Origin of the sequence: Geobacillus lituanicus (genome assembly GCF_050994965.1) — a bacterium.
Lineage (GTDB): Bacteria > Bacillota > Bacilli > Bacillales > Anoxybacillaceae > Geobacillus > Geobacillus stearothermophilus.
Window position 1 is genome coordinate 2833218 of the sequence record NZ_CP194773.1, and the last position, 56783, is coordinate 2890000.

General features: G+C 55.4%; 54 protein-coding genes, 2 pseudogenes, 1 riboswitch and 3 other annotated features (2 of these 60 cut by a window edge). Of the genes and pseudogenes, 10 read left to right on the top strand and 46 right to left on the bottom strand.

The genetic code is table 11. The features are described 5' to 3' along the window. A protein-coding gene (gene tnpC / locus ACR1UW_RS14515; RefSeq protein WP_498933870.1) for an IS66 family transposase crosses the window boundary here: on the top strand, nt 1–1166 show its 3' portion. Its footprint begins 283 nt before the window's first position; the window shows 1166 of its 1449 coding nt (coding positions 284–1449); its start codon lies beyond the left edge, outside the window; it ends in the stop codon at nt 1164–1166. 72 nt (nt 1167–1238) lie between these two features. Here tnpC and ACR1UW_RS14520 read toward each other — a convergent pair. Continuing rightward, a pseudogene (locus tag ACR1UW_RS14520) lies at nt 1239–1613 on the bottom strand (transposase family protein); the annotation flags it as partial. A gap of 146 nt (nt 1614–1759) precedes the next feature. Between ACR1UW_RS14520 and ACR1UW_RS14525 the strand changes: the two are divergent. Continuing rightward, nucleotides 1760–2308, top strand: a complete 549-nt coding sequence (locus ACR1UW_RS14525) for a TetR/AcrR family transcriptional regulator (RefSeq protein WP_434408807.1) — start codon at nt 1760–1762, stop codon at nt 2306–2308. A 108-nt stretch (nt 2309–2416) separates the two neighbouring features. Here ACR1UW_RS14525 and ACR1UW_RS14530 read toward each other — a convergent pair whose 3' ends face one another. The 5 genes from ACR1UW_RS14530 to ACR1UW_RS14550 form a co-directional block, all read right to left on the bottom strand. Beyond that, complete coding sequence (locus ACR1UW_RS14530) at nt 2417–2788, bottom strand: DUF2255 family protein (RefSeq protein WP_434408809.1); 372 nt, start codon at nt 2786–2788, stop codon at nt 2417–2419. Nucleotides 2789–2981: 193 nt separating this feature from the next. Then, the gene (locus ACR1UW_RS14535) at nt 2982–3212 is read right to left on the bottom strand and encodes a cupin domain-containing protein (RefSeq protein ID WP_498933873.1); all 231 of its coding nucleotides are present in this window, start codon (nt 3210–3212) and stop codon (nt 2982–2984) included. 370 nt (nt 3213–3582) lie between these two features. Continuing rightward, the gene (locus ACR1UW_RS14540) at nt 3583–4248 is read right to left on the bottom strand and encodes a type 1 glutamine amidotransferase domain-containing protein (protein ID WP_033010793.1); all 666 of its coding nucleotides are present in this window, start codon (nt 4246–4248) and stop codon (nt 3583–3585) included. A 228-nt stretch (nt 4249–4476) separates the two neighbouring features. Then, nucleotides 4477–7641 (bottom strand): MMPL family transporter, encoded by a 3165-nt coding sequence (locus ACR1UW_RS14545; RefSeq protein WP_498933875.1) that lies wholly within the window; start codon nt 7639–7641, stop codon nt 4477–4479. Continuing rightward, a complete protein-coding gene (locus tag ACR1UW_RS14550) occupies nt 7638–8090 on the bottom strand; it encodes a MarR family winged helix-turn-helix transcriptional regulator (RefSeq protein WP_094239069.1) in 453 nt (150 codons plus the stop codon). Before ACR1UW_RS14550 ends, ACR1UW_RS14545 begins: the two co-directional genes overlap by 4 nt. 318 nt (nt 8091–8408) lie before the next feature. Here ACR1UW_RS14550 and ACR1UW_RS14555 point away from each other — a divergent pair. Beyond that, nucleotides 8409–8630, top strand: a pseudogene (locus tag ACR1UW_RS14555) (alkaline phosphatase); the annotation flags it as partial. Nucleotides 8631–9076: 446 nt separating this feature from the next. Here ACR1UW_RS14555 and crcB read toward each other — a convergent pair. The 3 genes from crcB to modA all read right to left on the bottom strand — a co-directional run bounded on the left by crcB (nt 9077) and on the right by modA (nt 10867). After that, on the bottom strand, nt 9077–9427 hold the full coding sequence (gene crcB / locus ACR1UW_RS14560; RefSeq protein WP_498933878.1) for a fluoride efflux transporter CrcB: 351 nt from the start codon (nt 9425–9427) through the stop codon (nt 9077–9079). After that, nucleotides 9427–9816, bottom strand: a complete 390-nt coding sequence (locus ACR1UW_RS14565) for a fluoride efflux transporter FluC (RefSeq protein WP_237420679.1) — start codon at nt 9814–9816, stop codon at nt 9427–9429. The genes crcB and ACR1UW_RS14565 overlap by 1 nt, the downstream gene beginning before the upstream one ends. A 46-nt stretch (nt 9817–9862) precedes the next feature. Further along, nucleotides 9863–9925: riboswitch (Fluoride riboswitch) on the bottom strand. A 150-nt stretch (nt 9926–10075) separates the two neighbouring features. Next, nucleotides 10076–10867: a molybdate ABC transporter substrate-binding protein gene (modA, locus tag ACR1UW_RS14570; protein ID WP_237420680.1), complete on the bottom strand. Its 792-nt coding sequence runs from the start codon at nt 10865–10867 to the stop codon at nt 10076–10078. A gap of 124 nt (nt 10868–10991) precedes the next feature. Here modA and ACR1UW_RS14575 point away from each other — a divergent pair, with 124 nt between their 5' ends. Next, the gene (locus tag ACR1UW_RS14575) at nt 10992–11915 is read left to right on the top strand and encodes a substrate-binding domain-containing protein (RefSeq protein WP_498935324.1); all 924 of its coding nucleotides are present in this window, start codon (nt 10992–10994) and stop codon (nt 11913–11915) included. A gap of 111 nt (nt 11916–12026) precedes the next feature. On the opposite strand, the gene pheT is transcribed toward ACR1UW_RS14575, so the two are convergent. From pheT to msrA, 4 genes are all read right to left on the bottom strand, one after another. Then, complete coding sequence (pheT, locus tag ACR1UW_RS14580; RefSeq protein ID WP_429882598.1) at nt 12027–14441, bottom strand: phenylalanine--tRNA ligase subunit beta; 2415 nt, start codon at nt 14439–14441, stop codon at nt 12027–12029. A gap of 21 nt (nt 14442–14462) precedes the next feature. Beyond that, on the bottom strand, nt 14463–15497 hold the full coding sequence (gene pheS / locus ACR1UW_RS14585) for a phenylalanine--tRNA ligase subunit alpha (protein ID WP_015375576.1): 1035 nt from the start codon (nt 15495–15497) through the stop codon (nt 14463–14465). A gap of 41 nt (nt 15498–15538) precedes the next feature. Continuing rightward, nucleotides 15539–15774, bottom strand: a binding site (T-box leader). A gap of 86 nt (nt 15775–15860) precedes the next feature. After that, the gene (locus tag ACR1UW_RS14590; protein ID WP_033010801.1) at nt 15861–16613 is read right to left on the bottom strand and encodes a TrmH family RNA methyltransferase; all 753 of its coding nucleotides are present in this window, start codon (nt 16611–16613) and stop codon (nt 15861–15863) included. Further along, nucleotides 16610–17134, bottom strand: coding sequence for a peptide-methionine (S)-S-oxide reductase MsrA (msrA, locus tag ACR1UW_RS14595; RefSeq protein WP_013144533.1), 525 nt, complete (start codon nt 17132–17134; stop codon nt 16610–16612). The genes ACR1UW_RS14590 and msrA overlap by 4 nt, the downstream gene beginning before the upstream one ends. A 269-nt stretch (nt 17135–17403) precedes the next feature. Between msrA and sspI the strand changes: the two genes are divergently transcribed. Next, the gene (gene sspI, locus ACR1UW_RS14600) at nt 17404–17613 is read left to right on the top strand and encodes a small acid-soluble spore protein SspI (protein WP_015375579.1); all 210 of its coding nucleotides are present in this window, start codon (nt 17404–17406) and stop codon (nt 17611–17613) included. Between the two features lie 28 nt (nt 17614–17641). Here sspI and ACR1UW_RS14605 read toward each other — a convergent pair whose 3' ends face one another. The 24 genes from ACR1UW_RS14605 to ACR1UW_RS14720 all read right to left on the bottom strand — a co-directional run bounded on the left by ACR1UW_RS14605 (nt 17642) and on the right by ACR1UW_RS14720 (nt 41522). Next, nucleotides 17642–18730: a M42 family metallopeptidase gene (locus ACR1UW_RS14605; RefSeq protein ID WP_498933882.1), complete on the bottom strand. Its 1089-nt coding sequence runs from the start codon at nt 18728–18730 to the stop codon at nt 17642–17644. A gap of 92 nt (nt 18731–18822) precedes the next feature. Next, nucleotides 18823–19308, bottom strand: a complete 486-nt coding sequence (locus ACR1UW_RS14610) for a dUTP diphosphatase (protein WP_033010803.1) — start codon at nt 19306–19308, stop codon at nt 18823–18825. Nucleotides 19309–19323: 15 nt separating this feature from the next. Continuing rightward, nucleotides 19324–19575, bottom strand: coding sequence for a DUF1294 domain-containing protein (locus tag ACR1UW_RS14615; protein WP_033010804.1), 252 nt, complete (start codon nt 19573–19575; stop codon nt 19324–19326). 108 nt (nt 19576–19683) lie between these two features. Continuing rightward, nucleotides 19684–20043, bottom strand: coding sequence for a 50S ribosomal protein L20 (rplT, locus tag ACR1UW_RS14620; RefSeq protein WP_011887944.1), 360 nt, complete (start codon nt 20041–20043; stop codon nt 19684–19686). Between the two features lie 25 nt (nt 20044–20068). Beyond that, nucleotides 20069–20269 carry a 50S ribosomal protein L35 gene (rpmI, locus tag ACR1UW_RS14625; RefSeq protein ID WP_025949458.1) on the bottom strand — a complete coding sequence of 67 codons (201 nt, stop codon included), beginning with the start codon at nt 20267–20269 and terminating at the stop codon, nt 20069–20071. 13 nt (nt 20270–20282) lie between these two features. Further along, nucleotides 20283–20861, bottom strand: a complete 579-nt coding sequence (infC, locus tag ACR1UW_RS14630) for a translation initiation factor IF-3 (RefSeq protein ID WP_080729625.1) — start codon at nt 20859–20861, stop codon at nt 20283–20285. Continuing rightward, nucleotides 20857–20988: a sequence feature (ribosomal protein L20 leader region), on the bottom strand. Its footprint overlaps the gene before it by 5 nt. 214 nt (nt 20989–21202) lie before the next feature. Beyond that, complete coding sequence (gene thrS, locus ACR1UW_RS14635; RefSeq protein WP_033010805.1) at nt 21203–23146, bottom strand: threonine--tRNA ligase; 1944 nt, start codon at nt 23144–23146, stop codon at nt 21203–21205. A 49-nt stretch (nt 23147–23195) separates the two neighbouring features. Beyond that, nucleotides 23196–23421, bottom strand: a binding site (T-box leader). 46 nt (nt 23422–23467) lie between these two features. Further along, nucleotides 23468–24343: a putative sporulation protein YtxC gene (ytxC, locus tag ACR1UW_RS14640; RefSeq protein ID WP_100659257.1), complete on the bottom strand. Its 876-nt coding sequence runs from the start codon at nt 24341–24343 to the stop codon at nt 23468–23470. A 286-nt stretch (nt 24344–24629) separates the two neighbouring features. Continuing rightward, a complete protein-coding gene (gene dnaI / locus ACR1UW_RS14645) occupies nt 24630–25562 on the bottom strand; it encodes a primosomal protein DnaI (protein ID WP_033010808.1) in 933 nt (310 codons plus the stop codon). A gap of 11 nt (nt 25563–25573) precedes the next feature. Then, nucleotides 25574–26965 carry a replication initiation and membrane attachment family protein gene (locus ACR1UW_RS14650; protein WP_044743547.1) on the bottom strand — a complete coding sequence of 464 codons (1392 nt, stop codon included), beginning with the start codon at nt 26963–26965 and terminating at the stop codon, nt 25574–25576. 105 nt (nt 26966–27070) lie between these two features. Continuing rightward, on the bottom strand, nt 27071–27532 hold the full coding sequence (nrdR, locus tag ACR1UW_RS14655; protein ID WP_033008531.1) for a transcriptional regulator NrdR: 462 nt from the start codon (nt 27530–27532) through the stop codon (nt 27071–27073). A 67-nt stretch (nt 27533–27599) separates the two neighbouring features. Further along, entirely contained in the window at nt 27600–27998 is a 399-nt protein-coding gene (locus ACR1UW_RS14660) for a hypothetical protein (RefSeq protein WP_033008532.1), read from the bottom strand. Between the two features lie 126 nt (nt 27999–28124). Further along, complete coding sequence (gene speD, locus ACR1UW_RS14665) at nt 28125–28499, bottom strand: adenosylmethionine decarboxylase (protein ID WP_033008533.1); 375 nt, start codon at nt 28497–28499, stop codon at nt 28125–28127. Nucleotides 28500–28799: 300 nt separating this feature from the next. Next, nucleotides 28800–29828 (bottom strand): glyceraldehyde-3-phosphate dehydrogenase, encoded by a 1029-nt coding sequence (locus ACR1UW_RS14670; RefSeq protein ID WP_033008535.1) that lies wholly within the window; start codon nt 29826–29828, stop codon nt 28800–28802. A gap of 116 nt (nt 29829–29944) precedes the next feature. After that, complete coding sequence (gene coaE, locus ACR1UW_RS14675; RefSeq protein ID WP_033008536.1) at nt 29945–30550, bottom strand: dephospho-CoA kinase; 606 nt, start codon at nt 30548–30550, stop codon at nt 29945–29947. 28 nt (nt 30551–30578) lie between these two features. Beyond that, complete coding sequence (mutM, locus tag ACR1UW_RS14680) at nt 30579–31403, bottom strand: Fpg/Nei family DNA glycosylase (protein WP_498662291.1); 825 nt, start codon at nt 31401–31403, stop codon at nt 30579–30581. A 97-nt stretch (nt 31404–31500) separates the two neighbouring features. Further along, complete coding sequence (gene polA, locus ACR1UW_RS14685) at nt 31501–34137, bottom strand: DNA polymerase I (RefSeq protein WP_050367662.1); 2637 nt, start codon at nt 34135–34137, stop codon at nt 31501–31503. A gap of 63 nt (nt 34138–34200) precedes the next feature. Continuing rightward, complete coding sequence (gene pnpS / locus ACR1UW_RS14690; protein ID WP_498933888.1) at nt 34201–35952, bottom strand: two-component system histidine kinase PnpS; 1752 nt, start codon at nt 35950–35952, stop codon at nt 34201–34203. Further along, complete coding sequence (locus ACR1UW_RS14695; protein WP_050367664.1) at nt 35945–36652, bottom strand: response regulator transcription factor; 708 nt, start codon at nt 36650–36652, stop codon at nt 35945–35947. The genes pnpS and ACR1UW_RS14695 overlap by 8 nt, the downstream gene beginning before the upstream one ends. Before the next feature lie 168 nt (nt 36653–36820). Continuing rightward, entirely contained in the window at nt 36821–37288 is a 468-nt protein-coding gene (locus ACR1UW_RS14700; protein ID WP_237420690.1) for a MaoC family dehydratase, read from the bottom strand. Nucleotides 37289–37369: 81 nt separating this feature from the next. Continuing rightward, the gene (mdh, locus tag ACR1UW_RS14705) at nt 37370–38308 is read right to left on the bottom strand and encodes a malate dehydrogenase (protein ID WP_033008547.1); all 939 of its coding nucleotides are present in this window, start codon (nt 38306–38308) and stop codon (nt 37370–37372) included. 24 nt (nt 38309–38332) lie between these two features. Then, nucleotides 38333–39604, bottom strand: coding sequence for an NADP-dependent isocitrate dehydrogenase (gene icd / locus ACR1UW_RS14710; RefSeq protein ID WP_049624514.1), 1272 nt, complete (start codon nt 39602–39604; stop codon nt 38333–38335). Between the two features lie 73 nt (nt 39605–39677). Continuing rightward, nucleotides 39678–40796 (bottom strand): citrate synthase, encoded by a 1119-nt coding sequence (gene citZ / locus ACR1UW_RS14715; protein WP_047818860.1) that lies wholly within the window; start codon nt 40794–40796, stop codon nt 39678–39680. A 270-nt stretch (nt 40797–41066) separates the two neighbouring features. Beyond that, on the bottom strand, nt 41067–41522 hold the full coding sequence (locus ACR1UW_RS14720; RefSeq protein WP_237420691.1) for a DUF441 domain-containing protein: 456 nt from the start codon (nt 41520–41522) through the stop codon (nt 41067–41069). 93 nt (nt 41523–41615) lie between these two features. Between ACR1UW_RS14720 and ytvI the strand changes: the two genes are divergently transcribed. Continuing rightward, entirely contained in the window at nt 41616–42734 is a 1119-nt protein-coding gene (gene ytvI, locus ACR1UW_RS14725; protein ID WP_237420692.1) for a sporulation integral membrane protein YtvI, read from the top strand. A 43-nt stretch (nt 42735–42777) separates the two neighbouring features. Here ytvI and pyk read toward each other — a convergent pair whose 3' ends face one another. From pyk to dnaE, 6 genes are all read right to left on the bottom strand, one after another. Further along, nucleotides 42778–44541 (bottom strand): pyruvate kinase, encoded by a 1764-nt coding sequence (gene pyk / locus ACR1UW_RS14730; RefSeq protein ID WP_033008553.1) that lies wholly within the window; start codon nt 44539–44541, stop codon nt 42778–42780. A gap of 27 nt (nt 44542–44568) precedes the next feature. Continuing rightward, complete coding sequence (gene pfkA, locus ACR1UW_RS14735; RefSeq protein ID WP_033014452.1) at nt 44569–45528, bottom strand: 6-phosphofructokinase; 960 nt, start codon at nt 45526–45528, stop codon at nt 44569–44571. Nucleotides 45529–45715: 187 nt separating this feature from the next. Next, a complete protein-coding gene (accA, locus tag ACR1UW_RS14740; RefSeq protein ID WP_047818862.1) occupies nt 45716–46693 on the bottom strand; it encodes an acetyl-CoA carboxylase carboxyl transferase subunit alpha in 978 nt (325 codons plus the stop codon). Then, a complete protein-coding gene (gene accD / locus ACR1UW_RS14745; protein WP_498933894.1) occupies nt 46678–47550 on the bottom strand; it encodes an acetyl-CoA carboxylase carboxyltransferase subunit beta in 873 nt (290 codons plus the stop codon). The genes accA and accD overlap by 16 nt, the downstream gene beginning before the upstream one ends. Before the next feature lie 75 nt (nt 47551–47625). Next, nucleotides 47626–48228, bottom strand: coding sequence for a FadR/GntR family transcriptional regulator (locus ACR1UW_RS14750; RefSeq protein ID WP_047818863.1), 603 nt, complete (start codon nt 48226–48228; stop codon nt 47626–47628). Between the two features lie 149 nt (nt 48229–48377). After that, nucleotides 48378–51656, bottom strand: coding sequence for a DNA polymerase III subunit alpha (dnaE, locus tag ACR1UW_RS14755; RefSeq protein WP_237420694.1), 3279 nt, complete (start codon nt 51654–51656; stop codon nt 48378–48380). A gap of 112 nt (nt 51657–51768) precedes the next feature. Between dnaE and ytrH the strand changes: the two genes are divergently transcribed. Together ytrH and ytrI are read left to right on the top strand one after the other, a co-directional pair. Further along, on the top strand, nt 51769–52110 hold the full coding sequence (gene ytrH / locus ACR1UW_RS14760; RefSeq protein ID WP_033008565.1) for a sporulation membrane protein YtrH: 342 nt from the start codon (nt 51769–51771) through the stop codon (nt 52108–52110). Further along, the gene (gene ytrI, locus ACR1UW_RS14765; protein WP_498933897.1) at nt 52107–52610 is read left to right on the top strand and encodes a sporulation membrane protein YtrI; all 504 of its coding nucleotides are present in this window, start codon (nt 52107–52109) and stop codon (nt 52608–52610) included. Before ytrH ends, ytrI begins: the two co-directional genes overlap by 4 nt. A gap of 131 nt (nt 52611–52741) precedes the next feature. Here the strand turns inward: ytrI and ACR1UW_RS14770 are convergent, their stop codons facing one another. Next, a complete protein-coding gene (locus ACR1UW_RS14770) occupies nt 52742–53689 on the bottom strand; it encodes a DHH family phosphoesterase (protein ID WP_033008569.1) in 948 nt (315 codons plus the stop codon). A gap of 100 nt (nt 53690–53789) precedes the next feature. On the opposite strand from ACR1UW_RS14770, the gene ACR1UW_RS14775 reads away from it, so the two are divergent. Continuing rightward, nucleotides 53790–54098: a YtpI family protein gene (locus ACR1UW_RS14775; RefSeq protein ID WP_033014458.1), complete on the top strand. Its 309-nt coding sequence runs from the start codon at nt 53790–53792 to the stop codon at nt 54096–54098. Nucleotides 54099–54169: 71 nt separating this feature from the next. Here ACR1UW_RS14775 and ACR1UW_RS14780 read toward each other — a convergent pair whose 3' ends face one another. Both ACR1UW_RS14780 and ACR1UW_RS14785 read right to left on the bottom strand, forming a co-directional pair. After that, entirely contained in the window at nt 54170–55477 is a 1308-nt protein-coding gene (locus ACR1UW_RS14780; RefSeq protein ID WP_094239081.1) for a CBS domain-containing protein, read from the bottom strand. A gap of 115 nt (nt 55478–55592) precedes the next feature. Beyond that, nucleotides 55593–56273, bottom strand: coding sequence for a metal-dependent hydrolase (locus ACR1UW_RS14785; RefSeq protein ID WP_015375596.1), 681 nt, complete (start codon nt 56271–56273; stop codon nt 55593–55595). A 138-nt stretch (nt 56274–56411) separates the two neighbouring features. Here ACR1UW_RS14785 and ACR1UW_RS14790 point away from each other — a divergent pair, with 138 nt between their 5' ends. Then, nucleotides 56412–56783, top strand: the 5' portion of a protein-coding gene (locus ACR1UW_RS14790) for a M24 family metallopeptidase (protein WP_094239082.1). It continues 723 nt past the right edge of the window; the window shows 372 of its 1095 coding nt (coding positions 1–372); the start codon lies at nt 56412–56414; its stop codon lies off the right edge, out of view.

The following is a 56783-nucleotide window of genomic DNA, read 5'->3' on the forward strand; positions in this document are numbered from 1 at the left end:
GACATCAAGGAACGACGCTCCGTCAAGTAGAACATCCACATCATCGTGTCGTCCACCGTGTGCATACGTGTCAAGGATGTGGAGCTTCTTTGCGTGACGTCAAACCGTTCAAAGTCGATATCCGTCAAGTGTTTGATGTCCCTCGTGTGGCGATCGAGGTGACACAACATGAACGTGAAGTGAAATCGTGTCCACATTGTCGATGCGTGCAACAAGCCGAATTCCCATCCCATGTCACGAATCATGTGCAATACGGTCCACGGCTCACGGCGCTCGTTGTTTATTTACATCATATCCAATTGATCCCGTACAAGCGTTTAAGTGATACAATCGAAGCGTTATATCAACACTCGATTAGTACAGGAACCCTTGCCAATATGGTGAAACGAGGACGCGAAGCGCTGGAATCAAATATGGACATCATCGAAGACGCCTTACTTGAATCCAACATCCTGCATGTCGATGAAACGAGTTTGCGCATCAATGGGAAACTCGCATGGGTGCATGTCGCGTGTACATCGAGATATACATACTTGGCTCCTCACGCTTCTCGTGGAAAAAAAGCGACCGATGATATCGGGATTCTTCCCCGATATGAAGGGACGATGATGCATGATGCGTTCGGTACGTATCCGAAATACACACATGCCACCCATGCCCTTTGTCATGCCCACCATTTGCGTGAGTTAAAAGGATTCATCGAACAGGGGCATACGTGGGCGATGCGCATGACCACGTTTCTGTTAGCCGCCAAGCAAGCCGTCGAAGCCCATCACGGTGCACTTTCCGAAGAAGAAGCGAGACGGTGGGAACGAGTGTATGATCGTATCCTAGAAAGAGCACAACACCGATTAGAAACGATGACGCCTCTTCCGAAAAAAGCACTCGCTTTTGTTCGACGCCTTCAAAAACGAAAGGAAGAAGCGCTGCGTTTCTTACGTGAAGTACATGTTCCCTTTGATAACAACCAAGCCGAACGCGATCTTCGCATGGTCAAAGTCAAAGAGAACATTTCGGGTACGTTTCGCGAAGAAACATTCGCGCAGTCGTTTTGCATCGCAAGAAGCATCGTTTCCACACTGACGAAACACGAAAAAAACGTGTGGGATTCGTTATGTCTTCTGTTGACGGGTGACACGCTTGATCGCGTTCTTTCTACCACTTAGGGCATTTTCTATTACGGGGATGCCCTATTTGTGTTGCGCTTCTTTACATACTACTATCGGAGTGAATAGTTACGTTGTATATGGAATACGGTGCTTTCGGCTAACCTCTTGAATGGTGGAGCCTTCGCAAAGTTCATACAAGTACTCACAAAATCGATTGGTGTAGTGTTGATTGGGTGGAATCGATTCCAAAGAGGCGGAAAACACTTGGGAACAATTCCAGCACCGATAGCGCTTTACCTTTACGAACAAGTACACCGGTTGATGGAAAATCGCCAAATCCCGTACTTTTCTTGTCCGTTTGTCGTGGACAGAGGAAGTGGCAAATCCACAATGAGGGCAACGTTCCTGTGTCTCTGTTTTCTCTACATGAATCGCATAACCATAGGAAAGAAGTTCTTGTTTAATCACTTTAAATTCTGGCAATCCTAGTGATATAGAAAGCACTTACGAGACCTCCTTAATGTTTATTTCACCGCTAACATTATGGCCAGGATCTCGTTAGTGCTTTCTCTTTTTTGTCACTAAATCACAAAATTTGGTGATGAACCATAATTTACCCAAAGAATAGACCTTGAAGGGGAGAGTTCACCATGACGAAAATCGACCGGCGCATTGTGAAAAGCCAAGAAGCGATCAAAAAAGCGGTCGTCGAGCTGATGGCGGAAAAACCGTTTGACGACATCACGATTCAAGAAATCGCCGACCGGGCGAATGTGAACCGGGGAACGATTTATCTTCACTACACGGATAAATACGATTTATTGGACAAGCTGATTGAAGAACATATGGACAACTTGCGGCAGCTGTGCCGCGAGGCGGCTGACTTGACGTTTGAGGAAGGAAACTACATTTGGTACGAATATTTTGAGCGCCATCAGTTGTTTTTTTCGACGATGCTGTCCAGCAAAGGGGCGCCGTTTTTCCGCAATCGGTTTTTGCGGCTGGTGATCGAGGAATTCAAGCCGGATGTCGACACGTCAAGCGGAAAAAACAAAGGGCTGAATGAGGACGTCGTCTTGCAATTTTTCGCCTCCGCCGTCGTCGGGATTGTCGAATGGTGGTTCAAGCAAGACAGGCCGCTGCCGGCGCGCGTCATCGCGGAGCAGACGGGGCGCTTGCTGGACCGCAATTTTGATTAAAGATCATGCGGCCTGGCATCCGCTGTTTTACGCAAGACCAAAACCGCCACCGACGCCGGGCTGCAAGCTGGCAATCGGTGACGGTTTTCAGCTGAAAACGACTATTTCTTACTGAGGAATGATTTTCACCGTCGCCGCACGGGCGCGGGGGTTGATCATCGAAGACAAATACGGGCTTCCTTTGTACTTTTCCCGGTAGGCGTCATCGATCGAATCGTTGATCGGCCCGTCGACCGGTTCGAACGCAACTTCCTTCGTCATGCCGGCTGCCGTGATCCGCCCCGCTCTCTGTTTGACGGCCGCCTGATACCAGCTCGATCGTTGTCCGTTGTAGGCGCGCACATAAAGGGAATCCCCAACGACCACCGACCAAATCCACGTCAGCGTTCCATACGTTTTGCCGTCTTCGCGGAACGGCGAAATGTGCAAATCATCCGTTTCCGCGATTCGACGCAGCTCTTCGCTTGACCATCCAGCCATTGTGTTCCTCCTATTCATCCCGGCGATACTGTTCATCACTCACTTTTTCCAGCCATTCGACCGCTTTGCCGTTCGCGACTCCTGTTAAAGCGATATGAGTCATCGCTGTCGTCGGCGTCGCGCCGTGCCAATGTTTGACGCCCGGCGGGAACCAAACGACGTCCCCGGCCCGAATTTCCCGAATCGGGCCGCCTCATTCCTGCACCCACCCAACGCCATATGTCACGATCAGCCTTTGCCCAACCGGATGGGTGTGCCATGCCGTGCGCGCCCCCGGTTCAAACGTAACGTACGCCGCCGAGTACGGGGCGAATTCGTTTTCTTGGAAGAGTGAATCAACGCGGACGCTTCCGGTGAAATACGCGTCCTGCCCTTTCGCCGACGGCTGGGCGCCGTTGCGGACGATTTCGATTGTTTCTCCCATTTGCGTGTTCTCCTTTCCATAGCTAATCCGGGCCCCAAGGCAGAGATGGCCTCTCCGCCTTCATATTGATGCCCGCCAGTCCATATGTTCAACATTTGTCTATTATGATATCAAAGCTTCGTTTCTCTTCAATAGCTAAATCAACGCAATTTGTTGAATAATCAACAACCAATGTCCATCTGATCATCGAGAACCGCCTTGCCCATCTCCTCCGCATTCTGGACGTGCAAAAAAAAACAAGAGGCTGTCCCAAAAAAATTGCCTCTCTTTAAGAGAGAGATACAATATGTGTGTCCCTGCATCTCGTCATGAAGAAAGGGTGCCCCGTTCTCTTGGGACACCCCTTTGCCGCACATTCAGCCTTTATCGCTCACGCCTGCTCTTCCAGCGCGGCGACGACTTTTTCCGCCGTGCTTCGGCTTGATTGCGGATTTTGCCCGGTGATCAAGTTACCGTCGCGCACCGAGAAATCGGTCCATTTCTCGCCGTGGACGAAATTTGCACCGCGCAGGCGCAGCGTCGACTCGAGCAAAAACGGCATATGCACATCAAGCCCGACTTCACGCTCTTCTTCATCCGTAAATGACGTGACCGTTTTTCCTTTCACAATCGGCGTGCCGTCTTTGTATGTGGCGTTCACCAGCCCTGACGGACCGTGGCAGACAGCGGCGATGATGCGCCCGTCTTCGGCAAACTGCTGCAAGACGTATTGCAGCGTTTCATTGTCGGGAAAATCGAACATCGTCCCGTGTCCACCGGGAAGGAAAATGGCGTCAAACCCGTGTGCATCGTCCTTGCTTAAACGTGTTGTGTTCTTCAGCACTGCTTCCGCCTCCGCCCAAGACGGGTCTTTTTCATTGATGCTGCGCGGGTCAAGCGGCACCTCGCCGCCTTGAATGCTCGCCACTTTCACGTCATACCCTTTTTCTTTAAATACCAAATACGGTACGGCAAACTCCTCAAGCCAAAGCCCGGTTTTATGGTCGTCGGTGATCGTCGTATGGTTCGTCACCACCATGAGCACTCGTTTCGTCATGCGGCAGCCCTCCTTTAGGTTTTGGAATGTTCTCTACTACTCATCATACTTTATGTTGGGCAAAAGAGGAAAAAATATGCTTTGTGAAATGGAAAAGGAATGAATCGCTGGCGGACGATCAAGCAACGAGCACCTATATTTCGTTGATGAGGAGAGGCGGCATCGTGCCAGCTCTCCTGAAAAAGAACGCCGCCCCCAGCATGCGGGGAGCGGCGTTGGCTCGCCATCTTAACTGATTTTTTGTTGTTCCAGTCCGTCCGCTTCACTCACCGGCTGCCGGAACGGCCACCAGTTCGCGCGACCGAACGTGCGGACCATGACCGGCACGAAGAGCGGCAGGACGACGAGGGCGTAAAGGAGAAGCCCCGTCAGCACAATTGTCGCGATTTGCAAGAGCGACAAGACGCCGGACGGATACATCGCGGCGAACGTTCCGCCTAAAATGACGGCGGCGGAGATAATGACCGTCCCCATATGGCCCATCGCCGACAGCATCGCTTCCTTCACCGGCCGGCCGCGGTATTCGTTGAACCGATCCATGAGGAAGATGCTGTAGTCGATGCCAAGCGCCAACAGCAACACAAAGGCGAAGAACGACACCGCCCAGTTCAAGCCGGCATAGCCGAGGCCGTTGACGAAAATGAGTTCGGTGACGGCCATCGATGTGTAATACGTCAGGACGAGCGACAAGATCAAATAGAGCGGCATGATCAGCGAACGGAGCAGCACCGTCAACACGATGGCAATGCCAATGAGCATAAGCACCGCGGTATGCCGATAGTCGGCGTTCGACATCGCCTGCAAATCGGCGTACGTGCTGGTGACGCCGCCGACAGCGATCGTCGCGTCTTCCCACTTCGTTCCTTTCACTGCCCGTTCGGCCGCGGCGCGAATGTCATCGATGCGGCCGAGCGCCGATGTTGAATACGGATTTTCTTTTAAAATGACATCGAACGTCACGATGCGGCGGTCTTTCGACATATACGCGTCTTTCGCCTGCGCAAAGTCTTTGCTTTCGCGCGCCTCTTTCGGCATGTGCCAGCCAGCCATGTCTTTCTCCGGCGCCGATGACAAATCGGCTAAATACGTTTCCGCCGTTCCGAGGCCGTTCGCCACTTTTTGAAGGCCGGACGCGCTTTGGTCCAAGCCGTTTACAAGCTGGTCGAGCTGGCCGCCAAGGGCGGAGAAATGCTCAAGCAATTGGCGCTGGCCGCCGTTCACTTGCTCAAGCCCTCGGGAGAATTGCGGCAATTGGTCGACCGCCTGTTTCTGGCCGTCGGCCGCTTTCGTCAACCCGGCTTCGAGCTCCGAAAGCCCGGCGATGATCCGGTCCAAGCCGCCGTTGACCGCCGCTTGGCCAGCCGCGAGTTGGGCGAACGAGTCGTTCGCTTTCGCCAAGCCGGCGCGCGCCTGCTCAAGCGCCCCGTTCAACTGTACGAGGCCGTCCGCCATTTCGTTCGTCTTTTCGGACAAGGCGGCGACCGTCATTTTCGCTTGTTGGTATTGTCCATCTTGACGGAGTTCCGGATGCGACTGTTCGACTTGCCCGAGCATCGTCTGCACGGCGGCAAGCTGAGCGGCGACAGCTTTTAATCCCGCTTCGATTTGCCGGTACTGGCCGCTTAGCGCCGACAGTCCTTGTTCCGCCTGCTTGTAGCCGTCAAGCAGCTGCGTGGCGCCTTCCTGCAGCTTTTTCGCATTGTCGCGAAGCGTCACTAAGCCGTTTTTCAGCTCACCGGCGCCCATTGCTCCCCGGCGCACCCCTTGTTCAATTTGACTGAGACCGGTTTGCAGCTGGCGCAGGCCGTCTTCAAGCCGCTCCGTTCCGGAGACGAGCTGGCCGATGCCGGATGACGCCTGCTTCAGCTGCGGAGCGGAAGCGGAGAGCTGATCGCTTGCCGTTTCAAGCCCAGCACCGATTTTTTCGATGCCGTCTTTGCCGGCGCCGAGGCCGTCTTTGAGCTGTTTCGCTTGTTCGGTGACATACAGCTCCTGAATCGGCTCTCCGGTCGGACGCGTCGCCGAGCGGACGCTTGCCACGCCATCAACTTTTTCGATCTCTCGGCTCATTTTCTCTATCAACGCCAGCCCTTCTTCCGAATCAAGCGGCTCTTTGCTTTTTACCACCACCTGCGTCGGCATGGCATCTCCCGGATTGAAATGATCGGCGATGATGCGAAATGCTTTGACCGAACGGTAATGATCGCCAATCTCTTCCATGGAGTCAAACGACAGCTTGCCGTCGTACGTCGCGAGCACCGGCACCGTCACAATCCCAACAATCGCCAGCGCCAGAAGCGGACGGGCGAAGGCAAAGCGACCGGCGGCGAGCCAAAGCCGGCTTTGCCCGTGCTCAAGCTTCCCGCGCACCGGCCAAAACAGCTTCTCGCCAAGCACGGCCATGAAAAACGGCACGAGCGTCACGAGCGCCAAAAGCAGCACCGCTACCCCAACGGCGACGGCCGCCGCCGATTGGTACAGCTTAAACGTCGACAAACCGATCGCCGCAAAGCCGATCATGACGGCAATGCCGCTTGCCGCCACCGTTTTCCCAGCCGTCCGGTACGTGGCGACGATCGCTTCCACCCGATCGCCGCGTTTCGCCAGTTCTTCTTTAAACCGGCTCAGCAACAAAATGCAATAGTCGGTCCCAATGCCAAACAACACCGCGACTAAAAACGTTTGCGTGAACGTCGACAGCGGGAAATTCACTTTATCTACTAAAAACGCAACGACCGACTGCGAGACGACATACGTCGCCCCGACCACAAGCAGCGGAATGAGCGGCGCCACCGGCGAACGGAACACGGCGAGCAAGACGATTAAAATAAAAACGACGGTGATCCCTTCCGTTTTTTTCACGCCTGCCTGTGAGCTTGCCACCACATCTTCATCGATCATCCAGCCGCCGGTGAAATAATGCTCGACTTTGACGCCACTGACGGCTTTATATAAAGCATCCGTCAGCTGTTTCGCCGTCCGTCCGGCCGGGTCGATGGCGATGGAAATGAGCATCGTCGTCCCGTCTTTGGAGATGAGTTCTTTTTCGAGCTTCGGGTTGGCAAACGGCGAGACGATGTTCGTGACATGAAGCTCCTCTTTTTTCTTTTCGAGCGCGTTTACCGCCCGTTCAATCTCTTTTTTGTCATCCGCCGTCAACCCGCCTTTTTGGTAAAAGACAAGCACCGCGGAGCGTTCGTTTTGTTTGTTTTCCTGGCTGTTCGCCTCTTTGATCAGCTTGGCCGCCAACGACGACGAGTAGCCGTCCGGCACGCTCAACTGCCCTTTCTCGCGGACAAGCTCGCCCATGTTCGGCGCCGTCGCCATGAGCACGGCCGCCATGGCGATCCATGCCGCAAGTACGAGCCATTTTCCTTTGATGATCGCTTTCATGTCGCCTCTTCCACCTCCTGCAGCACGCGGGCCAGCCGCTCATACGTGCGGATGAACGCTTCAATTTCTTCTTCCGGAAAGCGGGCGATTACTTCTTCGACGAGCCGATAGACGCTCCGGTCCATCTCCTTCACCCATGCTTCCCCGTGCTCTGTCAGCGATAAGACGATGACGCGCCGGTCGTTCTCGTCACGGTCGCGGCGCAGCCAGCCTTTGTCGAAAAGGCGGTTCGTCATCGCCGTCACCGCGCTTTTGTTCACCCCGAACATCGCCGCGAGCTCCGTTGACGTGCACGTCCCCCGCCGGCGGATGTAGCGAAGCAAATAATATTGGTCATGCGTCATCTCTTCGCAAAGGCTGTCTTTGACAAGCGCCGCGCCGCGTTTCATCACGAGAAACGACACGGACAAATAGCGGTCGATCCATTCGTCGATGTTTCGTTCTGGCATTGATTCACCTCCGATGGTTCAATCATTGAACAATCAACCAGATTCAACAGTAGATGGAGAGCTGTCATCCGTTTTGTTCAACTGTTGAACTATTAGTAACGATACCAAGGAAAAAAGAGAAAGTCAACAAGGAATGTTGCCAAAGGAGAAACCATTCTATCGTCCAATTTGAATAGAGAGGAAATTTTTTCAAAGCCATTACATTGCATTCACGAACGCTTAACATTTGGCTTGTACGATAAAAAATGGCCAAATCATCTGAAAAGGGAGAGGAGAACGATGTTCCGATCGAAACGACGGGCGGCGCCGATGAGTCGGGAGACGGGAGACGGCAAGACGATTTCCGGCGAAGACGGCCCGTTTGCCATCGCTGGTTCTTCGCAAACGTTCGCCCTCGACTGGACGACAACGGGCCACACCGCCGCCGATGTGCCGCTGACCGCCATGGGCCCGGGGGCGGAGCGGTTCACCGGCGTGTACGAGAATACACGCATTCATGATATTCTTGAAGAATTATTGTTTGGAAAAAGCAAAAGATAACGCCATCCGTGCTTCGGTCGTTGTCCTTCATCGATCTCCGATTCCCCGCGAACGAATCGTTTGCGGGGAAGATTTTTCTATCCATTCATCCATACTGATTGCCTAGAAGGCCGGTGAAAAACGGCTGCCACGAGCAAATCAGCGGCATTTCACCAAAAAAAGAAGGCTGATTTCGCAAGGCTTCTCTAATTGAGAAAAAGATGGAATAGCGGTATTTTGTACTAAATCACCGGCCCTCTAGAAGGGCGGTGAAAAAACAATCATTCCTGCAAATCGGTCATTTTTGATCAAAGAGAAAAACAGATTTTACAAGGCTTATCAAATTGAAAAACACTGTTGTTGATTCACATTTTTCATTCAATCACCAGCCCTCTAAAAGCAAGCCAAGAACGTTCTTTTTCACAATCAACTAATTAAGAAACAATGCTTGTTTTTTGGCGCTGCGGTCACCGCCCCACGTGATAGCCAAGCCACGCGAGCCACACGCCACACAAATACGTAGCCGCCAAATAAACGACCACCTTCGCCCATTGGCGTTGCTGCATCATTTGCACGCTTTCCCATTTCAACGTCGAAAACGTCGTGAACGCGCCCATGAAGCCGGTGCCGACAAGCAGCTTCGTCGCATCGGCGGCGCCGCTTCCGGCGAGCCAGCCGAGCAAAAAGGACCCAAGCAAGTTGACAATGAGCGTCCCTATGGGAAAACGCCGCGAACGCCGAGCCGCCCAGCGGCTGACGAGATAGCGGGCCATGGCGCCGAAAAAACCGCCGATCGCCACAAACAGCGGTGCGTACATTATCCAATCCCTTCCTTCCGTTCCGGTTGAGCGGCGGCATATCCAGCCCATGAGGCGAGCAACCCGCCAAACAGGCTGGCGGCGATATACACGGCCGCCATGCCAAAGCGCCCTTGTTCCATCCATTCCACACATTCGACGCTGAGCGTCGAAAACGTCGTATACGAGCCGATGAACCCGGTCGTCGCCGCTGTTTTCAACCACGGCGGCCAAGACGGGCGGCGGGTGAACACCACCGTAAGCCAGCTGAGCAAAAACGAGCCGGTCCAGTTCACCAAAAGCGTTCCGAGCGGAACCCCTCCCAACCAGGCAGCGGGCACGACAAGACCAACGACATAGCGGACAAGCGCGCCGATCATGCCGGCTGCGCCGACGGCGAGATAGACCAATAACCATCCCTCCTTCGTAAAATAAACAGACTCCTGCCGCTTTTCATTTGCAGCAGGAGTCATCAGCCGGAAGCCGGCGGTTATGGCGAACTCCATCGCCTATAACGTTTTCTTGTTTGTTATTTTACCATATGTCCCCTTCCCATGTGAAGGACAGCAAACAGGCGGCATTTTGCCAAAAAAGAAGGCTGATTGTGCTAGGCTTCTCTAGTTGAGAAAAGACAGGATTCAGCGGTATTTTTACTCGCCCACCAGTCTTCTAGCGGGCGCGGCGAAATCCGTGCTCTTCGAACATTTGCAGCGCTGAACCGCTTGTCAAATACGAGTAAAACTGTTGCGCCTCCTTGAGATGTTTGCTCGTCTTGACGACACCAAGCGGATAGACGATCGGGTCGTGCATGCCGCTTGGCACGGCAGCGACGATATTGACGTTCTCCGAGGCGAGCGCGTCCGTCCGGTACACAAATCCGGCGTCGACGTTGCCGGTTTCCACATACGTCAACACTTGGCGAACGTCTTTCGCGTACACGAGCTTCGGTGCCACCTTCTCCCACAGCCCCGCCTTCTCCAACGTTTGTTTCGCGTACATGCCGGCCGGCACCGATTCGGGGATGCCGATGGCGATCCGTTTGGCGCGGATGATGTCATCGAGCGACTGAACCGCTCCTTCCCCTTGTTTTGGCGCAATGAGGACGAGTTCGTTCGCCAGCACTGTTTTTTCGTGTTTGGAATCGATCAACCCTTCTGCTTTCAATTTTTCAAACGGCTCAGCGGCCGCCGAAAAGAAAAGATCGACCGGCGCCCCTTCGGAAATTTGCTTTTGCAACGCGCCCGACGCACCGAAATTGTATTGGATGCGGATGTTCGGATGCTTTCGTTCAAACGCCGTTTTCGCTTCTTCCAGCGCTTCTTGCAGACTAGCGGCGGCGGAGACGGTGAGCTCCACTTTATCCGCCGGTTTCATTTGCCCCTTCCCCTCTTTTGAGCCGCTGTCGCAGCCATACAAGCCGAACAGCAAGAGCAATGCGGCAAGCCATGCGATTTTTCGCATCTGTCTCCCCCTTATCTTTTTATATGTAATGATATCTAATTATAAATAATAATAAGTAGTTAGGAAAGAAAAATTTTTCCCCATGCGTTCTTTGCGCTACAATGAAAGAAAGGAGGATGGCATGATGACGGAGCCGCAGTCATACACGATTGAAGAAATCGCTTCCTTATTAAAAGTGTCCAAACTAACGGTGTACGATTTAGTGAAAAAAGGGAAGCTGCCCGCCTTTCGCGTCGGGCGGCAAATGCGGATTACCGCGGATGATCTTCGCCGGTACATCGACGGGCAAAAAGGGGAGACAAGCCCCGTTTCTTCCACCGTTTCACGGCCGGTCGAAGCCGCCGTTCGCCCCATCATCATCAGCGGCCAAGATGCGGCGCTCGATTTGCTTGGCGTCCATCTGGAAAAAAACGGCCCTTATCAATCGCTCCGCACCTACACGAGCAGCCTCAATGGGCTGATCGCCCTGTATAAAGGGCAATGCGACATCGTCAGCGTGCATTTGTTTGACGGGCAGACAGGCGAGTACAACCGTCCGTATGTGGAAAAGCTGTTGACAGGCCATGCGTACATCATGGTGAACGTCATGCGCCGGCCGATTGGATTTTATGTGTCAAAGGGCAATCCTCGCAGCATTCAAACGTGGCGCGACTTAGGAAGGAGCGACGTCGTGATCGTCAATCGGGAGAAAGGGGCCGGGGCGCGCGTCCTGTTAGATGAACAGCTGCGCCTGCATGGATTGTCGCCGTCCGCCATTCGCGGCTATGAACGCGAGGAAACAAGCCATTTGAGCGTCGCCTCCGCGGTGGCGTCAGGTCTCGCCGATGTCGGCATCGGCACGGAAAAGGTGGCGCGAATGGCCGGCGTCGAGTTCATTCCGCTAATGAACGAACAGTATGATGTCGTCATGCTGCGGACGCCGGAGAATGAATCGCTCATCGCTTCCGTGCTCGACGTGCTCCGCTCCGATTCGTTCCGCGCCGAACTCGAAGCGCTCGGCGGGTACGATGTGTCGCAAACCGGGCGCATTATAGCTGAACGCGGCTGACAGGGCATCCACCTTTGTTAGCATCCTTCGTTTTCTGAATCTGTTTGAAAACGAGCTCTCATCAAAAAAAGCTGTTCCAAAAGCCCATCGCTTTCGGAACAGCTTTTCGTTTTACCCGCGCAACACGGCGCCAAATTGCTGCTCGACCGCCGCCAATACCCGCTCATAGACGGCCGTGACTTCTTCATCCGTGAGCGTCCGCTCCGGATCATAGAAGCGGAGCGAGAAGGCGAGCGATTTTTTCCCGGCCGGCAGGCGCTCGCCTTGGTAGACGTCAAAGAGGGAGACGTCTTTGACGAGCGGTTTCCCGGCTTCGGCGATCGCCTGCTTCAAGGCGCCGGCTTCGACCATTTCGTCAACGACCAAGGCGATGTCGCGCACGACCGACGGGAAGCGCGGAATCGGCTCGTAGCGGATCGCTTCGCTTTCGGCGTTCAACAGATCGGTCAAGGCGAGCTCGAACACGTACGTTTCTTTTAAATCGTACTCTTTTTGCACGGCCGGATGGAGCTGGCCGACAAAGCCGATCACCTTGCCGTCAAGCGCAATCTCCGCCGTCCGTCCCGGATGCAAATCGGCGCGCTTGGCCGGCTTGTACTCGATGCGGGCGGCGAGTCCAAACAAGTCGAACAAGCCGTCCAAAATGCCTTTGGCAACGTAAAAATCAACGGCCTTTTTCTCTCCTTGCCATAAATGGGCGTGCCATAAGCCGGTGAGAACGCCGGCGAGGCGCTCTTTTTCCGCTGGTTGGACGCCTTCTCCTTTGGACAAGTAGACAGAGCCGATTTCGTACAAGGCGACGTTCTCGACTTGGCGGGCGCGGTTGTAGCTCGCCGCTTCAAGCAGATGCGGAATTAAGCTTTGCCGCAAAACGCTCCGCTCTTCGCTCATCGGCAGCGCCAAGCGGACCAATTCGGCCGTCTCAAGCGCAAAGCGCGCCGCTTTGTCCGGGCTCGTGAGCGAATACGTGATGGCTTGGAACAAGCCCGCCCCTTCCAAATAGCGGCGGACGCGGCGGCGCTTCGCCTGATGCGGCGTGAGTCCGCCCGGCTTCGCCTCCGCCACCGGCAGCGTCGCCGGCAGACGGTCGTAGCCATACAAGCGCGCCACTTCCTCGATGATGTCTTCTTCAATCGCAATGTCGCGCCGACGCGACGGGACATCGATCGTAAACGTTCCGTTGTCTTCTGTGAACGGAAATTGCAAATTCGAAAGAATCACGGCCACTTCCTCTTTCGACATCGCCGTGCCGAGGACACCGTTGATGCGTTCGAGCGTGACCGTCACCGCCACCGGCTCCTCACGCCACACGCTCGCTTCCACGACGCCGCCGACGACCTCGCCGCCGGCGTATTCGGCCATCAGGGCGGCGGCGCGCTCGAGTGCTTCTTTCGTCCGCGCCGGATCGATGCCTTTTTCAAACCGAGTGCTCGCTTCGCTGCGCAGCCCGTGGTCTTTTACCGCCTGGCGGATGACCGGGCTTGTAAAGTACGCCGCTTCAATAAACACGGTTTTCGTGTCATCGCGCACTTCCGAATTCGCCCCGCCCATCACCCCGGCTAAGGCGACCGGCTCGCGGCCGTTCGTGATGACAAGGTGGTCTTCGGTCAGCTTCCGTTCGACATCATCGAGCGTGACAATCGTTTCGGCTGCCTTTGCGCGGCGGACGACAATTTCCTGCGAACCGAGGCGGTCGTAGTCAAACGCATGAAGCGGTTGGCCATACTCAAGCAAAATGTAGTTCGTAATGTCGACGACGTTGTTGTGCGGGCGAATGCCGGCTGCCATCAAGCGCGCTTGCATCCAAAGCGGCGACGGGCCGATCCGGACGTTTTTCACGATCCGCCCGGCGTACAGCGGGTTGTCTTCCGGCGCCTCGACGCGGACGGAAATGTAGTCGTGAACGTTTTCGTTCGTTTCTTTGACCGCCGCTTTCGGCAGCTTTACTTCACGTCCGAGAATGGCCGCGACTTCATAGGCGACGCCGATCATGCTTAAACAGTCGGCGCGATTGGGCGTCAAAGACAGTTCGAGCACTTCATCGTGCAAGCCGAGCCATTCCAGTGCATCGGCGCCGACCGGCGCATCGCTCGGAAAGACGAAAATGCCGTCTGCATACTCTTTCGGCACGACTTTCGTTTCGACGCCGAGCTCTTGGAGCGAACAAATCATTCCGTTCGATTCTTCCCCGCGCAGCTTCGCCCGTTTGATTTTGAAATTGCCCGGCAGCACCGCCCCGACTTTGGCGACGGCGACCTTTTGCCCTTTGGCGACGTTCGGGGCGCCGCAAATGATTTGCACCGGCTCGCCTTCGCCAAGGTCAACGAGGCACTTCCGCAGTTTATCCGCATTCGGGTGCGGCTCGCACTCGAGCACATGGCCGATGACGACGCCGTTCATCCCGCGGTCGAGCGCCTCAACCCGCTCGACTTCAATGCCGCTTTTCGTGATGCGATCAGCGAGTTCCGCGGCGGTGACCCCCGTCAAATCGACGTACTCGCTCAGCCAACGGTAAGACACGAGCATGGAAAACCCCTCCTTTTTCTGTTACACACGCAAAAATTGCCGCAAGAAACGTAGATCGTTTTGATAGAAATGACGGATGTCGTCAATGCCGTACTTCAGCATCGCGATCCGCTCCGGCCCCATGCCGAACGCAAAGCCGGTGTACGTTTTCGAATCAAAGCCGGCCATCTCAAGCACGTTCGGATGCACCATGCCGGCTCCTAAAATTTCGATCCAGCCGGTGCCTTTGCAGACGCCGCAGCCCCGCCCTTCGCATCGGAAGCAGGACACATCGACTTCGACCGACGGCTCGGTGAACGGGAAAAAGCTCGGCCGGAAGCGGATGTCGCGCCCTTCCCCGAACAGCTTGCGGGCAAATTCGCGCAGCGTCCCTTTCAAATCGCTCATCCGGATGTTCCGGTCCACAACCAATCCTTCAATTTGCGTAAACTGGTGCGAATGCGTCGCATCGTCCGTATCGCGGCGGTACACTTTGCCCGGACAAATGATTTTCACCGGGCCGCGCCCGCGGTGTTTTTCCATCGTCCGCGCCTGCATCGGCGATGTGTGGGTGCGAAGCAAAATCTCCTCCGTGATGTAAAACGAATCTTGCATATCGCGGGCCGGGTGGCCTTTTGGCAAATTGAGCGCCTCAAAGTTGTAATAGTCGGTCTCGACTTCCGGCCCTTCGGCGACCGTATAGCCCATGCCGATAAACAAATCTTCAATTTCTTCAATGACGCGTGTCAGCGGATGGGGATTGCCAAGACTCACAGGTCGTCCCGGCAGCGTCACATCGATCGCTTCGGCGGCCAGCTTCCGCTCGACTTCCTCCTGTTCCAGTTTCGCTTGTTTCGCCTCGAGCGCCTGCTGAATCGCCGCTCTCACTTCATTGGCCAGCGCGCCGAGTTTCGGGCGCTCTTCCGGCGGCAATGCCCCCATGCCGCGCAGCACTTCGGTGATCGGCCCTTTTTTGCCCAAGTAAGCGACGCGCACGTCATTCAGTGCTTTGACGTCTTTCGCCTCATCGATTCGGCGAAGCGCTTCTTGCTTCAGCTCGTACAGCCGTTCTTTCACTTGAGTCCCTCCTCTATCCAAAATAAAAAACCCGCCCCCCGGTAAGGGACGAGTTGTTGCTCGCGGTACCACCCTTGTTAACAGCACAAATGTGCTGTTCGCTTCATTGCGATAACGGCCGAAAGCCGGAACACCTTTACATCCCCTTTTGGGATGGTCCCGGTGCCAACTCGGGAGGTGAACTTCACTTGCGTCGGCCATAAAAACGCTCCCAGTCTCCGGCGTTTTCTCCCTGGATGGCGAGCAGCAAGCTACTTTTCTCCGTCATCGTTGTTGTCCGTATGGAAAATGTCGCTATTTATTATACGCAAAGAAAACGGCAAAGGCAAGGTCAGGCCGAAATTTCTTTGCGCAGCTCATCGTTTACCGCACCGCCTGCAAGGAATAAAGCAAAATTCCGGCCGCGACGGCGACATTCAGCGACTCGGCTTGGCCGTAAATCGGGATGTAGATGGTTTCCGTCGTCATCTCGAGCCATTCGCGCCGGACGCCGCTTCCTTCATTGCCGACGAGCAAGGCGAAGGAAGACGAAGGCGGAACGGTGCGGTAATCAACGGCATTCTCCAAGGCCGTTCCGTACACCGGAATGCCCTGCTCCTTGAAACGCGCGATCCATTGCGCCAAATCGCCTTTGACAACCGGAAGATGAAACAGCGACCCTTGCGTCGCCCGCACGACTTTCGGATTGTACACATCGGCGCACCCTTCGCCAAGGATGACAGCATCGATCCCGGCGGCATCGGCGGTGCGAATCATCGTCCCGAGATTGCCCGGGTCTTGCACGGCGTCAATGAGCAAGGCGGTCTTCACGCCTTCAAGCTCGGCCGGCAGCTGTCGGCACACCGCGGCGATGCCTTGCGGCGTCTCCGTGCTGCTGATCGCCTTCATCACCGCTTCGGTCACGATCACAACCGGGACGCTGACGTCCCAGCCGGGCGGGATGGCTGTCCGCTCGTCCACCATCAGCTCAACAAGCGGCGCTCGGCTTTTTACAGCCTCTTCGACAAGATGAAACCCTTCAAGCAAAAACAATCCGGTCTCATCGCGCCCTTTTTTGGTCAGCAGCTTTTTCCATTGTTTGACGCGCGCATTTTTCGGCGATTCGATCCGCTTCACCGTTTCGTCCCCCAATGTTTGGCGATAAACTCGTCGCGCCCGGACGCGGCGCGGTCTTGCTTGTAATGCTCCGGATTTTTCTTATGGTAGTTTTGATGATACTCTTCCGCCGGGTAAAACGTCGTCGCCGGCAAAATTTTCGTTACAATCGGCTTCGAGAAGCGTCCGCTTTCCTCGAGCGCCCGCTTTGACTGCTCGGCGAGCTGGCGCTGTTTTTCGTTATGGTAAAAAATCGCCGTCCGGTATTGCGGCCCGCGGTCGTGAAACTGGCCGCCGTCATCGGTCGGGTCGATTTGACACCAATACAGCTCCAACAGCCGCTCATACGGAAAGACGTCCGGGTCAAACGTGATTTGCACCGCTTCGTAATGGCCGGTCGTGCCGGTTTTCACTTGCTCGTATGTTGGGTTTTCGACATGCCCGCCCGTATAGCCGGAGACGATGCCGTAAATGCCGTCAAGCTCCTCAAACGGCGTCACCATGCACCAAAAGCAGCCGCCGGCGAATGTCGCTTTTTCCATTGTGTCGTCACCTCATTCGTCAAGTTTCTTCATTTGATTATAACAAAATGTGTGCCGTTGTCATCTTTCACGACCAAAGCCAAGTTCCTTCACAAAGCCAGGCTCGTTCCGTTCCGCACGCCGGCCGCTCATGTCACTGAGTCAAGCTGTCGTTTCATTTCGGTCTAGTTTTTCCTCTATTATACCATATACGAGAGCCGCTCCATGTATAAATCCGCCGCCATTGGCAAACGATAACGGTGTACAATACGGCCAATGAGGTGAGACAAATGGATTTGAACTTGCGGAAAGCCATTATGCACAACGTCGCCAACAACTCGAAAGAACAGCTCGAGAATACAATCGAGGACGCGATCCAGCGTGGCGAGGAAAAATATTTGCCCGGCCTCGGCGTCCTCTTTGAAGCCATTTGGACGCACGCCAATGAACAGCAAAAAGACATGATGCTCACCACGCTCGAGCAGGCGGTTAAACAATGACGAACACCGGCCGAATCGGCCGGTGTTTTTATTCGTCAAACGTCAGTTGTTTCACTTTGTCGGCTTCAAGCCGTTTGATTACTTCGACAAGCAGCTTGACCGTGTTTTCATAATCGTCGCGATGCAAAATGGCGGCGTGCGAGTGGATGTAGCGCGTCGGAATGGCGATCGTGAGCGACGGAACGCCGATACCGGTTAAGTGAATTGCTCCCGCATCCGTACCGCCGCCCGGCATGGCATCAAAATGGTACGGAATGTTCATCTCTTCCGCCACTTCGATGACGAATTCGCGCAAGCCGCGGTGCGACACCATCGTCGCGTCGTACAGGACGATGTGCGGGCCGGCGCCGAGTTTGCCCATCGCTTCTTTTTCCGACACGCCCGGTGTATCGCCGGCAATGCCGACATCAACAGCAAACGCGATATCCGGCTGAATGAACTGGGCCGCTGTGCGCGCACCGCGCAAGCCGACTTCCTCTTGCACCGTGCCGACGCCGTATACGGTGTTCGGGTGGTCGACGCCTTTTAACTGCTTGAGCACATCGATGGCGACCGCACAGCCGATCCGGTTGTCCCATGCTTTCGCGAGCAGCATTTTTTCATTGTTCAATACCGTAAATTCAAAATACGGCACGATCATATCGCCCGGGCGGACGCCCCACTCCATCGCTTCCTCGCGGCTTGTCGCGCCGATGTCGATGAACATGTCTTTGATGTCGACCGGTTTTTTGCGCGCCTCCGGCGGCAAAATGTGCGGCGGCTTTGAGCCGATGACGCCGGTGATGTCGCCTTTTTTCGTCACGATCGTCACGCGCTGGGCGAGCATTACTTGGCTCCACCATCCGCCAAGCGTTTGGAAGCGGATGAATCCTTTGTCGTCGATTTGCGTCACCATAAAGCCGACTTCATCCAAATGGCCGGCGATCATCACTTTCGGCCCGCCTGATTTCCCTTCTTTTTTGGCGATCAAGCTGCCGAGGCCATCCGTTGTCACTTCATCCGCATACGGAGCTATGTATGTCTTCATCACATCGCGCGCTTCCCGCTCATTGCCGGGGACGCCTTTCGCATCGGTCAACGCTTTCAGCATTGTCAACGTTTCATCGAGCTTCACCATCTTGGCACCCCTTTCCGGTTTTGTCCACTTTTTTATTATACTTGAAAAGGCTGACGATTGGCAAAATGAATCATTCGCCACCCGAAAAAAGATCAGTAGCGCTCGTTTTGCCGCTTGTGGTTCACTTCATTTTTCCGCCGATACGCCGCCTCGATGTCGTCGGAAGAAAAACCGAGCGCCACGCCAAGCCGCCAATACTCCGCAAACAGCGCATCATATTCCCCTCGCGCTCTCGTCTCCCCGAACCGCTCGGCGGCGCGAAAGATGGCCAAAAACTGCTCAACAAGCGGCCGCTCGACAGCCGGAAGCTCCCGGCTTTCATAAAACAGCCCGCAATCCAGCCCAAGCGACAATAAAAAATGCAAGCCGTCCACATATTCCTCAAGCACTCGCTCGGCTGGCGCGGGCGGTTTGATGCTCCAAAATTTAAAACAGCGCGTCTCATTGGCCAGCTCCCCAAGTTCGACGAGAAACGCAAGCATTTTCCGATTGAACAAGTCCTCATGCATAAGGCCGTGCTCTGTTTCAATCCGCTCATCCAACATGCGCTGCATATCGTAAAGCAAAGGCCAATCCATGCTCTTTTCCCCCTTCTACCACATCCAGTTCCAATAGAAAAACGCCTCCGCGGCTGCCAGCAGCGGAAGCCCATAGCGAAAAGCCGAATGGCGCGTTTTATGGCGAAACGTGTACATTCCAGCTGCCGCACCGATGGCCCCGCCCGCAAACGCCAGCAGCCAAAGCGTCCGCTCGGCGATGCGAAAGCGGCGGCGTTTCGCTTTTTGTTTGTCGAGCCCCATCATAAAAAAGGCAAGAAGATTGATCGCTATTCCGTATTGTACCATATCCATCCCTTTCCTTGACAGAAAAACAGCAGCGCTGATCGGCTTTCAAGCCCCCCCATTTCGTTGCCGAAGAAAAACGGCCACCCTTTGTCAGGATGGCCGTCATGGTTACTTATTCAAGTTCGCTTTCGCCAAATCGGCGAGTTGGGCAAACGCCGCTTGGTCGTTGACCGCCAAGTCGGCGAGCATTTTCCGGTTGACTTCGACGCCGGCCAATTTCAAGCCGTGCATCAAACGGCTGTACGACAGGCCGTTTTGGCGGGCCGCCGCATTGATGCGGGCGATCCACAGTTTGCGGAAATCGCGCTTCCGTTGACGGCGGTCGCGATACGCATACATGAGCGATTTCATCACTTGCTGGTTCGCAACTCTATATAACGCGTGTTTCGCGCCGAAATAGCCTTTCGCAAGCTTCAATACTTTTTTGCGACGTCTGCGCGTCACTGGTCCACCTTTTACGCGTGGCATAATCGTTCCCTCCTATAGTCGGTCGTTATTTCAAGTTGTCGAGCATTTGGCGAATGCGTTTGAAATCGCCAGGCGAAACGAGCGTCGCTTTGCGCAACTGGCGTTTTTGTTTTTTCGTTTTATTGGCAAACAAGTGGCTCGTATACGCATGGCCGCGTTTCAATTTGCCGCTCGCCGTCTTTTTGAACCGTTTCGCCGAGCCGCGGTGAGTTTTCATTTTTGGCATCACAGTTTCCTCCTTACTTGTTGTCGTTTTTCGGTGCGAGCACGAGAAACATGTTGCGCCCGTCCATTTTCGGCGCCGTTTCGACGACCGCGATGTCGGCGCACGCTTCCGAGAAGCGGTCAAGGACGCGCTGTCCGATTTCTTTATGGGTGATCGCCCGTCCTTTGAAGCGGATCGTCGCTTTCACTTTATCGCCTTTTTCCAAAAACTTGCGCGCGTTGCGCAGTTTCGTGTTGAAGTCATGCTCCTCGATCGTTGGGCTGAGGCGCACTTCTTTCACATTGATGACCTTTTGCTTTTTGCGCGCTTCTTTTTCTTTCTTCTGCTGCTCGAAGCGGAATTTCCCGTAATCCATGATGCGGCAAACAGGCGGTTTGGCGTTCGGCGCCACAAGCACGAGGTCCAAGTTGCGTCTCGCCGCAATTTCGAGCGCTTCCTGCTTCGACTTGATGCCAAGTTGGTCGCCGTTTTGATCGATCAAGCGCACTTCCCGGGCACGAATTTGCTCGTTGATAATGAAATCTTTGCTAATAATGAGCCACCTCCAAGGTTTTTTCCAACTGGCTTGTTTGCCGGCAGAGCCCGCTCTCAACGAAAAAGCGCGGATGCACAAAGCACCCGCGCACGACGTTCGGACAAAAAGTTGGCGAACCGTAACAACCTGCCAACAGCCTTCTTGGCGTCGGTCAGGTGAGAAGCGGGCGCTTCTGCTTTCGTTACAAACAAGCAATCATTCCACTTTATACACTATACCACCTTGGCGATGGCATGTCAAGGAGCGGCTCTTGATAAACACAACGTCCTTTATTATAATGGATTCTCACTTCGTTAGCAAGAGAAAATTTTCAGTTGACCGCAACAATGCGCTCCAGCCTCCGCCTGCGCGCGAAAAAAAAGCGGTCCGAAACGCGTCGGACCGCCATAGGTCGTTCCTTATTTCGCCCGTTTTTCCCGCACGTCTTCCGCTAACAAGGCGGCAAATTCATCAAGCCCCATCGTCCGGCTCTCTTTTTCGCCGTAGCGTCGGACGTTGACCGCTCGCTCGGCCGCCTCTTTGTCGCCGACAACGAGCATGTACGGGATTTTTTGCATTTGCGCTTCGCGGATTTTGTAGCCGATTTTTTCGTCGCGCTCGTCGACTTCAACGCGGAAGCCGCGTTCTTTCAGCGTCCGCTGCACGTCATAGGCGTAATCGAGGTGCGCCTCCGGCGACACCGGGATCACCTTGACTTGAACCGGGGCGAGCCATGTCGGGAACGCGCCTTTGTATTCTTCGATCAAGAACGCGACAAACCGCTCCATCGTTGAGACGACGCCGCGGTGGATGACAACCGGGCGGTGCGGCTTCCCGTCTTCGCCGATGTACGTAAGGTCAAAACGTTCCGGCAAGAGGAAGTCGAGCTGCACCGTTGAGAGCGTTTCGTCTTTGCCGAGCGCCGTGCGCACTTGCACATCGAGCTTCGGCCCGTAAAACGCCGCTTCCCCTTCAGCCTCATAGTAGTCGAGACCGAGCTCGTCCATCGCTTCGCGCAGCATTCGTTGCGCTTTTTCCCACATTTCATCGTCGTCGTAATATTTTTCTTTGTCATGCGGATCGCGGTATGACAAGCGGAACGAGTACTCGTCAAGCCCGAAATCTTTGTATACTTCTAAAATCAAGTTGACGACACGTTTAAACTCGTCTTTAATTTGGTCAGGGCGCACGAAAATATGGGCGTCATTAAGCGTCATGCCGCGGACGCGCTGCAAGCCGGTAAGCGCTCCGGACATTTCGTAGCGGTGCATCGTGCCAAGTTCGGCGATGCGAATCGGCAGCTCACGGTAGCTGTGCAGCTTGCTTTTGTAAATCATCATATGGTGCGGGCAGTTCATCGGACGCAGCACAAGCTGTTCATTGTCCATTTCCATCGGTGGGAACATGTTTTCTTTGTAATGGTCCCAGTGTCCTGACGTTTTGTACAGCTCGACGCTGCCGAGCACCGGCGTATACACATGGTCATAGCCAAGCTCGATTTCTTTGTCGACGATATACCGTTCAATGATCCGGCGGATCGTCGCCCCCTTCGGCAGCCAAAGCGGCAAGCCTTGCCCGACTTTTTGCGACGTCGCAAACAGCTCAAGCTCTTTTCCTAATTTGCGGTGATCGCGCTCCTTTGCCTCTTCGAGAAGATGCAAATAGCGCTCCAAATCTTCCTTCTTGAAAAACGCTGTCCCGTAAATGCGCTGCAGCATTTTGTTGTTGCTGTCACCGCGCCAGTAGGCTCCCGAGATGCTGAGCAGCTTGAATTCTTTGATCTTGCCGGTCGACGGCACGTGCACGCCGCGGCAAAGGTCGAAAAACTCGCCTTGCTCGTAAATGGAAATCGTCTCGCCTTCTGGAATATCAGCGATCAACTCGAGCTTCAACTCATCGCCGATTTCTTCATACAGCCGGATAGCTTCTTCACGGCTCACTTCTTTGCGGACGATATCCAAGTTTTCTTTGACAATGTTGCGCATTTCCGCCTCAATTTTCGGCAAATCGTCCGGCGTCAGCTTATGCTCCATATCGATATCATAGTAGAAGCCGTTTTCAATAACGGGTCCGACGCCGAGCTTGACGTTGCGATACAGCCGTTTGATCGCCTGCGCCATTAAATGGGCGGCGCTATGGCGCAAAATATCAAGCGCCTCTGGCATATCTTGGGTGATAATCACCAGCTCGCCGTCCTCATGAAGCGGCGTGCGCAAATCGACGAACCGGCCGTTCAGTTTCCCGGCGATCGCTTTTTTCTTCAGCCCCGGACTGATCGACGCGGCGATGTCTTCGGTCGATGTCCCGCTCGCAAACTCCTTTTGCGCCCCGTCCGGGAACGTGATGCGAATCATGTCTGGCATCGGCAATCACTCCTTTGTCATAATTAAAAAAGAAAAAAACTCCTCCCTCAAAAGGGACGAGTTTTCGTCGTGGTTCCACCCTTCTTCCCATGGCAACACAACGCCATGGCTCAACAACAATAACGGCTAGCCACCGGCGGCAACTACTGGGCGCTCCGTTCGCTGCCGCAGCTCTGAGGGGGTAAGCGCATTTTTCGTGTTAGGAAGGTTCCAGCCGCCGCCTTCCCTCTCTGGAAACCGTAAAAATGCACCCATATCCTCGTCATCGCTTGTCTATGCGGTTATTCATGTACGATATTATAGCGGAACCGAAAAGAAAAATCAAGATTCTTCCCCATTTCCGGCGCTGGCGACAAACAAGCGGGAAAAATCAGCGCGGCGGCGGAGGCGAAGCCGCTCTTGAAACACGTTTTGCAGCGTCTGCACCATGCCGTCATCCGGGTGGTCGGTATACAGCTCAATTTCCGCCGGAGCAAGCGAGACAAGCGGCGCGAGCACCGAAGAATCGATATACATCGGCTGGCTGACGACGAGATGGCGGTCGATCAGCTGTTTCACTTCCGCCGCCGACAGCTCGCGGCGGTGGCGGTCGTAAAACACGAAGTGCGGCGGGTCGTGCACCAAATACAGGCGCGGCCATTGCGGCGTCCGGCCAACCAGGCATTCGCGCAGCATTTGCACGAAAGTTTGATACTCTTGCTCCAATTTGTACTCGTCAATCGCGAGCCCGACATAATGTTCAAGCCGCTCGATGTACGGCTTCAGCCGAAAGGTGACAAACGACGAAAACGAGAAGGACAGCCCGTCGCGCAAAAACGAAGCGAACGCCTCGCGCAGCAGCGCCATGCGCGAAGCAGCAAACTCCGCCCCTTTCTGATAATCGCGCCGTTCACCGTCCAAAAACGAATGGGCGAGCGCCAAAATTTGCTGCTGTTCCTCGCGGTCGCGAAAATAAAAGACACCGGAAATGATCGACAACAACAGCCGGTCTTCGAGGACAGACTGCACAAATGCAGTCATGGCTGGTATGATATACGTCTCGAGCACGTGCTTCTCGTCGCCGTATATGTAAACCGCCACGGTCTTGTTTCCGTCGTAAGCGGCGTGAAACAGCGGACAGGCATCCCGTTTCCGTTCATTCAGCAGCCAAAACAGTTTCTCCGCCTCGCTTGCCTTGTCAAAATGGATTTCGATCACCCGCTGTCCCCCCTTCTCCGAGATCAACGCTTGGTTTATATATATGGGGACAACCAGCTGTTTAGACTAAAAAAGCGCAAAACGTCCAACGTTTCCCGCCTACAGGGATGCGCCGCTCGGCGGCTGCGGCGGACGGAGCGCACAGACATTCGCAACGGGTTCATTCGCCAAGATGCCCCGCTCCTTGGCGGCTGGCGGAGAATGCATCCTTTCCGCCCCAGCGCAGAAAAACGGCGCCCCCTTGCGTCAGGGGACGCCTTAAGCGCGCCGTTTGACCGCTTATCCATCATTCGCGGCGGTTTGGCCCGGTAATTTCAACCGGGTGCGCGAGTGAGCGGATCCGCTCCATAATGCGGGCGGCTTTCACTTTTTCTTCCTCGCCGCGCTGCGAATACGTCAAATGGTGGGCGAGCTGCTTCATATCAAAGTTGGAGGTGAAAAAGGTCGGCAAATTTTCAAACATCCGGTATTGCAAAATTGGGCCGAGCACATCGTCGCGCACCCAGCTCGACATCGCCTCCGCTCCAAGGTCATCGAGCATGAGCACCGGCACTTTTTTCACATAATCGAGCTTTTCGTTCATCGTCTGATCTTGCAATGAATGCTTCAGCTCGCGAAACAGCTCCGGCACATAGACGATGAGCGACGGAATGTTCCGTTTCGCCAGTTCATTGGCGATCGCCCCGAGCAAATACGTTTTGCCGACGCCGAACGACCCGTACAAGTACAATCCTTTCATTTTTTTCCCCGGCTCGTACTCCGTCACGAACTTCTCTGCAAACTGGATGGCTTTAATGCGCCCATCGTCGCTAAGATCCACATCCGACAGCGAAGCTTGCAAAATTTCCCGCGGCACGAACATGCTTTGAATGAGCGCTTCCTGCCTTCTCCGTTCATCATCTTGCACTTTTTTCGGGCAGCGGTCGTATTCAACGTCAATTCGCCCGCCGGCGACCACCAAGTTCGGATGATACCCCGGCAGCATATTTGGGCATTGCTCGAGCCCTGGGCACTGGCGGCAATGGCCATGTTGCTCGATAAATTCGTACAGCTTCATTAAACTTCGGTCCACCGCATCGCGCGACAGCTGCTGCTCGTGCGCCTGCAAAAACGGCTGCACGTCCGGATGCGTCAAAATATAGCGCCGCATTTGTTCATAGCGCCGCCGGAACCCTTCGTTTCCGAACAGCCGCTGCAACAGTTGATTTACTCGTTCCATCGCCTTTACACCTACGATCCATCACGGTATTTTTTCAGCCGTTCCTCGAGCTCTTTGCGCGCCTGTTCCACATCAAAGTCGTCATCATCCGGCTGGCTGTAATCCATGTTCAGCCAGTCGGGGACGATTTCGGTGCGCACGACTTTGCGCACTGTCCGCGTCCCTTTTTCTTTTTCATTCGCCCAGTTTTGGTACGTCTTTGCTTCCTCTTTAGCCAGCTCCATCGCCTCTTTGACGGTGCGCACCTTTTTGCGCGCCCAATGGCTGGCGATTTTCTCGACATATTTTTTCGATAGTTTCATATTCGTCCGCAGCATGACGTAATAAATCAGCACATTGACGACGCCCGGAAGAAGCTGCTGTTGAAACATAATATCTTCGATCAATTGCAAATCGGCGAGCGACGGCTCCGCTCCCCCGGAAATTTCCTTCAGAAGCTGGCGCGGGGAGATCGTCTCGAGCTGCTTCATCAACGCCTCCTCTTTTGTGCGCGGCTCGATGTGTTCCATCGTCCGGTAAGCGAGCGGCTGCACCCGTTCGACAAGGCGCGGGGCGGCGCCGCCGTGCTCGAGCTCATACCACTCCCGGGCCGCCCGGCGCAGGGCGTCAATGTCAATCTCGTATGCCGGATCGATGACGCCGAGGACAATTTTTTGCATTTCCAGCGGCGGGATGCCGTACAAAAATGCCAACTTTTTGATCGCTTCTTTCACTTTCGCGGTTACGGCCCGGCGCGGCACCATCTGTTTCGACAAGCCGGCAAAAAACAGCTCAAAATCAAACACGCCGTCATCGAGCGCATACGACGCCTCGTCCCGCCCCATGTGCACTTTTCCATCCGGCGGCTCGAGCTCGCGCCCGGCCTCTTCATTGAATCCCGCGACGATTTGTTCAGCATGAACGGACGAAAATACGTCCGAAAACGCGCGCGTCACCCGGGTGAACTTTGTCTCATCCACAGCCGGGCAGGCAAAACAGTCATTCAGCTGGGCAAACATATGACGGCCGACTTGCCGGTACAAAAAGACGCCGAGCATTTCGTCGCGGAAAAATTGATCCGGCGCCAGCGGCGGACGCAGCTCATACACAAACTGCTTCGGCTCTTCCGCCTCGGGGGCGTGGACGTACGTATTCAGCAGCCCGATGCCTTCGAGCTTCAGCCGCTCGCTGTAAATGTCCGGCAGGCCGCACTGCATGAGCGCCATAAGCCGATGGTGGGTCGCTTCCCGGCCGCCAAGCAGCTCGAGCTCCCCCCAAAGCGTCATATATAAGGCGAGCGCACGATGGCCGATCAGCGGCTGATACAGCATAGTCAACACTTTTCGGTCCGCATCGTGCAGCGCAGTGCGGCTTTGCACCATATACCGATCAACGGCCAACAACTCTTTCCAATGGTGTGGCATCGCTCCGACCTTCCATTCTGCCATATTCGTTTCCATCCACCTCTCGCCTTCCCGGCCGAAAAATAAGCTGAAAAAAGGGCCTGCCGCATTCCCGCCCGAGCCCTTTTACCGTTGTCCTTTTTTAATCAGCTCTTTTAGCTCTTCGATAAATACGTTGATATCTTTAAACTGCCGATAGACGGAAGCGAAGCGGACATAGGCCACCTCATCGATGCGCGACAGCCGCTCCATGACCATTTCGCCGATCGTTTCGCTTTTTACTTCCGATACGCCTTGGCTGCGCAGCTCGCGCTCGATTTCCTGCGTCACTTTTTCCAATTGCTCAAGCGCCACCGGCCGTTTTTCACACGCTTTGATCAAACCGCGCAAAATTTTTTCCCGGCTGAACTCCTCGCGCGTCCCTTCTTTTTTGACGACAATCAGCGGCGGTTCCTCGACCCGCTCAAACGTCGTAAATCGATAGTGGCATTGTTCGCACTCGCGCCGGCGGCGAATCGAGCGGCCTTCTTCGGCCGGGCGCGAGTCAAGCACGCGCGTGCCTTGGTGATGGCATGACGGACATCGCATAACATCCACTCCGTTCCTCTTCTTATCTTCTATCATACCGGAATGGCAGAGGGCAGACAAGCCATAGTCAGCTATTGAGGCCAGAACCAATATACGGCAGGCGGCCGTCAAGCTTCCGGTATAACTCAAGGATGACCGCCCGGCTGCGGCCAAAATCAAACGGCAAGAACTTTGTCTCGGTCGTCACCGAAAAGTCCACCGCCGTTTCAAACGGGCGGACGGAAATGACGGTGGCGACGATAAACAGCTTGGGGCCGCGCCGCGTTTGGGCGCAAAGCTCGCCGCGCTCTTCGGAAACGGAAAGCAGCTCGGCGTCAGGCAGCGAAGCGAGCAGCTCTTTCACCGCGTCGATGACAGCGCGGTGGGCCGCTTTGTAGTAATGGCTCCGGAGCTCGGCGTCCTCATGGTTTTCCCGCGTTTCGCAATGGTTCGTCAACGCATACTTCAACTTTTTCCACATGCTCATAGCCACGTCTCCCTAATCGTTCTTTTTTTTCACCATCATACCATGATTTTGGCCGCCATGGCACCGCCGAAAGCGTAAAAAAAGGAGCGTCCTGTTTACGCTCCTTTTGCTTCCGTTGTTATGGAATTACAGCGCGTGCGCCTTTTTCACTTCAATCGGGCGCATGCCGCGCGGCAGCTCAATCGTTTCCCGCGTTTGCGCGCCAAGCTTTTCGGCGATGTAATCCGCGGCGATGGTCGGGTCTAAATGGCCGCATGTATACACATCAATGCTGGCATAGCCGTGTTCCGGAAACGTATGAATCGTTAAATGGGATTCGGAAATAATGACGACCCCGCTTACGCCTTGCGGAGCGAATTTATGGAACGCGACTTCGCGAATTTCCGCTCCCGACTTTAATGCGGCGTCTACAAACGTTTTTTCAATAAAGTCCATATCGTTCAGTTTGTCAAAGTCGCATCCCCAAAGTTCCGAGATAACGTGACGACCCATCGTATCCATGCGCAAGTCCCCCTTTTAACCAATTTTCTCAAATAAAAAACAGATTTGTAGGTTGCAAAATGGCATGTATAACTACCACGGGGGAAAGTTAGTCCTAAGAGGTCCTAACCCTTTAAGTAGTCACATTACCTTTGCCGTTAAGAAGTTCACGAAACATAGTATACTTTGTTTAGGGGGTTTTTGCAACAGGCTTTTTTAATTTTTTCGCATGCCAAAAGGAAAAAGCGCCCACACCGCCACACGGGCGGATCGGACGCTTTGCGCATCTTTTCACGATTGCGAGATTGGAAGAAAAACTGCTTAAGCGTTCACATGAAGACGCTCATTCATTTTGGCGGCGACAAGGCTGGCCAAGTCGACGACGCGGCACGAATAGCCCCACTCGTTGTCGTACCAGGCGAGCACTTTCACTTTCCGGCCGTCAATCACCATTGTCGACAAACCGTCAATGATCGCCGAATGCGGGTTCGTGTTGAAATCAATCGACACAAGCGGCTCCATCGTGAAATCCAAAATGCCTTTCAGCGGACCATTGGCTGCGCGGAGAAGAGCTTCGTTCACTTCCTCGACCGTCACATCCCGCTTGACGTCAACGACCAAATCGACAAGCGACACGTTCGGCGTCGGAACGCGCAACGCCATGCCATGAAGCTTTCCTTTTAAATGCGGCAGCACCAGCCCGAGCGCCTTCGCGGCTCCCGTCGTCGTCGGGATGATCGACTGGGCGCATGAACGGGCGCGGCGCAAATCTTTATGCGGATTGTCGATGTTTTTTTGATCGTTCGTATAAGCATGAACGGTTGTCATCAGGCCGTTTTCAATTCCGAACGCTTCATCAAGCACTTTCACGACCGGGGCGAGGCAGTTCGTCGTGCACGAAGCGTTGGAAATGATAAAATGACGGTCAATATCCAACATCTGTTCATTGACGCCGACGACAATCGTCACATCCTCATTTTTGCCCGGAGCGGTTAAAATGACGCGTTTCGCCCCAGCATCCAAGTGAAGGCTTGCCTTTTCGCGGGCGTTAAATTTGCCGGTCGCTTCAATCACAATATCAATATCAAGCTCTTTCCACGGCAATTGTTGCGGATCGCGCGAGTTCAGCAATTTCACCTTTTTGCCGTTGACAAGCAATCCGTCTTCCAAAGCGGCGACATCGCCGTCGAATTTGCCGTGGTTGGAGTCGTATTTCACCAAATGGGCTAACGTTTCCGGCGGATAGCTGGCATTCACCGCCACAATTTCAAGGTCGGGAGAATTGATGGCTCTCCGGAATACCATCCGTCCAATTCGTCCGAATCCGTTAATCGCCACTTTCGCCTTCATTCACCTTGTTCCCCTCTCATATATGTTATACTATTTATTTTCATCCGCATAAATAGTATATCATATTTTTATGAAATGTGGAGAACAAAATCAATAAAACGCAGCAAAAAAGACGCCTATTTTCCCAAGGCGTCCCATTGATGCAAAATGGCCAGCAACTGCCGGCGTGTCTCTTCGATCGTCCCGTTGTTGTCAATCACCGCATCGGCCCGTTTCACTTTTTCCGCCATCGGCCACTGGGAGCGGATGCGGGCGAGCGCTTCCTCTTCGGTGAAACCGTTGCGCGCCATGAGCCGGCGGAGCTGAACGTCATCGTCGACGTACACGACAAGCACTTTATCCACCCAATGAGTCAGCCCGCTTTCAAATAACAGCGGAATATCTAGGACGACGGTCTTCGCTCCGGAGCGGATGTGCGCTTCTTTTTCAGCCAGCATTTTTTTCCGCACCGCTGGGTGAACGATGGCGTTGAGCACTTTCCGCTGTTGTTCGTCGTTAAAGACGATCGCCCCGAGTTTGGCTCGGTCGATTTCGCCGTCCGCCCGCAAAATGCCCGGACCGAATGCAGCGACGATTTGCCGGTACGCCTCCTCCCCCGGGCGGACGACGGCGCGCGCCGCCTCATCCGCATCGATGACCGGAAGGCCGAGCTCGCGCATCATCGCGCTGACCGTGCTTTTGCCGCTCGCAATTCCACCGGTTAATCCGATCGTGAATGCCATTCGGCACCCCTCCTTTTTTGTCTGCTGCCTAGCGTTGGCAACGCGGGCAATAATGCGTGCCGCGGCCGGCGACAACCATTTTCTCAATCGGGGCGCCGCACCGTTTGCACGGCTCCCCTTTGCGGCCGTATACGAACAGGCGATGCTGGAACATTCCGGCTTCTCCTTGCGTATTCACATACGTGCGCACCGTGCTTCCCCCTTTCATGACCGCCTCGCCGATCGTCGCCACCATTTCTTCGTGCAACCGTGCAAGTTCTTCATCCGTCAGCGAAGCAGCCGGCCGTCCAGGGAGAATGCCGGCGCGAAACAGCGCTTCGTCGACATAAATGTTGCCAAAACCGGCCACGACCGTTTGATCAAGCAACAACGCTTTCACCGTCCGCTTTGTTTTCGCCGCTTTTGCGGCCAACACCGCCGGAGAAAACGCTGGGGACAGCGGTTCCGGCCCTAATTGAGCGAGCGGCGGCCGGCAGTCTGCTTCCTCTTTCGCGTACACGTGCATGGTTCCGAATTTGCGTACATCGCGATAACGAAGCTCACTGCCGTCTGTAAAACGAAACACAATGTGCGTATGCGGTTCAAGCGGCTCATCGGACTGGGCGACCGCGTAGCGCCCCTCCATGCGCAAATGGGAGATGAGCATATCCCGGTCAAGCAAAAATTTCAAAAATTTCCCGCGCCGATCGATGCCGCGCACCGTCTGCCCGGCCAGCCTGGCAGCAAACGCCGCCGGGTCTTGCGGATGACGAATGATATTCGGCCAAAACACCCGCACCTCTTCAATCGTTTTGCCAGCGACAAGCGGCAACAGCGTGCGGCGGATCGTTTCCACTTCCGGCAGTTCCGGCATGGCGCCTCCCTCCTTTTCCTGTTCGTGCACCTGTTTTAAAGCAACAGCTCATTGCGCGGCCCCGTGAAAAACCGAGCAGCTGGCGGGCAGGCCGCTTTTATTTGGCGTCGTACCACGTCGGACCGTAATGGTAATCGACTTTCAGCGGCACGCGGAGTGCGACGGCTTGCTCCATCACCTCTGGAACGAGGCGGCACAGCCGCTCGATTTCCTCTTTCGGCGCCTCCAAAATGAGTTCGTCATGCACTTGCAGCAACAGGCGCGCCTGCAGCCGTTCTTCGCGCAGCCTCACGCTTAGATCGATCATCGCTTTTTTAATAATATCAGCGGCGCTCCCTTGAATCGGTGTGTTCATCGCCGTCCGCTCGGCGAAGCTGCGGACGTTGAAGTTGCGGCTTGTAATATCGGGCAAATAGCGGCGCCGATGCAGCAGCGTCGTCACATACCCTTTTTGTTTCGCTTCTTGCACAATGTTGTCCATATATTGCTTTACACCTGGAAAACTGGCAAAATATCGCTCAATAAATTCAGCCGCTTCTTTGCGCGTAATGTTCAAGTTTTGCGCCAGACCGTAATCACTAATGCCGTACACGATGCCAAAATTGACGGCCTTCGCTTGGCGGCGCATGTTGGCTGTCACGTCTTCTTCGCTCACATGGAAAATGTCCATGGCTGTTTTCGTATGGATGTCCAACCCGCGCCGGAACGCTTCAATCAAATTGTCATCTTCCGCGATATGGGCGAGGACGCGCAGCTCGATTTGCGAATAGTCGGCCGCAAAGATGAGCCAGTCCGGCTCCGACGGCACGAACGCCTGGCGGATTTTCCGCCCTTCCTCAAGCCGAATCGGAATGTTTTGCAAATTCGGTTCGACGGAGCTGAGGCGCCCGGTTTGCGTCAACGCCTGATTGAACATCGTGTGCACTTTGCCCGTCACGGGGTGCACCACTTTCAGCAGCCCTTCAATATACGTTGACTGCAGCTTGCCGAGTTGGCGGTAATGCAAAATATGTTCGACGATTTCATGGTGCGGTGCAAGCTTCTCAAGCACATCGGCTGAAGTCGAATAGCCGGTTTTTGTCTTTTTCAACACCGGGAGCTGCAGCTTGTCAAATAAAACCGTCCCGAGCTGTTTCGGCGAGTTAATGTTGAACTCTTGGCCGGCGAGTTCGTAAATGCGCCGCTCGACCGCCTGCAGCTGCTCGGTGAGCTCCGCCCCCATCTGTTCAAGCCGCTTCGTGTCCACTTTCACTCCAGTAAATTCCATATTGGCCAAAATGCCAGCCAGCGGCTGTTCGAGCTCGGTCAGCAGCCGATCTTGTTCGTTGCGGCGCAGTTCGTCCATCAACGGCTCTTCAAGCGCCCAAATGGCCGCCGCCTTGCGGGCGAGATGCTCGGCAAGCGTCGGTTCATCAGGAACCGTCCGCTTCGCTCCTTTTCCATAGACCGCCTCATCCGACCGCACCGCCTCGTACTGATGCATTTTCGCCACCGCGGCAACGTCGCCCGCCGCCTGCGCCGGATCGAGCAAGTAAGCGGCCAGCAACAGATCGAACACGACGCCGCGCAGTTCGATTCCTTTCCATTTTAACGCGACGGCCGCCCGCTTTGAATCAAACATCGTTTTTTTCTTCGTCTCATCGCCAAGCCAAGCGAGAAATTTCGGATCGGCGAGCGCCGTCTCCGGGCGCAGGAAAAACCGCCCGCGTTCGTTGGCCAAGGCGATCCCGACAATCGGGGCATGGTGATAGTTGTCGCCCACCACCTCCACGACGAGGGCCGCTTTGTCGGCGAGCATTTCGTCCGTGACGCTGTCGGCGATCGCAAAATCCATCCCGGCGAGCGGCTTCTCGCCTTCATCCGTTTGGACGGCCATCTTGTCGAGAAACGACTGGAATCCGAGCTCCTGAAACAAGGCGACCACTTTTTCCCGGTCTTCTCCTTTGTAGACAATGTCATCGAGCGTCAGCTCAACCGGGGCGTCGCGGCAAATAGCGGCCAGCTGTTTGCTTAAAAGCGCCAAATCCCGGTATTGGCGCAAATTTTCTTTCAGCTTCTCCCCTTTGATCTCATCGATCGATGCCAGTACGTTTTCGACCGTGCCGAATTGCTTGAGCAGCTTGACGGCTGTTTTTTCCCCGATGCCGGGCACGCCAGGGATGTTGTCGGATTTGTCGCCCATCAATCCTTTCAAGTCGACAATTTGCTCCGGGGTGAGGCCGTATTTTTCCGCGACCGTCTCCGGCGTGTACGACTCGATGTCGGTAATCCCTTTTTTCGTAATCTCCACCGTCACTTGCGGGGAAGCAAGCTGGGTTAAATCGCGGTCGCCGGAAATGACTTTCACTGCAAACCCTTCCCGCTCAGCCCGCGCCGCCATCGTTCCGATAATATCGTCCGCTTCGTAATGGTCGAGCTCATAGGCGGGGATGCGGTACGCCTTGAGCAATTCGCGCAGCAGCGGAAACTGTTCCGACAGTTCCGGCGGCGTCTGCTGCCGCCCGCCTTTATAGTCTTGGAACGTTTCATGGCGGAACGTCGTTTTCCCGGCGTCAAACGCCACGAGAATGTGGGTCGGCTGCTCTTCCGCCAAAATTTTGTTTAACATCATCGTAAACCCGTAGACTGCGTTCGTATGAATCCCTTTATCGTTATGCAAAAGCGGCAACGCGAAAAAGGCGCGGTACGCCACGCTGTTGCCGTCAATTAAGACAAGCTTGTTTTTCAACATCATCCCTCCTCGGACGTTCCTTGTTCTATTGTACCACGCCGGCGGGCGGCCATAAAAAGAAGCCGGCTACCGCTCCGGCTTCGGGAAATGAATCGTAAACTCGGTGCCGCGCCCGACTTCGCTCGCCACCGTAATGTAGCCGCGATGCGCCTCGACCAAGTGCTTGACGATCGAAAGGCCCAGCCCCGTCCCGCCTGAGTTGCGGCTGCGCGCCTTGTCGACGCGGTAAAAGCGTTCGAAAATGCGCGGGATTTCGTGTTCTTCAATGCCGATGCCGGTATCTTTCACATGGATGAGCACTTCTCCATCTGTTTCTTCCGCCCAAACGGCGACGTTCCCCCGTTCCGGCGTGTACGCCAACGCATTGGCGAGCAAATTGAGCAAAATTTGCTTCAGCCGGTTCCCGTCGCCGCGGATCGTCAACCCAGGCGGCGCCTCGGCGCGCAAGTCGATTCCTTTTTCCGCTGCCTGCTTGCGAAACACGGCCACCGCCTCCACCATCACTTGGGCGACGTCGACGTCCTCCATGTTCAACCGAAACCCTTGCTGCTCAATTTTTGACAGATCAAGCAGCTCCTCAACGAGCGTCTGCAGCCGCTCGCTTTCCTTTAAAATGATGGTCAAAAAATGCTCAAGCGCCGCTTCGTCTTTCATCGCCCCGTCAAGCAGCGTCTCAGCGAATCCGCGGATCGACGTCACCGGCGTTTTCAACTCGTGCGACACGTTGGCGACAAAGTCTTTGCGGATTTGCTCGAGCCGCTTGAGCTCGGTAATGTCGTGGAACACGACGACGATCCCTTTCCATTCGGCGTTCGTGCCGATAATCGGGGCGCCGTACACGTCGAAATGCTTCCGCTCAATGCCGACCGTCAATCGCATTTGCCGGCGGATAGGCGTTTCTGTAATAAAAATGTCGTCAATAAGCCGGACAACGTCGCGGTATGGCAGCACATCGGCATATGGACGGTACAAGCAGGCGGATGGCTCAAGATGAAAATAGGTTTGGAACGTGCGGTTGAGCAAATGAACATGCCCGCGATGGTCAATAAACAACAACGCGCTGCCGACGTTTTCAATGAGCGTATGAAGCCGTTCGGTTTGGATTTCCCGCGCCCGGCTCATCTCCTGCAAGTTGCGGGCGAGGCGGTTGATCGAGCGGACGAGCATGCCGGCTTCTTTATATTCGCCATCAGGCACACGGGCGGCATAGTTGCCTTTTTCGAGTTCAAACGCCGCCTTCGTCGCTGCTTCAATCGGCCGCATATATTGGTTGGTGATTTTAAAGACAAGGGCGATTATGACAACAAGCGCCATGCCGAGGCTGCTCGTGAGCACGCCCCAAATTTGCTGGTTCACTTTTTTCAGCGAGCTCGTCGGCGTGCTTAACACGACATAGCCGTCCCGCTCCGAGCCGCGTCCGTATGGAGCGATGTAATAGTATACATCATTCGCTTTTTCAATAACCGAAAAGCGCGGAAACTGCTGTTTGCGCAAAATGGTGCGGATGATGCGCTCATGGTCTTCATCGCTGATCGCCGCGATGCGCCCACTGTCAAAGCGCACTTGTTCATTTCGGTCAAGCACCGTGATGCGCGATGACAGCTCGTTCCCCATGTCGTGCAAGTCGATGCGAATTTGCTCAAGCGGCTCGTTTTCAAGCAAAATGGCGAGCGCTTTCGCCTCTTTTTCCATCCGCTTGTTCATCGTCTCGGCGTAAAACTGTTTGAGCAGTTGTCCAAGCAGCAAACCGAGGGCGATCAAAACCGTGACGATGAGCGTGATGAGCCAAAACAACAGCCGGTTGCGCAAGCTATCCATGCCGCTTGGGCTCCTCCAGTTTGTAGCCGAGGCCGCGCACCGTTTTGATGTATGCCGGTTTTTTCGTGTCCTCTTCGATTTTCTCGCGCAAATGGCTGATATGGACATCAACAATGCGCGTATCGCCGGCAAAATCATAGTTCCATACCGCGCTGAGCAGCTGGTCGCGCGTCAGCACCCGTCCTTTATGCCGCGCCAAATACAGGAGCAGCTCAAATTCTTTCGGCGTCAGCTCGAGCGGCTTGCCGCTGATCGCCGCCTCATATCGCTCTGGAAAAATCTCGAGCCGGCCGACGGCAAGCCGCTCGCCCTCCTCCGCCGCCGGCTGTGCAATCTCCGTACGGCGCAAGATCGCCTTCACCCGCGCAACGACTTCCCGCGGGCTGAACGGCTTGGTCATATAATCGTCGGCGCCAAGCTCGAGGCCAAGCACTTTGTCAAACTCGTCATCGCGGGCCGTCAGCATTAAAATCGGCGTCATGATTTGCTGCTGGCGGAGCCGCTTGCATACTTCGACACCGTCAAGCTTCGGCAGCATCAAGTCCAAAATGATGAGCGCCGGCTGTTCGGATGCCACTTTGGCGAGCGCTTCTTCGCCGTCATAGGCAGCCACAGCTTGAAAGCCGGCTTTCTCCAAGTTGTACGCCAACAATGTCACGATCGGCTGTTCGTCATCAACGACTAAAATTTTTTTTTCCATGCCGCGCCTCCGTTTCATCCGATAGTTTCTGCCCTTATGATACCATAACTCGCGATTTGTCACGAAAAAAATAAAGAGACTGCTCCCCCGGCGGGCAAGCAGCCCCGCAAGGAACAGTCTCTCGCACGTTGTCGCCGGCTTTTGGCCGCCGGCGAAACACGATTCCGGTCAAAAATTTTCCAAAACCCGGCCATCAAAGCGCGGCAAGGCGTGCGGCGGACAGACGGACAACGTTCCATCCAGCACCGTCTCCGTCCCGCGCGTCGCGGTCACGGCCAAGGTGACGCAATGGCCTTCCTCATCCACCCCGGTCACTTCGAGCAAAAATTCGAGCGTCTCATAATGGTAAACCGGGCGGAGAAAGCGGATGTCCTGCCGGGTGATGTAGCTTCCCGGACCGGGCAAATATTTGGAGACCGCCGACGTAATCATCCCCGTCAGCATAATCGGCGGCACAACCGGCCGGCCGAGCGGCGTCTGCGAAGCGTAGTCATGTTGGATGTAAAGCGGGTTGGCATCATCGGTCAGTCCAAGGTAAAGAAGCAAGTCTTTGTCCTCAATGGACGCCTGAAAGACAAGTTTTTCTCCAACCTGAATCTCCCTGATCGTTTTCCCGGGTTTCCGTTTTTTCAACACGTTCCCACCCCTTTGTATAGAAAGCGCTTTCATTCATCACGGGCAAAAATTCGGGACAGCGCCCGAATTTTCGCCTTTTCGTTATTCCAACACACGCATGACGTTTTTGACCGATTCGACCGATTTGGCCAGCGCCGCTTTTTCATCTTCGGTCAGCTCGAGCTCGATCACTTTCTCGATGCCGTTGCCGCCCAAGATCGTCGGCACTCCCAGGTAAATCCCTTCATAGCCGTACTCGCCCTCAAGGTAGGCGATCGCCGGCAAAATGCGGCGCTGGTCTTTCAAAATCGCTTCGACCATTTCGACGAGCGAGGCGGCCGGCGCGTAGTAGGCGCTGCCGTTGCCGAGCAAGTTGACGATCTCGCCGCCGCCTTTGCGCGTCCGCTCAACGATGGCGTCCAAACGGTCTTTCGGAATGAGCTTCTCGAGCGGAATGCCGCCGGCGTACGAGTAGCGGACGAGCGGCACCATGTCATCGCCATGGCCGCCCAGCACGAAGCCGGTGACATCTTTCACCGAAATGTTCAGCTCTTGGGCGACGAACGTGCGGAAGCGCGCCGTGTCCAACACCCCCGACTGACCGATGACGCGGTTTTTCGGAAAGCCGGACTCTTTGAAGACCGTGTACGTCATCGCATCGACCGGGTTCGTCAGGACGATGATGTAGCAGTTTGGTGAGTATTTGACGACTTCTTTCGTCACTTGTTTCATAATTTTTTGGTTCGTCGTCACCAAGTCGTCGCGGCTCATCCCCGGTTTGCGGGCGATGCCGGCCGTAATGACGACGATGTCGGAATCGGCCGTGTCGGCATAATCCGACGTACCGATAATGTTGGCGTCAAAGCCGAGCACCGGGCTCGACTCGAGCATGTCAAGCGCCTTCCCTTTCGTCGGATTTTCTAACTGCGGAATATCGACCAATACGATGTCGCCAAGCTCTTTTTGCGCCAGCAGGAACGCTGTCGTCGCCCCCGTGAATCCGGCGCCGATCACCGAGATCTTCTTCCGTTTCATCGCCATCGTTTTGCCATCCCTTTCGTTAAATTAGTCCATATTGCGGATGAGCGCATCGGCAAATTCCGAACATTTCACTTCGGTTGCCCCTTCCATCAGGCGGGCAAAGTCGTACGTGACGATTTTGGCGGCAATCGTTTTTTCCATCGCCTGGATGATGAGCTTCGCCGCTTCGTTCCAGCCGAGATGCTCAAACATCATGACGCCGGACAAAATGACGGACGACGGATTGACTTTGTCAAGACCGGCGTATTTCGGCGCCGTGCCGTGCGTCGCCTCGAAAATGGCGTGGCCGGTTTCATAGTTGATGTTCGCCCCCGGCGCGATGCCGATGCCGCCGACTTGGGCTGCGAGCGCATCGGAAATGTAGTCGCCGTTTAAGTTCATCGTCGCAATGACGTCAAATTCGCGCGGACGCGTCAAAATTTGCTGCAGGAAGATGTCGGCGATAACGTCTTTGACGATGATTTTGCCGGCTGCTTCCGCTTCCGCCATCGCTTTGTTCGCCGCCTCTTTGCCCTCGGCTTCGACGATCCGATCGTATTGCGCCCACGTGAACACTTTATCGCCGAATTCTTGTTCGGCAAGCTCATAGCCCCAGTTTTTAAACGCGCCTTCCGTGAACTTCATAATGTTCCCTTTATGGACGAGCGTCACCGACTTGCGGCCGTGTTCGATCGCATAGTTGATCGCCGCGCGCACAAGCCGTTTCGTCCCTTGTTCGGAAATCGGCTTAATGCCGATGCCGGACGTTTCCGGGAAACGGATTTTGCGCACGCCCATTTCGTTTTGCAAGAAGTCGATCACTTTTTTCACTTCCGGCGTTCCTTTGGCGTATTCAATGCCGGCGTAAATGTCTTCCGTGTTCTCGCGGAAAATGACCATATCGGTATCTTCCGGACGTTTGACCGGCGACGGAACGCCAGGAAAGTAGCGGACCGGACGCAGGCAGACAAACAGGTCGAGCTCTTGGCGGAGCGCGACGTTGAGCGAACGGATGCCGCCGCCGACCGGCGTCGTCAACGGCCCTTTAATGGCGATTATGTATTCGCGGATCGTCTCAAGCGTTTCATCCGGAAGCCAGCTGCCCGTCAGCTTGTACGCTTTTTCGCCGGCGAGCACTTCCTTCCAAACGATTTTTTTCTCGCCCTTGTACGCTTTTTCCACCGCTGCTTCCAGCACGCGCGAAGCGGCCGCCCAAATGTCCGGGCCGGTTCCGTCCCCTTCAATGAACGGAATGATCGGATTGTTTGGAACATTGAGCACACCATTGGTGACAGTAATTTTTTCCCCTTGCGTCACGAGTAAACCCCCCAATGCCAGTTTTTTATTGAAAAGGCGTGAAGGCTCGCCTTCACCGCCTTGTCCACTTGTTTCAGCCGCGCTCGTCGATCGGCACGTACGCCCGCTTGCCCGGGCCGGTGTACTCGGCGCGCGGACGGATGAGACGGTTGTTGTCATATTGTTCCAAAATATGGGCCAACCATCCCGATGTCCGGCTCACGGCAAAAATCGGCGTAAACAAATCATGATCGATTCCTAAACAATGGTAAACCGAAGCGGAATAAAAGTCAACGTTCGGCGGCAACGCTTTTTCCGACGTGACAATTTCCTCGATTTTCGTCGACATTTCGTACCAGTGCGGTTCGCCGACGAGCTTCGTCAGTTTTTCCGACATTTTCTTCAAGTGCTTGGCGCGCGGGTCGCCTTTCCGATAGACGCGATGGCCGAAGCCCATAATTTTTTCTTTGTTGGCGAGCTTCGTGCGGATGTACGGCTCGACGTTGTCGACCGTGCCGATTTCCGTCAACATTTTCATCACCGCTTCGTTCGCCCCGCCGTGAAGCGGTCCTTTCAACGCGCCGATCGCCGCCGTGATGCCGGAATAAATATCGGACAGCGTGGCTACGCAGACGCGCGCCGTAAACGTCGACGCGTTCAACTCATGGTCGGCGTGCAGCACGAGCGCCTTGTTGAACGCTTCCGTGGCGATGTCGTCTGGTTCTTTGCCGGTCAGCATGTACAAGAAATTGGCGGCAAAGCTCAAATCTTTGCGCGGCGCAACCGGTTCCAACCCTTTGCGCACGCGGGCGAAGGCAGTGACAATCGTCGGAATTTTCGCCTGCAGGCGGATCGCTTTCCGGTAGTTCGCTTCTTTCGTCATCACGTCCGCTTCTTCGTCGTACAGGCCAAGAAGCGAGACGGCAGTGCGCAGCGCGGCCATCGGATGCACGTTCTCAATCGGATAGAGCTTGAAGTGTTCGATGATCTCGCGCGGGATGTCGGCATTTTCCGCCAATTGCTGTTTCAGCTCCTCGAGCTGTTCTTTCGTGGGCAGCTCGCGGTGCCAAAGCAAATAAATGACTTCTTCAAAGGAAGCGTTTTCGGCCAAATCGTCGATGTCATAGCCGACATACGTCAATGTATCGTCGATGATTGAGCTGATGCTAGAGGTTGTCGCTACAACTCCTTCCAAACCGCGGGTTACCGTCATGTCAATCTCCCCTTTTCTTTATAGTTCCTCGTTCCTGCTTGCCGCTTTACGGCCGGTGAGCGCTTGCTCGAAACAGGCGCAAAAAACAAGCGCACGCTCTCGAAAGTGCTTACATCACCGCGCGGATGCCGCCGCGCTGTGGCGGGGGGCGCCGTTTGACCCGAAAACTAGCTTACGCCTACTATTATAAACAATTATCAGACTTTTGTGAACGGAAATGTATCGTCCTGGCAAAAGACATTACATAAGAATAACGTTCCCCGCCCCAGTTCAAAAATATTCTACCATTTTTATGACCATATAGGCAATCCCCGCGCCGATCAACGGACCGACCGCCACCCCGTGAAACAGCGACACCGCAATGACCGTGCCAAACACAAGCGCCGCGGTGATATGTGGGTCATTCGCCAAAAGCGTCACGCCCCCTTTCGCGATCAACGCAACAAGAATACCGGATAAAAGCGCCACCCAGGCCGCCAACGATTGCAGCGAGCCGGCAAGCTGCTTAAGGCCGATCTCCCCGGAGGCAATGGGCGCCAGCACGGCGATCGTAATGAGCGTAATGCCCCAGTTGAGGCCTTTGGCATGGATCAACGGGAGCAGCCGCTGATCGAGGCCGGCGAGTTTAATGGCAAGCAGCACGACAATCGCGGCAATAAATGATTTGTTTTTCGCCAATAGGCCGACCAAAAGCAGCCCGAGCAAAAACAAGACGGGTTCGTCCATGATTGTTCGCCCTTTCCTCTGAAACTTGTCTTTTTGCTTCTTCGTAAAGAAACATGTAATATATCAGTATGGAAAACGAGTGGGGGTGAAACATTGTCCCGAATATATGTTGACCGCTTTTTGCGTTTTCTCATCGTCATCGCGATCGTTGCGTTCGGCGCTGCCGCCGCCTACTATGTCGCAACATTGACGTACCCGTTTATCATTGCGTTTTTCATCGCCTTTCTCATCAACCCGGTCGTCGACTTGTTGGAACGAAAGGTGAAAATGCCGCGCTGGCTCGCGGTCAGCGCCACGCTCATCGTCTTGTTCGCCGCTGTCGCCGGGCTGGTGACGCTGTTGATCGCTGAGATCGTTTCGGGAACGCAATATTTGGCCAATGTGGTGCCGGAAAAATTCCAGGCGCTCGTCGCGTACATCGAATCGTTTGCCGCCAATCAGCTTATCCCGCTTTACCAAGACTTGGCCGTCTTGTTTAAAAGCTTGAACGCCGATCAACAAGATACGATCATACAAAACATTCAGGCGGTCGGAACGCAAATCGCGACGACGGTCGGCGAATTCATTCAGCGCGTGCTGCAAAACATTCCCCAGCTCATCGCCTGGCTGCCAAACGCGGCGACCGTATTTATTTTTTCACTGTTGGCGACCTTTTTCATCAGCAAAGACTGGCACCGCTTAATGCGGATGGCGCAGCGTTGGCTGCCGGCGAAAGCCCGCACGAGCGGGAAAACGGTGTTTTTGGATTTGAAGCGGGCGTTGTTTGGCTTTATTAAAGCGCAAGCGACGCTCATTTCGATTACGACGGTCATCGTGTTGATCGGCTTGCTCATTTTGCGCGTCGATTACGCGATTACGATCGCGTTGATCATCGGCTTTGTCGATATTTTGCCCTACCTCGGGACCGGCATCGTCTTCGTGCCTTGGATCATTTACGCCGCCATCAGCGGCGACATCCCGTTTGCGATCGGGCTCGGCGTTTTGTATATCGTCATTCTCGTCCAACGGCAAATTATGGAGCCGAAAGTGCTCTCCTCCTCGATCGGGCTCGACCCGCTCGCGACGCTCATCGCCTTGTTTGTCGGCTTCAAGCTGCTCGGCTTCCTCGGCCTCATCGCCGGTCCGGTCGCGCTCGTCATCATCCGCGCGCTCCACAGCGCCAACGTCTTCCGCGACATTTGGCGCTTTATCGTCGGCAGGCCGACTTTGTAAAAAACAGCCTTGGCTCCACTGGCCAAGGCTGTTTCAGTCCGCGTTACAACACGCTGGCATGTCCGCGATAGACGGCCCCGAACCCGCCGTCCACCGTAATCTCCTGCCCATCTTTAAACAAGGTTGTTGCGTTTTCCACTCCGACAATCACCGGAATCCCAAGGCTCAAACCGACGACCGCCGCATGGCTGGTCAACCCGCCCTCTTCAGTAATGATGGCTGCCGCTTTTTCGATCGCCGGCATCATGTCGGCATCGGTGCTGACAGTGACTAAAATACCGCCGTCGACCATTTTTTGCCGCGCTTCTTCCGCTGTTTTCGCTACAACGGCCTTGCCGAACGCCGACTTGCGGCCGATGCCTTGCCCTTTGGCGAGAAGATCGCTGATAACGTGCACCTTCATTAAGTTCGTCGAACCCGTTTCGCCGACCGGCACGCCAGCCGTGATGACGACCAAGTCGCCGTGCTTCACCAGCCCGGAGCGCACCGCCGCATCGACGGCGACATCAAGCATTTCGTCCGTCGTGTTCACATGCGGCGCTTCTTTCGTATACACGCCCCACACAAGCGCCAGCCGGCGCGATACCGCTTCATTTGACGTCACGGCAATAATCGGCGCTTTCGGGCGATACTTCGCCACCATTTGCGGCGTTTTTCCGCTCACGGTCGGCGTCACGATCGCCGCCACATCCAAGTTGAGCGCGGTGTGGGCGACCGACTGCCCGATGGCGTCGGTGATCGTCGTTTGGCTTTCTTTTGTGCGTTGGGACAAAATGTCGCGGTGCTCAAGCGCCTGTTCGGTGCGGAGCGCGATTTGGTGCATCGTTTTCACCGCTTCGACCGGATACTGGCCGGCCGCCGTTTCCCCGGAAAGCATGACGGCGTCGGTGCCGTCAAAAATGGCGTTGGCGACGTCGCTCGCCTCCGCCCGCGTCGGACGCGGATTGCGCTGCATCGAATCGAGCATTTGCGTCGCCGTAATGACCGGCTTGCCGAGCATGTTGCACTTTTTAATGAGCAGTTTTTGAATGAGCGGCACTTCCTCAGCCGGAATTTCCACGCCCAAATCGCCGCGCGCCACCATCAGGCCGTCGGCGGCTTCTAAAATTTCGTCAATGTTGGCGACGCCTTCTTCATTTTCAATTTTGGCGATAATTTGGATATGGAGGGCGTCATGCGCCTCAAGCAGCTCGCGGATCTCCAGCACATCGGACGCCCGGCGCACAAACGAGGCAGCGATGAAATCGATCCCTTGGCGAATGCCAAACAAAATGTCAGCCCGATCTTTCTCGGTGATGCCCGGCAAGTTGACTTTGACACCCGGCACATTGACTCCTTTTTTGTTTTTCAGCACGCCGCCGTTTAACACGGTCGTGACGATTTCTCCCGCTTGCTTGTCGACCGCGTTGACTTCCAGGCCGATGAGCCCGTCATCAAGCAAAATTTTCGCGCCGACGGACACATCATCGATTAAGCCGGGATAGGTGACCGAAATTTTTTCCGGCGTGCCGAGCACTTCGCTCATCGAAATGACGAGCTTTGCCCCTTCCTTCAGCTCAATGGCGCCGTTTTCCATATTGTGCGTCCGGATTTCCGGCCCTTTCGTGTCAAGCAAAATGGCGACCGTTCGGCCCGTTCGCTTCGCCGCTTCGCGAATGTTGGCGATGCGCCGCCCGTGCTCTTCATGATCGCCGTGCGAAAAGTTTAGGCGCGCCACGTTCATTCCCGCTTCCATCAGCTGCACGAGCTTGTCCACGCTCTCGCTTGCCGGCCCGATCGTGCAGACGATTTTCGTTTTCCGCTTCATCTTGTCTTCTTCCTTTCCCCTCGGGACTTAAATGGACAATTCTTTCGACAATGCGTACATCCGCTGATCGATCGTATGTTTGTTGGCCAGTGCCTCCGCGATGTCATGGTCGACGAGCTGGTTGTTTTGGATGCCGACGCAGCGCCCGCCTTTTCCTTCGAGCAACAGCTCGACCGCCCGGGCGCCGAGGCGGCTCGCGAGCACGCGGTCAAACGCCGTGGGCGACCCGCCGCGCTGCACGTGGCCAAGCACCGTCACACGCGTCTCAAAGCCGGTCGCTTCCTGGATTTGCCGGCCGAAGTCGACGCCGCTTCCAACCCCTTCCGCCACGATGATGATGCTATGTTTTTTGCCGCGCTCATGGCCGCGCTTTAAGCGGGCGATGACGTCGTTCATATCATAATCGGCTTCCGGAATTAAAATCGTTTCCGCCCCGCCGGCCAGCCCCGACCATAAGGCGATGTCGCCGGCATGGCGGCCCATCACTTCGATGACGTACGTCCGCTCGTGCGACGTCGCCGTGTCGCGGATTTTGTCGATGGCATCAATGACCGTATTGAGCGCCGTGTCAAACCCGATCGTAAAATCAGTGCCCGGAATGTCGTTGTCAATCGTCCCCGGCACGCCGACGCACGGAAAGCCGTGCTCGGTCAGTTTTTTCGCCCCTTGGTACGAACCGTCGCCGCCGATGACGACCAGCCCTTCAATGCCGTGCTTTTTCAGCTGCTCGATCCCTTTTTTCTGACCTTCTTCCGTCTTAAATTCCGGACAGCGGGCCGTATAGAGTATCGTGCCGCCACGGTGGATAATATCCCCGACATCGCCGACTTCCAGTTTTTTAATGTTGCCGGCGATCAGTCCGGCATACCCGTGATAAACGCCGTACACTTCCACACCGTGGTAAATCGCTTTGCGGACAACCGAGCGAATGGCCGCATTCATTCCCGGCGAGTCGCCGCCGCTTGTCAACACACCAATGCGTTTCACTCATTTCACCTCATTATGTATCAAATTCAACACGTCCGACTTCATACATCTGTCGCTCTTGAACAACCTTAATGTACCATGAACATGAGCGGAACACAACAGCGACGCCTTGTTGAAACGGTTTACATGAACAAAATTTTTTCATGGACAGAACAAAGCTGCCCCGAAAGTCGAGACAGCTTTTTCCTTATCTTGCCCGAATCGTTTCCTGCAAAAACGACACTTGGCCGATTTGTTTAAATTTTTCATAGCGCTGCCGGACGAGCGCCTCGCCGTCAAGCGCCAACAACTCTTTCAACGACCGGCGCAGCACGCGGTCCATTTCCTTTGCCTGCTCGTCAGCGTTGCGGTGGGCGCCGCCTTTCACTTCCGGAATGATTTCGTCAATGACGCCGAGCGCTTTTAAGTCATGGGCGGTAATTTTCATCGTTTCCGCCGCCCGTTGCGCCAATGACGCATCCTTCCATAAAATAGCAGCCGCCCCTTCCGGCGAAATGACCGAGTACGTGGAATTTTCAAGCATATGAATATGATTGCCGACGCCAAGGGCGAGCGCCCCGCCGCTTCCGCCTTCGCCGATGACGATGCAGACGACCGGCACGGTGAGCCCTGCCATTTCAAACAAGTTGCGGGCGATCGCTTCGCTTTGCCCGCGCTCTTCGGCCGATTTGCCCGGATAGGCGCCTTTCGTGTCGATAAAGCAGATGATCGGCCGCGAAAACTTTTCTGCCTGCTTCATGAGCCGAAGCGCCTTCCGGTAGCCTTCCGGGTGTGGCATGCCGAAGTTGCGGCGCAAATTTTCTTTCGTATCTTTGCCGCGCTGGTGGCCAATGACTGTCACCGGCAGCCCGTCGTATTCGGCAATGCCCCCAACGATCGCTTCGTCGTCGCCAAAACAACGGTCTCCATGGCATTCGAGAAAGTTCGTAAACAGCCGCTCAATATAATCAAGCGTCGTCGGCCGCTGCGGATGGCGGGCGATTTGCACGCGATCCCACGGCGTCAAATTGGCATACACGTCGTTTTCCAGCTTGGCGAGCCGCGCCTCCAGTTTCTCGATTTCCGCCGACAAATCGACATCGGCCGTTTTCATAAACTCTCTCAGCTCTTGAATTTTGCGGCGCAGCTCAACAAGCGGCTTTTCGAATTCTAGTTCCGCCACCATCCTGATTCCCCTCCTCCCGCGTGAATGCGAAGCACAGTCGCCAGCGTCTCTTTCAGCTCATGGCGGTGAATGACGGCATCCAACTGACCGTGCTTTAATAAAAACTCCGCCGTCTGGAAGTCTTCCGGCAGCTCTTCGCGCACCGTCTGTTCGATGACGCGGCGGCCGGCAAAGCCGATGAGCGCACCTGGTTCGGCGAAGTTGTAATCGCCAAGCGAGGCGAAACTCGCTGACACGCCGCCTGTTGTCGGGTGGGTCATGACGGAGATGAACAAGCCGCCGTCGTTGCTGAATCGTTTGAGCGCGGCGCTCGTTTTCGCCATTTGCATTAGGCTTAGCACTCCTTCTTGCATGCGGGCGCCGCCGGAAGCGGTAAAAATGAGAAACGGCATACCTTTATCGTGCGCTTGTTCGACTGCACGGGTGATTTTTTCGCCGACAACAGAGCCCATGCTGCCCATGCGAAACGAGGAATCCATGACCGCGATGACGAGCGGATGGCCGTCAAGCGTCCCTTCGCCGGTCACGACCGCCTCGTTCAATCCCGACTTGCGCCGGTCTTCCTCGAGTTTTTCTATGTAGCCCGGAAACCCGAGCGGGTTGACAGAAATCATATCGGCATCATATTCGCGAAAGCTGCCGTCATCCAGCACGCTCTCGATCCGTTCGCGCGCCGGCATCGGATGATGGTAGCCGCAGCTTAGGCAAACGCGCAAATTTTTCACCAACTCTTTTGTATACATAATTTTTTTGCATTGCGGGCATTTCGTCATCACGCCTTCCGGCACCTCATGCCTCACTTGCTCGGAAGAAAGCGACGCATACTTCTTCTTTTTGGCAAATAAATCTTTCCACACGAGGGAGCTCCTCCTTTGCGTTTTCGCCTCTCTACTACTTTATCGAAAATGCAAGCGGTTGTTTGTCAAACGGTGTTAGTTCTGTTTCGACAACGGCGAAGGCCGGTGCCTCTCCCAGACAGCAGCGGCTTCAGCCGGATCGCGTTTTTTCAATGCTGCTAACAGCTGGTCATAAAACGAGTCGGCAAGCGGTGGGTCGGGCGCACAGGCGGAGGCAAACCCAGACAGCGCCCGCCAAATGCGGATGAGCAAGTAGTTGTCAGCCGCCTCAGCGACCGCCTGAAAAAACGGCGTGAAATCAGTCGGTTTTTGGCGAACGGTTTTTTCCAGCCTCTCCAGCGCATCTTCACTGCAGCGGAGGCAAGCGAGCTCGAGCAGCAGCCGTTCGATCAGCCATTTCGTTTCCGCCAAATCCGCTTTCGCCCGTTCATTTTCAAGCAAAAACATCGCCAGCAACTCAATCAGCTGATGTCCGCCGACCTCGCACAAGTAGGTCCCTTCGCCGCGCCGCGTCTCAATCAGGCCGAGAAACTCAAGCGCCCGCAGCGCCTCGCGCACCGACGAGCGGCCGACGCCGAGCCGCTCGGCCAGCTCGCGTTCTGACGGCAGCTTGTCGCCCGGGACAAGGCCATCCTCGACAACGAGACGATGGATATGCTTCAACGTCTCGGCGTACACTTTTTCATCGTTGAACGGAGACCCCTCCTTTTCGGTTCATGCCATACTCCATGCGTGGGCGGCATGCCGTTCAACCGCAGCCAGACGCACTGGTCTGACCACCTAATGGTTATACGATATAATAAAATAGCGAAATAGTAAAGGGGAAGTTATTTCACAGCAATGCGCCCGAAGCCGAATAAGGCGAGCAGCCCATCGACAAGCGGCGCTGTGAGCGCGACGGCGTACTGCTCCGGAAGACGGAGAAGCGTCCGCTTCGCTTCGTCATACAAATAGACCGGCGTAGCGCCGCGCTGCTGCTCAAGCAGCTGTTTCAGCTTGGACAATTTGGCCTCATCGGCCCGGCTCGCGTTAATGTATAGCGCCGACACGGGCAGGAGGCCGGCGCGGCGGATGATGAGCTGTCGCCTGCCTGCGCGCCGGTCGACCGTTCCAAAAAGCAACACAAAGTTTCCTTCCGCCAGCTCATCGGAGGCGCGGGCATAAATGGACGGAAAGGCGACCGCCTCCACTTCCCCGCTTTCATCGCTAATTGTCACAAACGCCATTTCCTCCCCCCGTTTCGTTCTCGTTTTCCGCTGTTTGGCCACATAGCCGCCGACCACGGCCGCCGAACCGTGCATTTCGGCAATCGGCACCGCCCGGGCCGCTTGAAACAGCGGGCGGCAGACCGCGGCCGGATGCGGGGTGACGGCAAACCCGAGCAACTCTTTTTCCCGTTTCCGCCGCTCATCCGGCGGCAGCGGGGGGGCATCCATGTATTTCGGCTTCAGCGACAATCCGCCTGTGTCCAAGTACGGCCCGACCAATTGCACGTGTTCGACCGCCACGTCAATGCTCGCTAAAAGCGAAGCCCGCTCCCCGTCCATTTCATCAAACGCGCCGGCCAAAACGAGCGCCTCAAGCGCCGGGCGCGGCAATCCTTTCGGCAACAGGCGGATGGCGAAATCGAAAAAATCGGCAAACGGTCCGCGCTCCCGACGCTCTTCGATGATGAGCCTCGCCGCCGTGCCGACATGTTTCACCGCCGCCAGCCCGGTGCGGATCGCCTTGCCTTCGATCGCAAACCGATAGCCGCTCCGGTTGACGGATGGCGGCAGCAGCGGAATCCCTTTTTGCGCTGCTTCGCTAGCGTAAAGAGCCGTTTTTTCCCGGTCGCCGGAAGCGCCCGAGAGCATGGCCGCGTAAAAACAAAGCGGATAGTGGGCTTTAATGTAGGCCATCGCATACGACAACAGCGCATAGCTGACCGCGTGGCTCCGGTTGAAGCCGTAATCGGCGAAGCGGACGATATGCCGGTACAATTCCTCGGCAACTTCCTTTGGATAGCCGTTCGCCGTGCAGCCGGCGACAAACGCCTCCCGCTGTTCAGCGAGACGCGCCTTCTCTTTTTTCGCCACCGCCCGCCGGAGCACGTCCGCTTGTCCGAGCGAAAACCCAGCCATGCGGGCGGCGATTTGCATAATTTGCTCTTGGTAGATCAGCACTCCGTAAGTCGGCGCCAAAATCGGCTCAAGGTCAGGATGGATATACGAAATCGCCTCGTCTCCGCGCTTGCGCCGGATATAAGCAGGAATCATGTCCATCGGCCCCGGCCGGTACAAGGCGTTGACAGCGACCAAGTCTTCCAGCTCCGACGGCCGCAATTCCGCAAGCACACGCTTCATTCCGCTTGATTCAAGCTGAAAAATGCCGTTTGTCTCTCCGGCGCTCAGGAGCGCATACGTTTTTTCGTCGTCAAGCGGAACGCGACGCACATCAAACGGCTTTCCTGTCTGCCGTTCGATGAGACGCACCATTTGCCCGAGCAGCGTCAACGTGCGCAAGCCGAGAAAATCCATTTTGAGAAGGCCGAGCGCCTCGAGCGACCCCATGGCGTATTGCGTGAGCGGCCATTCGCCATGGCTTGGCTGCAACGGGACTTGGCGCACAAGCGGCTCAGGGCTGATGATGACGCCAGCCGCGTGAATCGATGTATGGCGCGGCAGCCCTTCGAGCGTTTGTGCGATATCCAGCCACTGCTTGCCGTCCGGCACCGTTTCGGCGGCGCGGCGGAACGCGGTCGACTCGCTGCGCCATTGGCGGATCGTCACCCCTTGTTTATCCGGCAAAAGCGACACAACCCGCTCCGCCTCACGCCCGGGAATGCCGAGCGCTTTCGCCGTCTCGCGCAGCGCCGACTTGGCGCCGAACGTCCCAAACGTAATGATTTGCGCGACGCGGTCGCGCCCGTATTTGTCCGCCGCATAGCGAATCATTTCTTCGCGCCGGTCATCGGGAAAATCAAGATCAATATCCGGCACCGACACCCGCTCCGGATTCAAAAACCGCTCAAACAACAGCCCGTATTGGATCGGATCGACATCGGTAATAGCCAAAGCATAGGCGACGAGCGAGCCGGCCGCCGAACCGCGGCCCGGTCCGATGAGAATGCCACGTTGGCGGGCGTAGGCAATCACATCGGCGACAATCAAAAAATAATCGCTAAAGCGCATTGCCTGAATGACATCAAGCTCATGCCGCAGACGCTTCCAGTAACGCTCATCGGCGCCCGGCACACGGCGGGCGAGCCCTTGTTCGCACAGGCGGCGTAAATACCCGTCCGCCGTCTCGCCGTCAGGCACCGGAAATTTCGGCAGCCGCCAACCGCCAAACGGGATGTGCAGTTCGCACCGATCAGCGATCGCCGCGCTGTTCTCAAGCGCTTCTGGCAAGTCGGAAAACCGGCGCGCCATCTCATCCGGCGCCGCCAAATAACGGCCGCCATCCTCTTGGACGTCAGCAAATGGCACGCCGAGCCTGATCGCCTGCAGGCAGCGCCACGCTGCGGCGTCGCCGCGCTCAACATAACGGACGTCATTCGTCGCCACGACCGGAACCCCGGCTTCTTCCGCCAACTGCCGCAACGCTCCTTCGTACGGTGCGCGCGTCCGCTCGCCGCGCTGGACAGCCACATACAAACAGCCAGGAAACAGCTGTTGATAGCGGGCGAGCACCGCTTTCGCCTGCTGCCATTCCCCGGCGGCCAGCAACGACTCGACCCGCCCTTCAGCCCCCGGGGTGATGGCGACAATTCCACCGCTCAACCGGCGGAGGGCGTCTTCATCGATCTGCTTTTCTTCGCCCATTTGGATCATCGTGCTGATTTCGATTACATGGTGGTACCCTTCCTCATTGGCGGCCAACAGCACGAGCGGATAGGCTCCGTCCCCGCTGAGAGCAATATCGGCCGTCACGCCGATGATCGGACGGATGCCATGGCGCTGGCACTCCTTGTAAAAGGGCAGAGCGCCATACAGCACGTTGCGGTCGGTCAACGCCAAGGCGGGGCAGCCGAGCTGTTTCGCCTTGGCCGCCAGCGCTTCCACGGTGGCCGTGCTTTGAAACAAACTATAGCCGCTTGACACATGCAAGTGCACAAACGTCATAGACAGCCCTCCCTTATTCATCCGTCTGCGGACGAAAACTTTTCCATTGGCTGCATGCTCCGTCCCATTCGTTGATATACATAGTAAAAGAGAAAGAAAGGGCGGGGAAACGATGGACGAAAAAGCAGCGTTTTTGCCGGCGTTGATCCAAAGCTATTTTATCGCGGTCGGCGTGTTGCTTGGCGGCGCCATCATCGGCGCGCTCGGCGCTTTTTTGAGCGGCGGCCAGCCGCTGACGGCCATGTACCGGTTTGCCGGCGACTTGCGCATTTGGGCGGTCGTCGCCGCCATCGGCGGAACGTTTGATACGTTTTACGTCGTCGAGCGAGGGCTGTTTCTCGGGGAAACAAAAGACATTGTGCGGCAGTTTTTGCTCATTTTGTCCGCCATGGGCGGCGCGCAAACAGGAGTGGCGATCATTACGTGGCTGACACAGGAGCACATTTCGCCATGAGAATTCCTCCGTATTACCAATATCCGTCATGGCAGCGTTTTTTCGCCGGCGTAGCGATTGGGGCGCTCATCAGCTGGTTTGTCTTTTTGTACATTTTCGGCGTCCTGCAGGAAAAGCAGGTGCGGCACGTCAATGAGCTGAACGAGCAGATCGCCGACTTGCAAAATGAAATTCGCATTTGGCAAGAAGACTATATCCATTACAACAAAGAAATGAAAAAAAAGCTGACCGTGCAGGACGTGTCCGTCCATCTTGTCAACGCCAAGCAATACAAGCTTGATTCGTACACAGCGTTCCGCATCGAAGACAGTGTGAAAGAAGATTTGTCCCATTTAATCACCAAAGATATTGAAACGGTGTACAACAGCCGCGAGCTGATCAAGCGGGCAATTGAAAACAAAACGTATACGATCCACGAAAAAGAGTACCGGCTGGAAATTCATACGCTCACCATTTTCACCCTTTTGGCTGTGGAAGTGAAATTGAAGCCGCTCCCTTAACACGCCATGCAGCCGACAAACGAGAAAAGCCAAAACAAACCGACACCCCGACGCCGACAAGAGCGCCGGACGCTGCATCAGGCGGCAAAAGAGGGGGCGGCGCCGCATGACGCCCTTCTCGCCCCCTTCTGTTACCGTTCCGCCCGGCAAACGGCTCTCACCTCTTCAACAATGCGGTCGGCTTCTTCCCATGAAGCGATCGACGCGCCGGCCGCCAGCGGATGGCCGCCGCCGCCATGCCGCTTGGCGACGACATTGATGACCGGCCCTTTCGAACGAAAACGCACGCGAATCTCCTTCTCCTCCTCAACGAAAAACACCCAGGCGATGATGCCATCAATGTTGCCGAGCAGCCCGACAAGCTGCGACGCTTCAAGCGGGGTGACGCCGTATTCTTCGAGCAGCGCCCGCGGCATTTTCACCGCCGCCACTCCTTCATCGATCGTGAAATTCGACAGCACATAACCGCTCAAACGGGCGAGCGGCAGGCTCGTCCGGTACAGCCCGTCATACAATTCCGTCAGCGAAAAGCCGTACGAAATGAGCTCTCCGGCATAGCGAAACGTTTTTTCGCTCGTGCGCGGAAACAAAAAACGGCCCGTGTCGCCGACAATGCCGGCGTAAATCAGGCGCGCCGCCTCGGCGGTCATCGTCAGCCCGTCGTCTTTGCCGGCCAAATACAGTTCGTAAATCATTTCGCTCGTCGAGCTGGCGTCGGTGTCAACCCACATGATGTCGCCGTACGGCGTATCGTTCGGATGGTGGTCGATTTTGATCAGCTTCCGCCCGAGCCGGTAGCGGCTGTCACAAATCCGCTCTTCGTTCGCCGTGTCACAGACAATCACGAGCGCCTGTTCATAGGCGCCATCGTCAATGACATCCATTTGACGTAAAAATGACAACGATGGATCATCCGTCCCCACCGCATACACTTGTTTTTCCGGAAACGACGCCCGAAGCAGCGCCGCCAGCCCGCCTTGCGACCCGTACGCGTCCGGGTCCGGGCGCACGTGGCGATGGATGATGATCGTATCAAATTGGCGAATCGTTTCAAGAATGTCCCGGCAAACGTCTTTCATCACTTCGTCCCCTTTTTATGGCTTGTCATTTTCAACCGCTGGCATTTTTCCGCGCTTCTATGTACAATGGAAAAAGAAACGGACTACGGAGGGAGCCAGCATGCCCGTATTGGTTATTTTCATTATATTTTCCTTTTCGTTTTACGTCTATTATAAAATCCGCTACGTTCGCTCGCAGCGCCCGATGGAGCGCCGCTTCCTCTCGGCGAAATCGAGCATGGCGCTCGGGCTGTTTGTCGCCTTGTTCGGAGTCAACCAATTGTTTTTGTATCAGACAACTGTCACCTATATCATCTCCTCCATCTTTATCGCCCTAGGCGCCGGCAGCGTCTGGGCCGGCTGCCGCGCCTACCGCTGCTATCTGCCGCAGGCGATCGAAGAGGCGGAAAAAGCGGCGAAACAAAGCTGACCATAACCGTTCACAGCGAAAGGGAAAGGATGTCCAGCAACAAAGGGCGGACATCCTTTTTTCGTTGTCGATTACCGGTCGATCAGCTGGCACATCATCATCGCCTTCCCGACGATGGCGCCTTCATTGTACACCTCGACGTCCACTTTTCCGAACTTGCGCCCGAGCTCTAAAAGCTTCGCCTGCACGTCGACTGTAGTGTCGATTTGCACCGGCTTGATGAAATAAATCGTAATGCTTTCCATCACCAAATCGCCGCGTTTGTACGCCCGCAGCATCCGCGCCGCCGCTTCGGTGACGATCGTCGTAAACACGCCGTACGAGAGTGTCCCTAAATAGTTCGTCATTTGCGGCGTGATCGTGCAGCGAAACAGCGTTTCTTTGTCGCCTGACTCGCGGAACTGGGCGGTGACGAGGTCATCGATCGTCTCGCCGACTTGCGGCTGGCGCTGCGCCATTTGCAGCGCTTTTAACACGTCTTGGCGGCTGATGATCCCTTGCAGCCGGTTATGGTCATCAACAACCGGAAGCAGTTCAATCCCTTCCCATACCATGATGTGCGAGGCAAATGCGACCGATGTTTTTCCGTTCACCGTAATCGGCTGCTTCGTCATCACCTTTTCGACCGGCAGCTGCCGGTCGACATCCAGCACGTCTTTTGCCGTCACAATGCCTTGCACTTTCAACTGGTCGTCGACGACCGGAAACCGGGTATGGCGCGTCTCGCGATTTAGCGCATACCAGCGCTCGACGGGATCGTCTGTATATAAATAGGCTGTTTTCTCGACAGGGGTGACAATGTCCTCAACGAGCACAATCTCCTTTTTGATCAGCTGGTCATAAATCGCCCGGTTGATCATCGTCGCAACCGTAAACGTGTCATAGCTCGTCGAAATGATCGGCAGCTGCCGCTCATCGGCGAGCTTTTTCACGTGGTCGGCCGTGTCAAACCCGCCGGTGATGAGCACGGCCGCCCCGGCTTCAAGCGCCAGTTCGTGCGCCTTCGTCCGGTTGCCGACGATAAGCAAATCCCCTGCACCCGTATAGCGCATCATTGCCTCCAGCTGCATCGCCCCAATGACGAAGCGGTTGAGCGTCTTGTGCAGCCCTTCCCGCCCGCCGAGCACTTGTCCGTCGACAATGTTGACGACTTCAGCGTACGTGAGCTTCTCAATGTTTTCCTTCCGCTTTTTCTCGATCCGAATCGTGCCGACGCGCTCGATCGTGCTTACGTATCCTTTGTTCTCCGCATCTTTGATCGCTCGGTACGCCGTTCCTTCGCTCACGCCCATTTCCTTGGCGATCTGCCGGACGGAAATTTTCTCGCCGATCGGCAGCCGGTGGATGTATTCTAAAATTTGTTCATGTTTGGTCGCCAACGGTCTTCACCCTTTACGCATTGTTACTTTCATTATACAGGGCTCAGCAGCGGGGATTCAACGATCGCGCCGGCCATCAGAAAGCGCCCTTCCCAAAGTGGGAAGGGCGCCGCTGTTACAGCTCGATGCTTTCGCCTGGCTTCAGAGCACGGCCGACACCCGACGGTAGAAGCGAGACGAACCGTTCGGGGTCTTGGACAATCGGCGGGAACGTGTTGTAATGGATCGGCACGACGAGTTTCGCTCCGAGCCACTCGGCGGCAACGGCCGCGTCTTCCGGCCCCATCGTGAAGCTGTCCCCAATCGGCAAAAAGGCGACATCGATGTTATGGCGCTCGCCGATCAGCTTCATGTCGGAAAACAGCCCGGTGTCGCCGGCATGGTAGATCGTTTTCCCTTCGGCCGTGAACAAAATGCCGGTCGGCATGCCTAAATAAATGATTTGCTTGTCCTCGGTCACAAACCCGGAGCTGTGGAACGCCTGCGTCAACTTGACCGTGCCAAAGTCAAATTCGCGCGCCCCGCCGATGTTCATGCCGAACGTTTCAACCCCTTGCCAGCTTAAATATGTCGCCAGCTCAAATGTGGCCACGACAAGGGCGTTGTTCCGCTTGGCGATCTCCACCGTATCGCCGACATGATCCCCGTGCCCGTGCGTGAGCAAAATGACATCCGCTTTCACATCCGCCGCGTTCAAATCGGTCGTCGCATTGCCGGTGATGAACGGGTCGATCAAAATCGTTTTTCCGTTCGTCTCAATGCGGACAACCGAATGGCCATGGTAGCTGATTTTCATCGTCACATCTCCCCCTTCCCTTCCCATGATTCGCCGCCATTCGCCCATTTCCTTCTTTTCCTGCCTGTCCATTTACAAATGGCCCGTTTCTTGGTACGCTCAAAATGGACAACAGTGAAAAAAGGAAGGAATGGGACGATGAACAAACGGCTGCAAGCATTTTCCTCTTGGCTTCAACAACAACATAGTTCATTCGCCTTCGTCACGTCAAGTGCGAACGTGTTTTATTTGAGCGGATTTCGGTGCGACCCGCACGAACGGTTGCTGGCGCTTTTGGTCTTTCCTGACGGCGAGCCCGCGCTCGTCTGCCCGCAAATGGAAGTCCCGCGCGCCCGCCGGAGCGGCTTTGGGCATACGGTGATCGGCTACGACGACAGCGCCGACCCGTGGGAAGAGATCGAGCGCCATCTCAAAGCGCGCGGTGTCAAGGCCGTCTCGATTGCCGTCGAAAAAAACGATTTGTCGTTCGCCCGTTTCGAGCGGCTCTCGGCGCTGTTTCCGAACGCCCAA

Excerpts from the sequence above, each read along its gene's own strand:
- ACR1UW_RS14615 (WP_033010804.1), bottom strand. The coding sequence starts at position 19,575 with ATGGTACAATACGGAATAGCGATCAATCTTCTTGCCTTTTTTATGATG.
- thrS (WP_033010805.1), bottom strand. The coding sequence starts at position 23,146 with ATGCCAGACATGATTCGCATCACGTTCCCGGACGGGGCGCAAAAGGAG.
- dnaI (WP_033010808.1), bottom strand. The coding sequence starts at position 25,562 with ATGGAACGAGTAAATCAACTGTTGCAGCGGCTGTTCGGAAACGAAGGG.
- rplT (WP_011887944.1), bottom strand. The coding sequence starts at position 20,043 with ATGCCACGCGTAAAAGGTGGACCAGTGACGCGCAGACGTCGCAAAAAA.
- citZ (WP_047818860.1), bottom strand. The coding sequence starts at position 40,796 with ATGACGGTAACCCGCGGTTTGGAAGGAGTTGTAGCGACAACCTCTAGC.
- msrA (WP_013144533.1), bottom strand. The coding sequence starts at position 17,134 with ATGGAAAAAGCGACATTCGCCGGCGGCTGCTTTTGGTGCATGGTGACG.
- mutM (WP_498662291.1), bottom strand. The coding sequence starts at position 31,403 with ATGCCGGAACTGCCGGAAGTGGAAACGATCCGCCGCACGCTGTTGCCG.
- ACR1UW_RS14695 (WP_050367664.1), bottom strand. The coding sequence starts at position 36,652 with ATGGAAAAAAAAATTTTAGTCGTTGATGACGAACAGCCGATCGTGACA.
- ACR1UW_RS14650 (WP_044743547.1), bottom strand. The coding sequence starts at position 26,965 with ATGCCACACCATTGGAAAGAGTTGTTGGCCGTTGATCGGTATATGGTG.
- pnpS (WP_498933888.1), bottom strand. The coding sequence starts at position 35,952 with ATGGATAGCTTGCGCAACCGGCTGTTGTTTTGGCTCATCACGCTCATC.
- mdh (WP_033008547.1), bottom strand. The coding sequence starts at position 38,308 with ATGGCGATGAAACGGAAGAAGATCTCGGTGATCGGCGCCGGATTCACG.
- speD (WP_033008533.1), bottom strand. The coding sequence starts at position 28,499 with ATGGATACGATGGGTCGTCACGTTATCTCGGAACTTTGGGGATGCGAC.
- ACR1UW_RS14660 (WP_033008532.1), bottom strand. The coding sequence starts at position 27,998 with ATGAGCATGTGGAAAAAGTTGAAGTATGCGTTGACGAACCATTGCGAA.
- ACR1UW_RS14770 (WP_033008569.1), bottom strand. The coding sequence starts at position 53,689 with ATGAAAGACGTTTGCCGGGACATTCTTGAAACGATTCGCCAATTTGAT.
- ACR1UW_RS14525 (WP_434408807.1), top strand. The coding sequence starts at position 1,760 with ATGACGAAAATCGACCGGCGCATTGTGAAAAGCCAAGAAGCGATCAAA.
- ACR1UW_RS14575 (WP_498935324.1), top strand. The coding sequence starts at position 10,992 with ATGACGGAGCCGCAGTCATACACGATTGAAGAAATCGCTTCCTTATTA.
- polA (WP_050367662.1), bottom strand. The coding sequence starts at position 34,137 with ATGATGTTGAAAAACAAGCTTGTCTTAATTGACGGCAACAGCGTGGCG.
- ACR1UW_RS14720 (WP_237420691.1), bottom strand. The coding sequence starts at position 41,522 with ATGGACGAACCCGTCTTGTTTTTGCTCGGGCTGCTTTTGGTCGGCCTA.
- ACR1UW_RS14550 (WP_094239069.1), bottom strand. The coding sequence starts at position 8,090 with ATGCCAGAACGAAACATCGACGAATGGATCGACCGCTATTTGTCCGTG.
- ytrH (WP_033008565.1), top strand. The coding sequence starts at position 51,769 with ATGGACGAAAAAGCAGCGTTTTTGCCGGCGTTGATCCAAAGCTATTTT.
- pheT (WP_429882598.1), bottom strand. The coding sequence starts at position 14,441 with ATGCTCGTGTCTTACCGTTGGCTGAGCGAGTACGTCGATTTGACGGGG.
- ACR1UW_RS14775 (WP_033014458.1), top strand. The coding sequence starts at position 53,790 with ATGCCCGTATTGGTTATTTTCATTATATTTTCCTTTTCGTTTTACGTC.
- nrdR (WP_033008531.1), bottom strand. The coding sequence starts at position 27,532 with ATGCGATGTCCGTCATGCCATCACCAAGGCACGCGCGTGCTTGACTCG.
- ACR1UW_RS14670 (WP_033008535.1), bottom strand. The coding sequence starts at position 29,828 with ATGAAGGCGAAAGTGGCGATTAACGGATTCGGACGAATTGGACGGATG.
- crcB (WP_498933878.1), bottom strand. The coding sequence starts at position 9,427 with ATGTACGCACCGCTGTTTGTGGCGATCGGCGGTTTTTTCGGCGCCATG.
- sspI (WP_015375579.1), top strand. The coding sequence starts at position 17,404 with ATGGATTTGAACTTGCGGAAAGCCATTATGCACAACGTCGCCAACAAC.
- ACR1UW_RS14785 (WP_015375596.1), bottom strand. The coding sequence starts at position 56,273 with ATGAAAATCAGCTACCATGGCCATTCGGTTGTCCGCATTGAGACGAAC.
- coaE (WP_033008536.1), bottom strand. The coding sequence starts at position 30,550 with ATGGCATTCACGATCGGATTAACCGGTGGAATTGCGAGCGGCAAAAGC.
- dnaE (WP_237420694.1), bottom strand. The coding sequence starts at position 51,656 with ATGACGTTTGTGCACTTGCATGTGTCAAGCGGCTATAGTTTGTTTCAA.
- ACR1UW_RS14545 (WP_498933875.1), bottom strand. The coding sequence starts at position 7,641 with ATGAAAGCGATCATCAAAGGAAAATGGCTCGTACTTGCGGCATGGATC.
- ACR1UW_RS14605 (WP_498933882.1), bottom strand. The coding sequence starts at position 18,730 with ATGGTGAAGCTCGATGAAACGTTGACAATGCTGAAAGCGTTGACCGAT.
- ACR1UW_RS14530 (WP_434408809.1), bottom strand. The coding sequence starts at position 2,788 with ATGGCTGGATGGTCAAGCGAAGAGCTGCGTCGAATCGCGGAAACGGAT.
- ACR1UW_RS14610 (WP_033010803.1), bottom strand. The coding sequence starts at position 19,308 with ATGGATTGGCCTTTGCTTTACGATATGCAGCGCATGTTGGATGAGCGG.
- accA (WP_047818862.1), bottom strand. The coding sequence starts at position 46,693 with ATGGTGGCGGAACTAGAATTCGAAAAGCCGCTTGTTGAGCTGCGCCGC.
- pyk (WP_033008553.1), bottom strand. The coding sequence starts at position 44,541 with ATGAAGCGGAAAACGAAAATCGTCTGCACGATCGGGCCGGCAAGCGAG.
- ACR1UW_RS14535 (WP_498933873.1), bottom strand. The coding sequence starts at position 3,212 with ATGGGAGAAACAATCGAAATCGTCCGCAACGGCGCCCAGCCGTCGGCG.
- rpmI (WP_025949458.1), bottom strand. The coding sequence starts at position 20,269 with ATGCCAAAAATGAAAACTCACCGCGGCTCGGCGAAACGGTTCAAAAAG.
- modA (WP_237420680.1), bottom strand. The coding sequence starts at position 10,867 with ATGCGAAAAATCGCATGGCTTGCCGCATTGCTCTTGCTGTTCGGCTTG.
- ytrI (WP_498933897.1), top strand. The coding sequence starts at position 52,107 with ATGAGAATTCCTCCGTATTACCAATATCCGTCATGGCAGCGTTTTTTC.
- ACR1UW_RS14540 (WP_033010793.1), bottom strand. The coding sequence starts at position 4,248 with ATGACGAAACGAGTGCTCATGGTGGTGACGAACCATACGACGATCACC.